This is a genomic window from Mesorhizobium sp. M6A.T.Cr.TU.017.01.1.1 (genome assembly GCF_004023115.1).
Lineage (GTDB): Bacteria > Pseudomonadota > Alphaproteobacteria > Rhizobiales > Rhizobiaceae > Mesorhizobium > Mesorhizobium mediterraneum.
Genome location: NZ_RZTA01000029.1, coordinates 1 through 54,636, shown reverse-complemented (window position 1 = coordinate 54,636; position 54,636 = coordinate 1). Strand labels below are relative to the sequence as shown.

The following is a 54,636-nucleotide window of genomic DNA, read 5'->3' as shown; positions in this document are numbered from 1 at the left end:
CCGACTATTCCGGCGTCATCGTGCGCAAGGGCGATCCGGAACTGGTCGCCGCCATCAATCAGGCGTTGGCCGACATCAAGGCCGACGGGACCTACCAGAAAATCGCCGACACCTATTTCGGCCAGGACGTTTCGAAGTAAGCGCATTTCATGGAGCGGGCCGGGTTTGCCGGCCCGCATGGCAAGCAAGTCTCGCGGCGAGCCGTCTTTGACGGCCGCCGCTTTTCGCGTGATATGACGACCGTATGGTCGCGCCTTGATGCTGCCGGGCCGGTTTTTGGGCGGCAATCTCGCAAGGAGGGTTTTCGTGCCGCATTGGCTGCAATTGATGCTGGACTCGTTGCCGACGCTGTTGTGGGCGGCGCTTATCTTTACCGTGCCGCTGACGCTGCTGTCGTTCGCCTTCGGGCTGTTCGTTGGGCTGGTCGCGGCGCTGGTCCGGCTGTTCGGCCCGAAGCCGCTGGTCGCCGTGGTTCGCTTCTACGTCTGGATCTTCCGTGGCACGCCACTTCTGGTGCAACTCTTCCTGATCTTCTACGGCCTGCCTTCGGTCGGCATCCTGCTCGACGCTTTTTCAGCCGCGTTGATCGGCTTCACGCTCAACATCGGCGCCTATACGTCGGAAATCATCCGCGCCGTCATAGGCTCGGTGCCGAAGGGGCAGTGGGAGGCGGCCTATTCGATCGGCATGACCTGGAGCCAGGCGATGCGGCGCACCATACTGCCGCAGGCCGGCCGCGTCGCGGTGCCGCCGCTATCCAACACCTTCATCTCGCTGGTCAAGGATACATCGCTGGCCGCCGCCATCACCGTGCCGGAGATGTTCCAGGCGGCGCAGCGCATCGTCGCCACCACCTATGAGCCGCTGATCCTCTATATCGAGGCGGCGGCTCTCTATCTGGCGCTGAGCTCCGTGCTGTCGGCATTGCAGACGCGCTTGGAAAAGCGGCTCAACCGCTATGGCGGCTTCCTGGAGGCGCGCTCATGATCGGCCTCACCGACATCGAGAAGCGCTTTGGCGACAACCTCGTGCTGAAGGGCGTGACCGTCACCATCGAGGAAGGCAGCGTCACCGCCCTTGTCGGTCCCTCGGGCGGCGGGAAAAGCACGCTGCTGCGCTGCATCAACCTGCTCGAGATCCCGACTTCGGGCACGGTGCGCATCGGCGACGACGCGCTCGAATTCCAACCGGGCGGCAAAGTTCCCGGCAGGGCCATCCAGCGCCTGCGGTTGCAGACGGGCATGGTGTTCCAGAATTTCCAGCTGTTTCCGCACCGCACGGCGATCGAAAATGTCATGGAGGGGCTGGTGACGGTGCTGAAATGGCCGACGGCGAGGGCGCGCGAGCGGGCGCTCGCCCTGCTCGAAAAGGTCGGCATGGCGCACAAGGCCGATGCCTGGCCGGCGACCCTGTCAGGCGGCCAGCAGCAACGCGTGGCGATTGCCCGGGCGCTGGCGCCGTCGCCGAAGGTGCTGCTGTGCGACGAGCCGACCTCAGCGCTCGACCCGGAATTGGCGCAGGAAGTGGTCGACGTGCTCAGCCAGCTCGCCCGCGAGGGCACCACCATGGTGATGGCGACGCATGATCTGCGCCTCGCCTCCAAGATCGCGCAGGAGGTGGTGTTCCTCGACGCCGGCGCCATCGTCGAGAAAGGCCCCGCCGCTGTTCTGTTCAGCAATCCGGAGCGCCAGCGAACCAAGCGGTTCATCGCGACGCTGAGGCAGGAGGCGGAGAAGGAAGGCGGCGGCGAAGATTAATGCATGCTGCCCCAAAAGGGCGTAGCGGTTTTGGCATAACGACATGCAAAAAACAAAAAACCCGGCGCGAGGCCGGGTTTTTCTGAATTCTAAGGCGAAAGCGCTCAGGCAGCTTCTTCCTGCTCGGCTTCTTCGTTGTCGGCCTTGGCGCCGCGCTTCGGACCCTTGTTGAGGTTCACCTCGATGAGGCGCACCGCTTCGGTTTCCGACATGCGGTTGACGGCCGCGATCTCTCGCGCCATGCGGTCGAGTGCCGCCTCATAAAGCTGGCGCTCGGAATAGGACTGCTCCGGCTGGTTGTCGGCGCGGTAGAGGTCGCGCACCACTTCCGAGATCGAGATCAGGTCGCCGGAATTGATCTTGGCGTCATATTCCTGGGCGCGGCGCGACCACATGGTGCGCTTGACGCGGGCGCGGCCCTGCACAACTTTCAGCGCGCGATCGACATAATCTTCTTCCGACAGCTTGCGCATGCCGATGGAGGTCGCCTTCGCAACCGGCACCTTCAGGCGCATCTTGTCCTTCTGGAAGTCGATGACGAACAGTTCCAGCTTGTGGCCCGCAACTTCCTGCTCGTCGATCGAGACGATCTGGCCGACGCCATGCGCCGGATAGACGATGTACTCGCCGGTCTTAAAACCGTGACGCGCTGCGCTGGACTTCTTCTGCGGGGTGATAGTTGCCATTACGCCATGAACTCCTTGGTGTGGTACCGGCATTCTGCCGGCCGAACTCGCGCGATCGGGTAACCGATCGTTAGCCGCGCAACGATGAACCCACCGGAAAAGCCGAGGCCGGCAAACCGCATAATTGCGATCGCCTGCCCCAGATCACTCTGGTCCGGATTGAGAAATTCACCTTTCAGTGATTTGGGGCGTTTGCGCCATAAATCGACGTTGTGTCACCGGCATGTTTGGTTGATGTAGCACAAAAAGTCGGAAGAATCAAGGTTTTGCTGCACGCGCGAAGGCCATGCGCCATCGCCGCCTGTCAAGGCGGTTAATGTGCCGTGCCTATTACGCGGCGTTATGCTGGCTGACTCAGCGGTCTTGTCAGTCGCCTTCGCCGGGCTCGGCGGAGAAATATTTCTCGAACTTGCCGGCCTCGCCATCGAAGGATTTGGCGTCGGCCGGCGGCTCCTTCTTGGCGGTGATGTTGGGCCATTTATCAGCATATTCGGTGTTGATCTGCAGCCATTTGTCGAGACCCGGCTCGGTATCCGGCTTGATCGCGTCGGCCGGGCATTCGGGTTCGCAGACGCCACAGTCGATGCACTCGTCGGGATGGATGACGAGCATGTTCTCGCCTTCGTAGAAACAGTCGACCGGACAGACCTCGATGCAGTCCATGTATTTGCATTTTATGCAATTGTCGGTCACGACATAGGTCATCAGTCGGCTCCGGGACGTCCCGTTTTTGTTGGGCTTTTTTGGTCAGGTAACGCCTTTACCCGCTGCTTGCAAGGGCAGCCATTGCCGCGCGACACCGATGTTCCGGAATGGAATTCCAGAGGGGCGATGCGGCTAAGCCCGGTTATGCGTCAGTCGTCGTCGAACAACCGGTCGGTATCCCGGCGTTCCTTCTTGGTCGGGCGGCCGCTGCCGGCATCGCGCAGCGCGGGAATCGCATCCGGAACGGCCTCGCCTTTTGGCACCGGCGGTGGCGACATATCCTCGTAAAGCAGGCGCGCTTCCTCGGCCGGGCCGCGCCGGCTCCCCGTGCCGAGCACCTTCCAGATGAAGATGCGTCGCTCAAGAGTGATGGTCAGGACGTCGCCGACCCGAACCATATCGGAGGCCTGCGCTGCTTTGTCGCGATTGATGCGGACGCGTCCGGCCACCACCAGCTTCGCGGCAAGCGATCGCGATTTCACCGCACGCGAAAAGAACAGCCATTTGTCGATGCGCTGGCGGGCATCAGTGACCATCGGAGCGAGCGGGGCTTACTTCTTCAGCTGGTCGCGCAACGCGGCGAGCTTGGCGAATGGAGAATCCGGGTCGAAGCGCACAGGACGCTCCTCGCGAGGCTTAGGCTGGAACGCGGGCTTTCCACCTGGCGCGCCACCCTTGCCGTCCTGCCTGCCGCCCTTCCAGTCAGGCCGGCTTTCGCGACGATCGGAACGCTCGCCCTGCGGCTTGCCGTCGCGCCGCTCTCCCGCCTCGCCCTGGGGCTTGGGCTTGAATTTGCTGCGGTCGAAGCGCGGCTTGCCGGCGCCGTCGCGGCGTCCTTCATGGGTGGGCCGGCTGCCTGGAGCGCCGGCCGGTTGTCCGCCGGTGGCATCTGCGGGCGCGTCGCCACGGCCGTCGCGCGCGGCTTGCCCGTTGCGCGGGCGATTGTCCCGTGAATTGTCACGGGGCCGGTTGTCATGGTGGCGGTGGCGCGGGCGCTGGTCGAAGCGGCCCTGCCGCCACAACAGAATGGGTTTTGGTTCCTCGGCCTCTGGAACAGCCTCGCCAGTGGCGGCTTCCGCCGCCGCGGCAGGCTCGGCCGAAACTGCTTCCGTTGCAGGCGAGGTTTCGGAAGCCGGCTCTGCCGGTGCGACCTCAACCTCGGCGGCTTCGGGTTCTGCCTCTGGCTGAGCCGCTGATACCGCAGGCACTTCAGCTGCGGTTTCCGCTGCAGGCAGCTCCTCTTCCGTGACCTCAGCCGGAGTTTCCAGCTGAGGTTCCGCGACAGGCTCCGCTTCGGTTGCGGGTTCCGCGGGAACTTCGGCTGTGGCCTCTGCCGCGGTAGCCGCTTCCGATTCCGAACTCTCGGCCGGCGCCTCGGCGGCTGTGTCCGCAATCGCGGCTTCCACTGCCTTGGCCTGCTCGGCTTGTTCTTGCGCCGCCTGCTTAGCCGCGGCGGCTTCACGCGCGGCATTGTCCTGTGCCTCGAGCCGCGCCTTCACCTCGGCCACCGGCTTCGGCTCGGCGCGATAGCCGAGACCTTTCAAAATCTCTTCCATGTCGTCGGCAGTGGCGCCGAGGATCGACATCATCGGCGGCGTCACCATGAAGGACTGACCGTCATAGGCGCCCTCGGGCCGCTGACCGAGGCCCGGCTTCCAGTTGGTTGCCGGCCGAATCAGATCGGCCAGCCGTTCAAGGATGTCGACGCGCACCGCGCGACGGCCGAGATTGCGGTAGCCGGCCAGCTTGTAGAAGGTCTTGTCGAAGGTGGGATCGATGACCACCGAGGTGCGGCCGGAGGCCAGCGCGTGAACCACGTCGCCAAAGCCGGGCTTGTCCTTGCCGTCGTTCCTCAGGGCCCATAACAGCGTCACCAGTCCGGCCGGGGCCGGCTTGATCAGCGCAGGCACGAAGACGTGGTAGGCGCCGAAGCGCACGCCGAGCCGGCGAAGGGCGGCGCGGCCTTCCTGGTCGAGCGACTTCATCTCCTCGGCGATGTCGCGGCGGTTGATGAGGCCGAAATGCTCGACGAGCTGGAAGGCGATGCCGCGGCCGATGCCGGTGATCTGCTCGGCGTTCTTGAGGTCGACCAGCGGCTTCAGCAAGGACTCGATCTGAAAATTGACGAAGCGCTCGGCGCGCGCCGCGACCTTGTCGCGGGCTGGACCGGTGAGCTGCTCGTCGGCCAGCAGCACAAGGCGCGGCTTCAGCGGCTCGTCGCCTGCGACCAGCGCGCCGATCCAGCGCAGCGTGCCGTCGGAGCCGAGCGCGATGTCGCCGTTGGCCGAGGCGCCGAAGCGCTCGGCCCGCGCCTCGAATTCGGCTGCAAGCGCCTTTTGGGCTGCCGTGCGCACCGCCTTGGCGTCCTCGCCGCCGGCGCTCTGGTCGGCGGTGAAGCGGAACCCCTGCAGCTCGCCGACATGGTGGCCTTCGACGAGGACGGTTCCGGTTGGGCTAATTTCGGCTTCAGGCATGGTATTTTCTCTAAGGCGCCGCATGAGGACGGAAGTCCTGCGGTCTACGAAGCGTTTCGTCAACCGCTCATGCAGCGCATCCGACAATCTGTCTTCGATTTCGCGCGTCTTTTCCTGCCAGTGTGCCTGATCGGCCAGCCAGCCGGGCCGGTTGGAGACGAAAGTCCAGGTGCGGATCTGGGCAATCCGGTGCGACAGCGTGTCGATGTCGCCCTCGGTGGTGTCGGCACGGCGGACCTGCTCTGCCATGTAATTCTCGTCGACATGGCCATGCCTGGCAAGGTCCGTGTAGATCGAGGCGATCAGGTCGGCATGCTGGGCCGGCGCGATCTTCCTGTAGTCGGGGAGGGCACAGGCCTCCCACAGCAGCGCCACGCGCCTGGCGTCGGTGGCAAGCGCCCGGATGTCCTCGTCGCGGGACAAATGCTCGAGCGCCTGTGCATCCACTGCCGGCAGCGCACGGGTCAGGCCTTCGACCGGTGCGTTGGTCTCGATGGAGCGCTTCAGCGCATCGAGGCTGGCGAAATCGAAATGCGCGGTGCGCCATTGCAGCACCTTCACCGGGTCGAACTCATGCCCTTCGATCTTCTTGACCAGATCTTCGTCGAGCGGATCGACCTGGCCGGTGACGCCGAAGGTGCCGTCGCGCAAGTGCCGGCCAGCGCGGCCGGCGATCTGGCCGAGCTCGGCCGCCGTCAGGTTGCGATACTGGTAGCCATCGAATTTACGGTTCTGGGCGAAGGCGACATGATCGAGATCGAGGTTTAGGCCCATGCCGATCGCATCGGTGGCGATCAGGTAATCGACATCACCTGACTGGAACAGCGCCACCTGCGCGTTGCGAGTGCGCGGCGATAGCGCGCCGAGCACGACGGCCGCACCGCCCTGCTGGCGGCGGATCAGTTCGGCGATGGCGTAGACCTCGTCGGCGGAAAAGGCGACGATCGCCGTGCGCCGCGGCAGGCGGGTCAGCTTCTTCGAGCCGGCATAGGCGAGATGCGACAGCCGTGGCCGAGTCACCACCGACACGCCCTTCAGCAGACGCTGGAGGATGCCGTGCATGGTGGCCGCGCCCAGCAGCAGCGTCTCCTGACGGCCGCGCAGATGCAGGATGCGGTCGGTGAAGATGTGGCCGCGCTCGAGATCGCCGGCCAGCTGGACCTCGTCGATGGCGACGAAGGCGGCGTCGGTCTGGCGCGGCATAGCTTCCACCGTGCAGACCGAATATCTGGCGCCGTCGGGCTGGATCTTCTCCTCGCCGGTGATGAGCGCCACCTTGTGAGCGCCGACCTTCTCGCAGACGCGTGTATAAACCTCGCGAGCGAGCAGCCTGAGCGGCAGGCCGATAATGCCGCTTTCATGCGCCACCATGCGCTCGATGGCGAGATGGGTCTTACCGGTATTGGTCGGCCCGAGCACGGCAGTCACGTCGCGGCCCGACAGGATCAGCGGCTCAGTGTGTTTCGACTGGATGTTCATCGACCTGGAAATAAGGCTCTCTGCCTCGCGTTGTCGGGAGCGCGCCCCATGGTGGCGCGTGTGACAAGCGACACATAGGGATTTCGGGCGCGAAGCGAAAGCGGAATGTTCCAACGGCAGCTCGAAGGCTCCCGTCTGGTGTTGTCAACCGGTCCTGATTTAACAGTTGGAACGAGTCTGGAACGAATCAGCTACGAATCGCTGACTCTTGCTGATTCAGGTTTTGTTCACGGCTATATCTGGGTTTTTTGCCGGCGAGTCTCACCACATGCTGAATCGCTGAACTGGCCCGATTCATGCAGGGCGGACGTCGTCGTTAACATTTGCCGGTGAACGATCGGCGCAGGCCGGCAGGCGTCACCCAACATTATGAAATTATTGATCTTTCCTAACGCGCCTTAACGGTTCGAGGGGTGTTTTCAGCCTTTGTCGTTAACCTTCCGGTCAAAGCCGGAACGAAACGGCGACGAATCAGCGCTGGCGGAAGTTTCCCCGTTTGTTCACCCCAACATGTTGTGTTGTGAACAGGTTTTCCACCGAGAATCCACAGGCGGGAACAGGGTTTTGCACAGGCTGCGCGACCGCCGTTAACCTTTGCGTGCCGCTTCGGCACAAATCGGCCTCCCGCAATCGGTCGGCAGCAGTCGTTGCAGGACCAGACTCGGCCACCCGCTGAACGGCAGGTTCAAGATACGTCCTCTCCCACGACATAGCGCTGCAAAGTAGGGCCGATGTTCTGGATGATCTCGTCGTGGGACAGGGCGACGACGGGCGGAAGCCGCAGCAGGTATCGGCACATCGCCAAACCCAGCAACTGGCTCGAAACGAGCCCCGCCCGTCGGCCGGCGTCGGCGGGGTCGGCGACCGCCGCGACCACCGGCCTCACCTGGTTGCCAAATACGTCGCGCAACTTTTCGGCAGCGAATTCGTTCGACGTCGCCGAACGCAGCAGAATGGCCATGCCAGGACCGCTGGCCGGGCTCTCCCAGATTTCGAGAAAACGCCTGATCAACGTTTCGCCGACGGCGTTTCGGTCGAGCACCCGCAGTGCCGGCAATTGCAAGTCGATTACCGCCGCCCTGGCGAACAGCTCGTCCTTGCTGCGGAAATAGCGGATCACCATGGCCGGATCGATCGAGGCATGCGCGGCGACGTCGCGGATGGAGGCGCCGTCGTAGCCGTGCTCGGCGAACAGAAGCCTCGCGGCCTTAAGGATTTGGGCGCGCGTGCGGTCCGACTTGCTGGGTTTCTTCGGCTGATTCTCGGTCATGAAAATTCATATGCCAACGACCGTTGACAAATGCAATAGGTCCAACTAGAAAGTCAACGATCGTTGACAAATGGAGAGAGAAATGTTGCCCGATACAACAGAAGTCCTGATCATTGGCGCCGGCCCGACCGGCATGGCGCTGTCCATCGTGCTGCACCAGGCCGGTGTCGATCATGTTCTGATCGACAGACTGGCGCAGGGGCTTCAGACCTCGCGGGCTGGCGTCATCCACGCCCAGACGCTGGAATCGCTGGAGCCTCTCGGCGTCACGCAGCGGCTGAGCGAACTTGCGCTGAAGCTGCAGAATTTCGCTATTCGCGACCGCAATCGGGCGCTGCTCAAGCTCGATTTCGGCAAGCTTCCGTCGAGGCATCCCTATTTGATGATGCTGCCTCAGAACCTGACCGAGCAGGTGTTCGCCGAACGGATTGCCGCCCTTGGCGGCGTGGTTCACCGCATGGTCGAGGCCAAGGCGGTCGTTCAGGGCGTTGACGGCGCGCGCGTGACGGTGGTCGAGAACGGCCTCGAGAAACTGATATCGGCGCGCTATGTCGTTGGTGCCGACGGCATGCACAGCCTGGTGCGTAAGTCGACCGGCATCGAGTTCGACGGCGCGGCCTATGACGCTTCGTTCGTACTCGCCGATGTTCGTCTCGACTGGCCGGTTGGGCCGACCGAAGTGTCGCTGTTCTTTGCACCAGCCGGGCTGGTGGTGGTGGCACCGCTTCCGGACGGATCATACCGGGTCGTCGCAACCATGGATGATGCGCCGGAAAAGCCCGAGGTCGCCGACATCCAGGCGCTGCTCGACAGCCGTGGACCGACCAAAAACAGAACCCGGGTGCTCGAGCTGTCGTGGAGTTCGCGTTTTCGCGTGCATCACCGCCTGGTCCGCTCGTACCGCAAGGACCGGTTGTTCCTCATGGGTGATGCCGCGCACGTGCACAGCCCGACGGGAGGGCAAGGCATGAACACCGGCATCATCGACGCGGTCGTGCTTGGTCAGTTGCTTGGCGACGTGGTCAACGGCGTGCGCCCGGAAGCGGAGCTCGACCTCTACGAAGCGCTGCGGCGTCCTGCGGCCCAAGAGGTGCTTGAATTGGCGGGCACGATGACCGAGATGGCGCTTACCCGCAGTCCGGTGAAGCGGTTCGTCCGCAATCTCGTGCTTTCCGTGCTGAACCTCAACCCATTCCTGAAGCGTCGCATCGCCTTGAAACTGTCAGGCCTCAGCCGGGCGCCGCTTGCCCGCCTGCCCGCACACCTTCGCGCGAGCCAGGTCCGATCGCCCAGACCAAGCCTGCAGCCGAACCAGGGCTGAAGTTTGTCGCCTGACAGCCGCGATTATCCGGGCCAGCGTCGATCTTGCCCGTACCGGCCGCTGGAGTGGCAGATCAATTATCGGCGAGGAGCCGACGCCTCAGGCGATATACTGACCGCCATTGGCTGATATGGTCGAGCCGGTGATGAAGCCGGCATCGTCGGAAGCGAGGAAGACGACGCAGCGTGCGATCTCTTCCGGTTCGCCGAGGCGGCCGACCGGGATCTGCGGAATGACACGCTCGTTGAGCACCTTTTCATCCATCGCCCTGACCATCTCGGTGGCGATGTAGCCGGGGCAGATGACATTGACGGTGATGCCGGCCCGCGCCCCTTCCTGTGCGAGCGCCTTGGTGAAGCCGATGTCGCCGGCCTTCGACGCCGAATAGTTGACCTGGCCGGCCTGTCCCTTCTGGCCGTTGATCGAGGAGATGGTGATGACGCGGCCGAACTTGCGGTCGCGCATGCCGCCCCACAGCGGGTGCGTCATGTTGAAGACGCCCGACAGGTTGGTATCGATGACCTCTTTCCACTGCTCGCGCGTCATCTTGTGGAACATGGCGTCGCGGGTGATGCCGGCATTGTTGACCAGAACGGAAACCGGGCCGAGATCGGCCTCGATCTGCTTGATGCCGGCGGCGCAGGCATCGTAGTCGGCGACCGACCATTTGTAGACCGGGATGCCGGTCATCGCGTTGAATTTTTGCGCCGCTTCGTCATTGCCGGCGTAATTCGCGGCAACCCTGTAGCCGGCGTTTTTCAGTCCGATTGAAATCGCGGCGCCAATACCGCGCGACCCGCCGGTGACGAGTGCTACCTTTGTCATGCTGTCCTCCCCTTTCTTAATTCGTGCGTGGCAGGCGGGGAACGCTCTAACGGCGATTGAGCCCCGTTCGCCACCGACTATTTCACGGCTTGCCTGGTGCATGAACCCCGAAAATCGAAATCGATTTTTCGGAAAGGATTATGCGCAAGCTCAAAGTGCTACAGCGTGCGCGTCCCAAGGGACGCGCGGCGCTGTAGCCTGTCTTCACAGCGCTTCCACGCACATAGCAACGCCCATGCCGCCGCCGATGCACAGCGTGGCGAGGCCTTTCCTGGCATTTCTGCGGCGCATCTCGTAGACCAGCGTGTTGAAGATGCGGGCCCCCGAGGCGCCGACCGGATGGCCGATGGCGATGGCGCCGCCATTGACGTTGACGATGGACGGGTCCCAGCCCATGTCCTTGTTGACGGCGCAGGCCTGCGCGGCGAAGGCCTCGTTGGCCTCGACCAGGTCGAGGTCGCCGACCGACCAGCCGGCCTTGGCCAGCGCCTTGCGCGAGGCGGGGATAGGCCCGGTGCCCATGATCTGCGGGTCGACGCCCGCGGTCGCCCAGGAAACGATGCGCACAAGCGGCGTGATGCCGCGTTTTGCGGCTTCGGCTTCGGTCATCAGCACCACGGCAGCGGCGCCATCGTTGATGCCGGAAGCATTGGCTGCGGTCACGGTGCCTTCCTTGTCGAAGGCGGGCTTGAGCTTGATCATCGCCTCGATCGTGGCGCCGTGGCGGATGTATTCGTCCTGGTCGACAATGGTGTCGCCCTTCTTGCCCTTGACGGTGAAGGCAACGATCTCGTCCTTGAATTTTCCGGCCTTCTGGGCGGCCTCGGCCTTGTTCTGCGAGCCGACGGCGAATGTGTCCTGGTCGTCGCGGGTAATCTGGAACTGCCGGGCAACGTTCTCCGCCGTATTGCCCATGTGGTAGCCGTAGAAGGCATCGGTCAGGCCGTCCTTGATCATGGTGTCGATCAGCTTGAAGTCGCCCATCTTGACGCCGCTGCGCAGGTGCTGCGCATGCGGCGCCATCGACATCGATTCCTGACCGCCGGCGACGATGATTTTTGCATCTCCTATAGCGATCTGCTGCATGCCAAGCGCGATGGCGCGCAGGCCCGAGCCGCAGAGCTGATTGAGGCCCCAGGCGGTCGCTTCCTGCGGCACGCCGGCCGCCATCGCCGCCTGCCGTGCCGGGTTTTGGCCTTGAGCCGCGGTCAGGATCTGGCCGAGGATCACCTCATCGACCTCCTTGCCGTCGACGCCGGCACGGGCGAGCGCTTCCTTGACGGCGACGGCGCCCAGTTCATGGGCCGGTGTGTTGGCAAAGGCGCCGTTGAAGGAACCGACGGGCGTGCGCGCCGCACTGGCGACGACAATGGCATTGGAAGCGGGCATGTTCTTCTCCAGACTTCAGGGGTCGAATTTGAGGCGCGGTTAGGGACTTTTCTTGCCCTTTCCGTGACCCAAGTCAAACCGGAAATGGGCATGCCGCCCATGCGCGGCAAGCAGGTTGCGCGTCGCCATGGAAACAGCCCGCCCGTTGCCGCGCAGCATATTTAGGCTGCCGTGCAGCATTAATCGATCCCGCACTGCACAAACCACTTGGAATTGTGACGCTTTTGCGCATATCCTTGAAAAGCGCAATCGTTACCGGCCGCTTACTCAAGTGCGCCGGTGTCCCGGGAGGATACTGATGGCCGCGAAAGACGAACCGATTATCATCAAGAAATATGCCAATCGCCGCCTCTACAACACCGGCACCAGCACTTATGTGACGCTCGAGGATCTTGCCGACATGGTCAAGAAGGGCGAGGAGTTCACCGTCCAGGACGCCAAAACCGGCGACGACATTACCCATCCTGTGCTGACCCAGATCATCTTCGAGCTGGAGAACAAGGATGGGCAGAACATGCTGCCGATCCCGTTCCTGCGCCAGTTGATCGCCTTTTACGGCGACCAGATGCAGATGATCGTGCCGAGCTTCCTCGAGCAGTCGATGATCGCCTTCTCAAAGGAGCAAGAACGCTTCCGCGAGCAGATGAAGGGTGCCTTGGGCAAGTCGCCGCTGGACATGATGAAGATCGCCACGCCGATCAAGGCGCTGGAAGAGCAGACGCGCCGCAACATGGAGATGTTCCAGAATGCCATGCGCCTGTTCACGCCCTTCCCACCCGCAGGCTCGAATGGTTCGTCTGCGCCGCCGGCAGAGCCGGCCAGGAAAGAAGGGTCGGAAAAACCCGATGACCTTCAGGAGTTGAAGGAACAGATCGCCGCCATGCAGCGCAAGCTCGACACCATGTCGTGATCACTGGCCGGACAAGGTCCGGCGGAAACCATCCTCTGCAGCCTTGTCAGAACATCTCCGCCTCGAATGAGGCAGAGATGCCATCCGGCCCACGCTATTTCGTCGTCACGGTCACCAGGGCGGTAACGGGTTTGCCGTCCACAAGGACGGGCTTGTGATGATCATCGGCAAGCAGGATGCCGATCACGTGCTTGCCGGCGGCATCCGGGCAATGGCCGAAACGAGCCTTGATAAGATCGCCGCCAAGGTCGCTATTCATGCTGTTGTATGGCCTGCCGGGGATGTTGCAACTGTCTCCGTCGGGATCGATCTTCATATGCACGTGGCCGCATTGGCTGTTGTCGCCGCATTTGCCTGCAGGAAGCAGCGTGAGGTTGCTCCTGACGATGACGCCTATCGCCTTTTCCGCATCATTGCCGAGCTCGATGACCGAACCGGCGGCCGGCCAAACAATTTCCAGGGTAGGCCGATCTTCGGCCTGGGCAGACCCGAGCAATAAGGAGAAAGCGAGGGCAGTCGTTGCGATGATGCGATGCATGGTAACCTCCGTTGTTGTGTAATCACCGATTACATATGAATCGCTCCGGAGCAAGAAAATAATCAGTGATTACATTTTGGCCTTGTGCTATTGGAAAGGCATGACCAGCACCACGGATTCCGGCGAAGCCGCCAACCCCAAGCGCTATCATCATGGCAATCTGGTCGAGGCTTTGATCGCTGCAACCGTGGAGATCATCGAAGAGCGCGGCGCGGAGCATGTGTCTGTGCGCGAGGCCGCAAAGCGTGCCGGCGTTTCGCCCGGCGCTCCATTCCGGCATTTTCGGTCGAAAACAGCACTGCTGACCGCAGTCGCCGAACAGGCCATGAGCCGGCTGACCGAGGCCGTTGCCGATGCGCAGTCAAAAGCCGACAGTGCAGATCCCATTGCGGCCTTCGAAGCAATCGGACAAGGCTATCTGGAATGGGCGATCAGCAATCCCACGCATTTCCAGATCATCAGTTCTCGAACGCTGATTGATTTCGACGCGTCGGACAATCTTCGTGATCAGAATGAAGCCATTCGCCGGAAGATGATCGACCTGCTGACCCAGGCGCAAAAAAAGGGTCGGCTTTCCCCGGACACCGACTTCGATCATCTGGTGCTTGCCGCACGTGCCTTTGTCTATGGGTTGGCGCGCATGGCGATTGATGGCCATTTTCCGGAGTGGCATCCGTCGGAGCAGCCGTCCCTCGCCGTGCGGAGGGCCCTGCGTCTTTTCATGAGCCAGATGACCATTTCCAAAACGCGGTCTTAGGAACACCCCAAAGAGGCTCCCCGGGATCCTGACGAAACTGTTTTCACAGGGCCTGTCAGGCGCACAACTTCGACTGAGGCCGGCCTCTTCATGACAAAAATTTCATGTCGTCGCCGATCCGTGCCGCTGTTCTTGCGCGGCACGAGACATATATGCTGCACTGCAATATGCTTCCGTTAGCACCTACCGAAGGATTCCGCCTTGCCCAGCAGAAAAACCGCCATCGTCACCGGGTCTACCTCGGGCATCGGTCTGGCCATCGCCCATGCGCTCGCGGCGGAAGGCTACAACGTCGTCGTCAATTCCTTTTCCGACACGGCCGACGACCGGGCCATCACCGATGCGATCGCCAAACATCACAAGGTGAAGGCCGCCTATATCAAGGCAGACATGTCGAAACCGGCCGAATGCCGGGCGCTGGTTGCGAAGGCAGCCGAAACCTTCGGTTCGGTCGACATACTGGTCAACAATGCCGGCATCCAGCATGTCGCGCCGGTGGAAGAATTTCCGATCGAGAAGTGGGATGCCATCATCGCCATCAATTTGTCGTCGGCCTTCCACACCATCGCCGCCGCCATCCCGCTGATGAGAGAAGCCGGCGGCGGCAGGATCGTCAACATCGCCTCGGCCCACGGGCTGGTCGCCTCGCCGTTCAAGTCGGCCTATGTCGCGGCCAAGCACGGCATCATGGGGCTGACCAAGACCGTCGCTTTGGAGCTGGCGCGCGACAAGATCACCTGCAACGCCATCTGCCCCGGCTATGTGCTGACGCCGCTGGTCGAGGCGCAGATCCCCGACCAGATGAAGGCGAACAAGATGGACCGCGACACGGTGGTCCGCGAGGTCATGCTCGAAAAGCAGCCGACCAAGGAATTCGTCACGGTCGAGCAGGTTGCCGCTGCCGCGGTGTTCCTGTGCTCGGATGCGGCAGCGCAGATCAACGGCACGCATATTTCGGTCGACGGCGGCTGGACCGCCCAGTGAATTTGGGCGCGCAAAACACATCTGGCCGACAAATCAAGGGCAACGCCATGACGACAAACGGCAAGGCGGAGGAGCCTAAGAAGATCAACGTCGCGCTGCAGGGCGGCGGCTCGCACGGCGCCTTTTCCTGGGGCGTGCTCGACCGGCTGCTTGAGGACGGACGGCTCGACATCGCGGCGGTTTCGGGCACCAGCGCCGGCGCCATGAACGCGGTGGCGCTGGCCGACGGCTTCGTCCGCGGCGGCGTCGAGGGCGCGCGGCGGAAACTCGACGATTTCTGGCGCGCAGTGGCGCTGAAGGGGCGGTTCAGCCCGGTGCAACGCATGCCGTGGGACGTGGCCTGGGGCAACTGGTCGATCGAGAATACGCCCGGCTATCTCTTTTTCGACACCATGTCGCGGGTGTTCTCGCCCTATGTCGCCAACCCGCTCGGCCTCAACCCGCTGCGCGACGTGATCGAGCAGGAGATCGATTTCGGCAATGTGCGCGCCTGCAAGTCGATGGAGTTGTTCATCTCCGCGACCAATGTCGAGACAGGGCAGTTGCGCGTCTTTTCCGATGGCGAGATCGACCTCGACACGGTGATGGCGTCGGCCTGCCTGCCGCAGCTGTTCCGCGCCGTCGAGATCAAGGGCGTGCCCTACTGGGACGGCGGCTATGGCGGCAATCCGGCGCTGTTCCCGTTCTTCAAGACGGCTGCCACCGAGGATGTGCTGTTGGTGCAGATCAATCCGGTGGTCCGCGAGGGGACGCCGAGGAGCGCCAACGAAATTCAGAACCGCATCGACGAGATTACCTTCAATGCCGGGCTGCTGCGTGAATTCCGTTCGATCGCCTTCGTCAAGGAACTGATCGCCGCCGGCCGGCTGCCGCATGGCGAATACCGCGACATCCGCATGCACCGGATCGATGCCGACGAGGCGTTCAAGGACCTGTCGGCGTCGTCCAAGGTCAATGCCGAATGGGCGTTCCTGACCTATCTGCGCGACCTTGGCCGCACCGCCGCCAGCGACTGGCTGGAGGAGAATTACGACGCCGTCGGCAAGCGGCCGACGCTTGATCTCTCAGGCGAGCTCGACGACGGCTTCAAGCCGGTGCGTGGTCCGGCACCGGGCCGGCGGGTCAAGGAGTTCCTCGCGGCACGCAAGAAGCCGGAGGCGGCGCGCCGCCAAGCCTGAGGCATTTGGAGACGTCAGCCTTTTTTCAAGGCTAGATCGATCACCCTGATCAGTGCGGCCGCCGCTTGCCGCTGTTCGTCAGGATCGCTGATGCGCGTCTTCATGCCTTCCAGCCCGTCGAGCAGCATGTCGGCCAGCAATTTTGCCGACAGGCCCTTGGCGGTGAGATCGACGCCATTTCCGACGGCCTCGTCCTCGATTGCCGTGGCGACATGCTCGACAAGACCGCCGCGCCAGCATCCGACCAGATCCGCCACACTCGACTTCATGTCGAGGAGTTCGGCGCCGTGCGGCGAGGCGTGGACGGTGCGCATCATCGAGATCAGCGCTTCGTCGATGGCTCGCGTCATGCGCTCGGCGAAGGCGCCGTCGCCGGCAAGCGCCGTTTTCGCCTTCTCGATCGAACGGCCGAGCAGCATCATGGCGATGGCGCGGTAGATGTCGGTCTTGTTCTTGAACTGGAGATAGAGCGCCGGCCGCGACATATCGGCGGCACGCGCAATGTCGTCCATGGTGGTGCGGGCGAAACCATAGGCCAAAAACACCTTCATCGCGCCGTCGAGGATACGGGCGCGTTTGGGGTCTATGTCGGCGATGTCTTCGATCTCGATCATGGTGCAACTTTATCCTGCAAAAGCTCTGTTGACAAAATAACAAAATTTGTCAAGATGTTTGAGGGGCGAAGCGAGCGCTTCTCCCTTGGGCTGTGGACGACAACGAAGGGTATCCCCATGCGCCTCACCGTCGACGGGCAGGCATTCGATATCAATGCCGATCCCGAAATGCCGCTGCTGTGGGCGCTGCGGGATCTCATGGGCAAGACCGGGCCGAAGTTCGGCTGCGGCATTGCCGCCTGCGGCGCCTGCACGGTGCATGTCGACGGCCAGCCCGTGCGCTCCTGTTCATTGCCGGTCGGTGAGGTCACCGGCGCGGTCATCACGATCGAAGGCATCGGCACCGAAGGCAGACTGCATCCGGTACAGCAGGCATGGCTGGAAGAGCAGGTCGCTCAGTGCGGCTACTGCCAGGCCGGCCAGATCATGAGCGCGGTGGCGCTGCTCGACGAGGTTGCCGACCCGACCGATGCCGACATCGACAATGCTATGGGCGGCAATCTCTGCCGCTGCGGCACCTACCCGAAGATCCGCGCGGCGATCAGACGAGCGGTCGTCCTCAAGACGGCGGGGATCTGACCATGGCCAGTGTCGGAAAGATCGCCCGCCGCACGTTTCTCATCGGCGCGGCTGCCATCGCAGGCGGCGTCGCCGTCGGTTATTATTACTACCGCAAACCTTATCCGAACCCGCTGGAAGGCGATCTCGTCGCTGATGAAGCGACCTTCAATCCCTATGTGAAGATCGGCGCCGACAACACCATCATCATCGTCGCGCCGCGCGCCGAGATGGGCCAAGGCATCTCGACGACGCTCGCCGCCATGGTTGCCGAAGAGCTCGATGTCGGGCTCGACCAGGTCAAGGTCGAGCACGGCCCGGCCTCCTACGCTTATTACAACTCAGCGATCCTGGAAGAGGGCGGTCCGTTCGCCTTCTTCGACGAAAGCATGACCGCGGAAGTAGTGCGCGCCGGCATGGGCGTGGTCGGAAAATTCCTCGCCCTCCAAGGCACCGGCGGCTCGGCCTCGACGCGCGACGGTTTCCTGAAGATGCGGCAGGCAGGTGCCGCCGCGCGGCAGATGCTGATTGCAGCGGCCGCGCAAAAGCTCGGCATAGCCGCCGCCGATCTGGAAACGGCCAATGGCAGGGTCCTGCACAAGGCATCGGGCAAGTCGCTGACCTATGGCGCTGTCGCCGCGACCGCTGCGACGATGGCGCCGCCCGCGGAAGTGCGGCTCAAGGACAAAGCCGATTGGAAGCTGCTCGGCAAACCGCAGAAGCGCATCGACATGCTGGCTAAGGTCACCGGGGCGCCGATCTTCGGCATCGACGTGACGTTGCCGGACATGCTGTACGGGACGATCAAGATGAGCCCGCGCTTCTGGGCCAAGCCGGTCAAGGCGGACCTCTCCAAGGCCGGCAAAATGCCGGGCGTGATCAAGATCGTGCCGATCGAAACGAATTACGGCCACGGCTTCGGCATTATCGCCGAAAACACCTGGGCGGCATTCAAGGCGGCGGAGGCGATCGACGCTGAATGGGCGGATCCCGAATATCCGTTGGACAGCGCCGCGATTTCCGACGTGCTGAAGCAGGCGCTTGGGACCAAAGGCTCGGTGATGCGCGACGATGGCGATGTCGATACCGCCTTCGCCGACGCGCCGCGCGAAAGAATAGTCGAGGCCGACTACGCGGTGCCCTATCTGGCACATGCGACGATGGAGCCGATGAACGCCACGGCGCGGTTGAAGGACGGCGTCCTCGACATCTGGTGCGGCAACCAGGCGCCGACCTTGGTGCGCCAGCTTTGCGCCAGTGTTGTCGGCATCGAGCAGGACAAGGTCAACGTCCACACCACATTCATGGGCGGCGGTTTCGGTCGACGTGTCGAGGTGGATTATGCGCTCTGTGCCGCGCTGATGGCGAAGGAGACCGCAGGCCGGCCGATCAAGGTGATCTGGACGCGCGAGGAGGACATGCGCCACGACGCGTACCGGCCAGCCGCGATCGGCAAATTCCAGGCGCGGCTTGGCGGCGACGGCATGCCGGTCGCCGTCGACATGACAATCGCCTCGCCATCGCTGATAGCCAGCACCTTGCGCCGGCTGTTTCCCTCGATATCGCCGCTCGGCCCCGACAAGTCGATCGTCGACGGAGCCCATAACCAGCCCTATACGATCCCGAACTACCGGGTGACTGGCGTCGCCGCACCCGTCTCGATCCCTGTCGGCTCCTGGCGATCGGTCGGCAGTTCAATCAACGGCTTCTTCCATGAAGGATTTCTGGACGAGATCGCCGTCGCCGGGAAAACCGATCCGGTCGAACTGCGCAAGAAGCTGATGGCTGCCTATCCGGCAGCGGTGAAGGTGGTCGAGAAGGTCGCCGAAATGGCAAAATGGGGCGAGGCGCTGCCCGCCGGCAAGGCCAAGGGCATGGCGTTCACGCTGTCCTTCGGCAGTTGGGTGGGCGAGATCGTCCAGGTCGCCGACACGCCGGCCGGAATCCGCATTGAGAAGGTGTGGATCGCCGCCGATGTCGGCACCGCACTCGATCCCGGCATCATCGAGGCGCAGCTCATCTCCGCCGCCATCTATGGCCTGTCGGCGGCGATGGCTCAGGAAATCAGCTTTGCCGACGGCATGGTCGAACAGTCGAATTTTCACGACTACGATGCCATGCGCATCTCCCAGTGTCCGGCGTTCGAAGTCGCAATACTGGAGAATTTTCACAAGATGGGCGGCGTCGGCGAGGTCGGCACGCCGCCGGCGGCACCGGCACTCGCCAACGCCATCTTCGCACTGACCGGCAAGCGCATCCGGACACTGCCCATGTCGAGGGAGGTGACCTTCGCATGAAACTGGTTTCCATCATGCTGACAGCTGCTGCCACGCTGTTTCGATGGCGCCTTTCCCAACGGCACCGGAAAGCCGAACACAGAACCGATGATGGTCGACGCAACCAAGGGTTTGCCCGAGGAATGCGGTCTACACGGTACTCTTGCATCCGCGTTGCGCCGAGTGCGATGTCGCAGACGAGCGGCCGCGCTGGTCCGGCGCGCCTCATGGCGGCGAGCGCGTCCTGCCCAGCGAAGTAATAACCCATCAACTTTTCTGACTATATTGCGGTGCAACTTTGATGTAGAAGCTCGTTCGTCGATCACGGCAAGTTGAACACGGCCTTGCGCGCACCCATATCGGCGACGCGCCGAGTTAGAAGACGCGGCCTGGCCGATTCCCGCGCACTGGAAAAACGATGATGCCGAAATACAGGTTTCACAAGCTTGCAGCCATTGTTGTGCTTGTCGGGTTCGCTGCCTGGATGGTGACGGGCGAGTTCTCGTCCGTCGGGAGCGCGTCTGCCGACAACAAGCCCAAGGCAGGCGAAGTCGAGCAGCCAAACACGGCTGACGCGGGTAAGCCCAAGCCCACTGAGGCAGAACAGCCAAAGGCAGCGTTACGCACCGTCGCGGTCATAACCCCGCCGCGGCGCACCTATGCGCGCGCCATCCGGATTTCCGGACTGACCGAAGCCGATAAGCGCGCGGTCCTGGCGACGCGTGTCGCCGGCGTCATCGACAAGCTGCCGGTCAAGCAGGGACAGCGCGTCAAGACCGGCGACCTCGTGCTGATGTTGGCAGCCGAGGAAAAGCTTTCGGCGGTCAGCAACGCCAAGCAGCTTTTGGTTCAGCGTCAGGCCGAACTCGATGCAGCGTTGCGGCTGATGAAAACCGGCAATCTGCCCAAGCTGCAGCTCGACACGGCCCGCTCCAACCTGACGCTGGCCCAGTCGCACCTGGAAGCCGCGCAGGCCGAGCTCGACCGCAACGAGGTGAAGGCGCCGTTCGACGGCGTCATCGACCGGGTGCCGGTGGAGCTTGGCAGTTCGGTGATGCAGGGCGGCGAGGTGGCGACCATTCTGAAGCTCGATCCGGTGATTGCCCGCGGCGAGGTCAGCGAACGTGATCTCGGCTATCTGAAGATCGGCGACAAGGCGAATGTACGGTTGGTCAGCGGCCAGACCGTCGAGGGCACCGTGCGCTATATCAGCCGCGACGCCTCCTCCGCCACCCGCACCTTCCGCGTCGAGATCGCGATCCCCAATCCCGAGGGCACCATTCCGGCCGGGATGACGGCCGAGATCGCGCTGAGCGCGCAGCCGACCGACGCCGTCATGCTGCCGCGCTCGGTGGTGACACTCGGCGACAAGGGCGACCTCGGCATTCGCGCCGTCGACAAGGACGACAAGGTCGTGTTCTTCCCGATCGACCTCGTCGACGACACGCCAACCGGCCTGGTGCTCGGCGGCATCCCTGCCGATGCGCGCATCATCGTCGCCGGCCAGGAACTGGTGAAAGAAGGCGAAGTGATCAAGCCGGTCGAGGCCGACCAGGCGACCATCCAGAAGCTGTTGGGCGAAGCGACGGCCGGGACGCAATAATCATGGATATCGTCAAGCTCGCAATCAACAATGCCCGGCTGACCATTTCGGTCCTGATCTTCCTCATCCTTGCGGGTGCGGTCGCCTATCAGTCGACGCCGAAGGAAGCGGAACCCGACGTTCCGATTCCGATGATGTATGTCAGCCTGATCTATCAGGGCATCTCGCCTGAGGATTCGGAACGCCTTCTGCTGCGGCCGATGGAAGCCAAGCTGAAGAGCCTCAAGGGCCTCAAGGAGATGCGCTCGGCCGCCTTCCAGGGCGGCGGCTATGTGCTGGTCGAATTCCAGCCGCAGACGGATCTGGCGACGGCGCTGCAGGACACACGCAGCAAGGTCCAGGACGGCAAGGCCGACCTGCCGCAGGCAGCCGAGGAGCCTGTGGTTACCGAAGTCAACATCTCCGAGTTCCCCGTCATGGTCGTGACGCTGTCGGGCGAGGTGCCCGAGCGCGTGCTCACGGCGGCGGCGCGCGAGTTGCGCGACCGCATCGAGGAGGTGCCCGGCGTGCTGGAAGGCACGCTGCAAGGTGCCCGCGACGACCTCGTCGAAGTCGTCATCGATCCGATGAAACTATCTTCCTACGGGCTTCAGCTCGAGCTGCTGATCGGTGCGGTCGGCGATTCGAACAGTCTTGTCGCTGCCGGCAACATCGAAGGGTCCGAAGGCAAATACGCGATCAAGGTGCCTTCGCTGATCGAGACGCCGGAGGACGTGGCGGCGCTTCCGATCGTCGCCGGCCCCAATGCCGTGGTGCAGGCCAAGGATATCGCCACCGTCCGCTCCACCTTCAAGGACGCCGAGACGGTGACCCGTCTCGACGGCAAGCCGGCAATCGCCATCGAGGTGAAGAAGCGCATCGGCTCCAACCTGATCGACACGATTGCCAAGGTCAGGGAGGTGTCCGACGCCTTCATAAAGACCATGCCGGAAGGCATGCACGTTACCTACACGCAGGACAAGTCGGTCTTCGTCAACCAGTTGCTCGGCGATCTGCAGAACCACGTCATGATCGCCGTGATCCTGGTGTTCATCGTCATTCTCTATGCACTGTCGGGCCGTGCCTCGGTGCTGATTGGCCTCGCCATTCCATCGTCTTTCCTGATCGGCATCCTGCTGTTGGCCATGATGGGCTACACGATCAACATGATCGTGCTGTTCAGCCTCATCCTGGCTGTCGGCATGCTGGTCGACGATGCCATTATCGTCACCGAATTCGCCGAGCGGCGCATGAGCGAGGGGATGCCGAAGGCAGAGGCCTTCGAGCTTGCCGCCAAGCGCATGGCCGGTCCGGTCATCGCCGCGACGATGACGCGCATCGCCGCCTTTTCGCCTCTGCTGTTCTGGCCAGGCATCATCGGCGACTTCATGAAATACATGCCGATCACGCTGATCGTCACACTTTCGGCCTCGATGCTCTATGCGCTGGTCTTTGCGCCGACGCTGGGCGCCTTGTTCGCCAAGGCGCCGCCCCATGACGAGGACGACAACCGTGATGGCTGGTACATGGCCGTGGTCAAGCAGGCGGTGCGCTTTCCCGTCACCGTGCTTCTGCTCACCGTCGCGCTTTTGTTCGGTGTCGGCTTTGCCTATTCGAAATACGGCGCCGGCGTCGAGTTCTTCCCGAATGTCGAGCCTGACTACGGCCTGCTCTATGTGCACGCCCGCGGCAACCTTTCGCTCGCCGAAATGGATGCCGCCACAAAGATCGCCGAGGACCGGCTTCTCGGCTGGCCAGGCGTGAAGTCGGTCTATACCCGTGTCGGCAAGACGCAAGGCGGTGGCCAGGACATACCTGAAGACGTGGTCGGGGTGATCCAATACGAATTCGTCGACTGGCGCGAGCGCAAATCGGCGAATGCGATCCTGGACGAACTGCGCGGCGTCATGGCCGGCATTCCCGGCGTCGACGTCGAGGTTCGCGTGCCCGAGGCCGGCCCGCCCACCGGCAAGCCGATCCAGATCAGGCTTTCGGCCGTCGATCCGAAAGGTCTCGACGACAAGGCGCGCGCGGTCGCCGCCCGCATTGCCAAGGTGTCCGGTGTGATTGACATTTCCGACGGCCTGCCGCCGCCCGGCGTCGACTGGGCGCTTGAGGTCGATCGCGCCAAGGCGGCACAATACGGCATCAGCCCGACCTCGGTCGGAACGGTGGTGCAATTGGTGACGAATGGGCTGAAGCTCAGTGAATATCGGCCAGCCGGTGCTGACGACGCCGTCGACATCAGGCTGCGTCTGCCCGAGGACCGGCGCACACTGTCGGCGCTCGACGATCTCAGGGTGCAGACCTCGCAAGGCTCGGTGCCGATCTCGAATTTCGTCGTGCGCAAGCCGGAGCCGACCGTCGGCATCCTCAACCGCATCGACGGCGCGCGCACGGTGGTCATCCAGGCCAATGTCGCCGCCGGCGAACAGGTCGCTGCTGTCCAGCAGCAGGTCACCCAGGCCGTCGCCGACATGGACCTCGGCAGCGGCATACGCTGGAAGCTCGCAGGCTCGAACGAGGACAGCGCGGAGGCCAGCGCCTTCCTCAGCAAAGCCTTCGGTGCTGCGATCTTCTTGATCTTCATCGTGCTTCTGGCGCAGTTCAACAAGTTCACCAGCGTCTGGCTGGTGCTGTCCTGCGTGGTCATGGCGACGGTCGGCGTGTTCCTGGGACTTCTGATAACAGGGGAGACCTTCGGCATCGTCATGTCGGGCATCGGCGTCATCGCGCTGGCCGGCGTGGTGGTGAACAACAACATCGTGCTGATCGACACCTATGACCGGCTGCGGGAAGAGGGCTGGGATAAGGTCGAAGCGGTTCTGCAGACGTGCCGCGAACGCGCGCGCCCCGTCGTGCTGACGGCGGTGTCGGCGATTCTCGGCGTGTTGCCGATCGCCTTCGGCCTCGGCCTCGAAATCTTCCATCACGAGACGACGATCAACGCGCCGTCGACGCAATGGTGGATTTCACTGTCCTCGGCGATCGTCTTCGGCCTGTCGTTCGCCACCGTGCTGACGCTGGTGGTAACGCCGTCGATGCTGATGGTGTTCACTCGGGCCAAGGTCAAGCCCGGCGCACGGCGCGGCTGGCTCAGCCGCTTGTTCGGGCGCGGCAAGGGTGCGATCTCGCCGGAGGAGTCGACACCAGAGCTGGACGCCGAACCGGCGATCGCCTTCCCGAAGGCCGCCGAATAGGCCGATTTTGCTTGGAGTGCCGCGCGTCCATTGGACGCTCAAAGAAGAGGCCGCTCGGGAACAACCGGGCGGCCTTTAGCATTGTAGCGGTATAGTAGCACCTCATGGCGAGGAATCTCTCATGACGCTCAGCACCATTCTCATCATTATTTTGATCCTCATCCTGATCGGCGCAGTGCCGACGTGGCCGCATTCGCGATCCTGGGGCTATGGCCCTTCCGGTATCGTCGGCGTCATTCTGATCGTGCTGCTGGTGCTGCTGTTGATGGGCAGGATCTGAAGCCTTGTGCGTACGGCAAGCCGCGGAGGCCTATCGGCCGCCGCTGCTTCTCCTGATCAGGCATCTTCTGTCAGGCGGCGATCCGGTTGCCTCCTGCACCGGCGGTTGGAATGCCGATGTCGTTCAGGGCATCCGCGATGGCTTTATCCAGCTCCGTATGCGGGATCGTGCCAATGATGCCTTCCAGCCTTGCCGAGGTTAGCTGGTGTGGCTCGAAGCGGAGATAGGACATCGAGACGAGCTCGCGCCACATCGCCACGAACGGGCTGCCGGCGCGCAGCACCCACCACGGCATCGACGTTAGTTTCAGCGTGCGCCCCAGGGCCTGTTCCGCGGCCGCTTTGATCTCCAGATCGGTGACGGCGTGGCCCGGAAAGTTCAGCGCCTCGTAGGAGCCGAGCTTGTTGAGGTTTTCGGTCAATCCGACGAAAGCCTTGGCCAGGTCTGGCAGATAGGCCCATTCATGCACGAGATCGGCCGGTCCGGGGGCCGTATAGACACCCTTGTCCATCTTGGCGGCCACAATCAAATCGAACCACGAGCCGGTGCCGGTGCCACCAAAAAAGTCGCCGGCGCGCAGCAGAATGGTCCGCACGCGGCCCGCTTCAGCCTCGCGGCGAAAGAGGCCTTCCATGGCGACGCGGATGCGGCCCTTTTCGGTCGTCGGGAGAAATGGCGTGTCTTCGGTGATCACCGCCGGCATCGGCGAGCCGTAATTGTAAACGTTGCCTGGAGCGAGGTGCAATGCGTCGTTCGCCCGGCACGCGGCCATGACGTTCTCCGCCATCGGCAGGCACTTGCCCCAGTCGGTGTAGATCGGGTTGAGGCCGTTGAAGATGATGTCGACGCCTTCGGTGGCGCGGATAAGCGCTTCGCGATCAAGGCCATCGCCGGCGACGGCCGTGGCGCCGGTGAGCTCTGCCGGTATCCTGCCGCTGCGGGTGATGGCGCGGACATCGTAGCCAGCGTCGATAAAGGCCTTGGCCACCACGCGGCCGAGCCGGCCATTGGCACCCAGAATTGCGATCTTGGTCATTTTTCGTCTCCGTGTTTGCGTTACGTTCACAATATGATCTGCTCGCAAACGAATGGAAATTGACTGAATTTGGAGATCTGATATTCAGTTCTGAATGGAAATCGACTGGAACCTAATCAAGAGTTTCGTCACCGTGGCGGAAACCGGCAGCCTGTCTGCTGCCGCGCGCAAGCTGGCTGCAAGCCAGCCGACGCTCGGCCGCCATATCGCCGAGCTGGAGCAGGCGCTCGGCGTCACCCTGTTCCGGCGCGGGCGGCGCGGCTATGCGCTGACCGAAGCCGGTAGCACGCTCTATGAACGCGGCCGAGCGGTAAGCGAGCAGGCGAGCGCCTTTTCGCTTTTGGCACTGGGATCGGTCGAGGCGATCGAGGGCACGGTGCGGATTGCCGCCAGCGAGGTGGTGGCGGCCTATGTCCTGCCCGAGATGACGGCGCGGCTGGGTGCCGAGGAGCCCTGCATCGAGGTCGAGATTGTCGCGTCGAACCAGGTTGAGAACCTTTTGCGCCGCGATGCCGATATCGCCATCCGCATGGTCAAGCCGGCGCAGAACGAGCTGGTGGCGCGCAAGGTGACCGACATTCCGCTCCGCGCCTGCGCGGCAAAATCCTATCTCGACCGACGCGGTCGTCCGCTCAAGCCCGGCGATCTCGTCGGCCACGAGCTGATCGGCTTCGACCGCAGCGACGAGATCATTCGCGGCTTTGCGCAGTTTGGCGTCCCGCTCACCCGCAATGCCTTCCGCTTCAGGACCGACAACCAGATTGTGCTGTGGGAGGCGGTGCGGGCGGGAAACGGTATCGGTTTTGGCCAAGAACCGCTGGCCGACCGCGATCCGTTGGTGGAGACATTGCTGCCGGGCCTCGCGCTGCCGACGCTGCCGGTATGGCTAGCCATGCACCGCGACGTGCGCACCAGCGTGCGCATCCGCCGTGTCGCGGATTTTCTTTATGAGGAGTTGAAGCGCTATTCGGCTGGTGCTGCGTCGGGAGCGAATTCGGCGCGGTGAGCGAGCCCGGCCATCAAAAATACGACGACCAGCAGCCCCGACAAAGCGACGAAGATCGGACCGAAGCTTGAGTGCTCGGCGATGAAGCCGATTGCCGACGGCGCCACCAGAATGCCGGAATAGCCCATTGTGGTGACGACGCTCATGCCGGTGCCGGACGACATGCCTTCCTGGTTGCCGCCGGCCGAAAACAGGATCGGCACCATATTGGCGATGCCGAAGCCGCAGAAGGCAAAAGCCGCGATGGCGAGCCAGGGCGAGGGCGCCAGCCCGGCCACCAGCATGCCGGCAGCGGCGACAAGGGCCGAAACGCGCAGTGTCGTCACCGCACCGAAGCGGTTGCGGACGCCGTCGCCAAAGAAACGCATCACGGCCATGATGCCGGAAAAGGCCGCGTAGGCAAGGCCAGCGATGGCAAGATCGGCGCCGAGTTCCTGCTGCAGATACAGCGCCGCCCAGTCGAGCACCGCGCCCTCGGAGATCATCGTCATCAGCGCCATCAGCCCGACCAGATAGACCAGCGGATTTCCGGGCAGGGCAAATTTGCGCTGCCCGGTGCCCCTTGATGGTCCTCGGAGCGGCTTGTCCTCGGCGATCAGATAGCGGACTGCCACTGCAATCAGGGCGAAAGCGAACGCCGTCACTACGATCGCATGGGCGAGATGACCATAGTTCTGGATGGCGAACCCGCCGAGAGCGCCGCCGGCGAAACCGCCAAGGCTCCAGAAGCCGTGGGAGGACGACATGATGGCGCGGGACAACCGCCGTTCCACCACCACCGCATTGGCATTCATGGCGACATCCATGCCGCCGATCGAACCGCCGAAGATGAACATGGCGATGGCCGCAAGCGGCACATTGGGCGCGAGCGCCACAACCAGCAGGCCGAAGCTTCCGATGAGACCGAACCAGCGCAGCACGGTGCGCGACCCATGCCTGGAGATCAGGTGGCCGCACCAGGTCATCGCCGTGACCGCGCCGGCGCCGAACAGCAGGATCAACAGGCCGAGCGTGAACTTCGAGATGTCGAGCCGGGTCAGGAACACCGGGATCTGCGGCGCCCAGGCGCCGGTCAGAAAGCCGTTGGCCAGGAACATGGCCGCCACGGCCCATCGTCCACGAATGGCGGTCTGCATGATTTTTTGCGCGTGCATCGCGTAGAATCCGGTCTGAAAATGGCCTCGCGAGGCAAATTAGATCGATTCAATTTCCAGTCAAGCGCTCAGGGCTGAAAGTGCTTGGGCCAAGCCAAAAGCTTCCTTCATGGACCTCTCGTTCCCTCGCGTCGGCGAACCATCTCGGCGATCCACATCGGTGCGTAAGGTGGCGTGCAGCCGGGTGATGCAGGATAGTCGATGAAGACAGCGAGCCGTTCGCCAATCCCGATTGCTCGCGTTCGAAGTTTCGGGTGGTGAATGCCGATCTCGGCGAGGCAGTGGTTCATTGCCCATTGTTTCTGAGCAGGCGCCTTCCTCAGCTCCTTCTCAATCTGGTCGAGCAGGGCATCGAGATCGAGGCCCTCGGCGTTCCTGACGACCCTTTCGGTCGTCAGGCTCCAGCCTGCTCGACCGACAAGGTCGTCGCCGTCCTTCCAGCCCAGACGAAGTTCTTCGGCGTGGCGACCGGGCTTCACCACGTTCACGATGAACCAATCGAGCAGCTTGGGAGAGCGGATGTCGCTTATCATCGTGTCGAGCTCGGCCGCAGAGAAGGCCTTCGGCCTGCACACCAGGGTCGCGACAAGGCGCGCGGCGGTATCGCCTGTAGCCCAGAGCTGAAGTGCGAGGTCATGCTGGGTCTTCAATCGCTTGGCGAGAGCGCGAAGATGGGTGAGGTTCACACCGTGATCGTCGCCACGGCGTTCATTGGCCTCGCGCATCTTCGGATCTTCGAGCGCGGCGAGCTCGCGCAAGACGTCCTTGACTGTTGACATGATGCTCTCCTCCCTTCGCAGCGTTCCTCTCGCTTTGCGCTGACCGGCTCGGGCCGAACTCGGTCGTTCAGCGATCCTAATGATCTCTGGGGCGTCTTGCCTCGAACTCCGCCTTCTTGGCATCGGAGGCGTCAAGCTGGTTGAGCGTCTGCCATTCGGCATAGGGCATGCCGTAGATGATCTCGCGCGACTGGTCCTTGCTGAGATCGACGCCCTCGGCCTCGGCGGCGTCGCGATACCAGTTGGAGAGGCAGTTGCGGCAGAAGCCAGCGAGGTTCATCAGGTCGATGTTCTGCACGTCCGTGCGTTCGCGCAGATGCGCAACCAGCCGGCGGAAGGCGGCGGCTTCGAAATCGCGTTTTTGCTCGTCGCTGAGTTCGGTCATGTGTTCTTGGCCTCCTCGGGCTCTCCTTACAGCGGCCCGGTGCGCGAGCCGAATCGTTTGACCTGATGTATATCGGGACGGCTGTTTATCGCGTCAACGATCGGCGCCAGCCGTTCGGCCCAGGCGCCTGCATTCTTCCGATCGGCGATCAGATCCTGGCGGATTTCGATCAGCGCATGAGCAAAGCCGTTGACGATGGCATGCCTGAACATGGTGTCGCCACGTAGCGCGCCGTCATAAGGCTCGTTATCGCCGACGACGAGGTCTTTGTCGGCGGCCAGCATATCGATCAGCGGTCGCGCCACTCGGTCGTCGCGATCCCACAAGATACCGACATGCCAGGGGCGCACGAAGCCCTGCATGAACTGGGTGAAGGAATGTACCGAAAAGATGAAGGGCGCACTCGCGGAAGCCTGGGCCACCGAGGCGATCATTGCGCCGACCGCATCGTGATAGGGCCGGTAGAAGCGATCGATCCGCCTTTCACGTTCTTCCGGGGCGAGCGGATAATTTCCCGAAATGACGGTGCCGTCATAGAGTTGGCGGATCAGCGTAGGATCGTCCTCGCCGCGATTGGGGTCGATCAGAAGCCGCGAAAAGTTGGCGAGCACCGCCGGCACGCCGAGCAAAACGGCCAGCTCGCGCGTCACTGTCTCGACACCGATGTCGTAGGCGATATGGCGGTCGAATTCCGCCGCCGGCAGGCCGAGGCTGCCATAGTCCTCCGGCAGGTCGCGACGAGCGTGATCGGCCAGGAGCACGATGCCTCTCTTACGGTCGCCTTCGACGATGTCGAAAGGCGCGAAAACTGTGGATCGGGTCATTGGCGGGAAATGGTCTGTTCGCTGGCTTCCGGGGAGGGTGGTATCGTCATTCCACGAAGAGGACGCGTGCGCAATGCCGTCGTTTGGCCACGGTTTCTACGGAAATCTGGCGGAAGGTGACAGACCATGCGCCGGAGCCTTTCTAAATCGATTGGAATTGAGCAAAAGGGCGCGTTGACATGCGCCCGGACTTTTCCGAAAAGGGGCGTTGAGAGATGCAAATGTGGTTCTTGAAGGGTTTCAGGATGGGTTCCGCCGGCAAGTCGCGCGTGCGCTACGGCTTCGCCATGCCGCTCCTGACCCTTGCCGTGGGCCTCGCCGCGATGGTTGCTGCCTCGCCCGCGCGCGCCGATTTCCGTGTCTGCAACGCCACGCAGAATCTGGTCGGCGTCGGCATCGGCTATCGCGCCAAGGCCGGCTGGATCACCGAGGGCTGGTGGCATATCGAGGGATCGAGCTGCAAGACGTTGATCGAAGGGCCGCTGTCATCAAGGTTTTACTATCTTTATGCAGAAGACGCCGAGCGTGGCGGGCGCTGGGATGGCCCGATCAACATGTGCGTGGCTGAAAAAGAGTTCAAGATCGCCGGCGTTGCCGATTGCGTCGCTCGGGGCTTCCAGCGCGCCGGATTCCAGGAATATGACACGGGCGAGCAGGCAAGCTGGATGGTCCAGCTGACCGATGACCCCGCAACGGGGGGCGCTCCAGCCGCCCCGGGAACAAACAGTCAATGAGACGCAGCCGCAAGGTCAAGATACTCGCCACCATCGGTCCGGCCTCCTCCTCCGAGGACATGCTGAAGAAGCTCTTCGAAGCCGGCGCCGACGTGTTTCGCATCAATATGAGCCACACCGATCATGAATTGATGCGCACACTTGTCGGTCGCATCCGCAACGTCGAGAAAGCGGTCGGCCGGCCGATCGGCATTCTCGCCGACCTGCAGGGGCCCAAGCTGCGGGTCGGCAAATTCGCCAACGGCAAGGAGGCGCTGACACTCGGCCAGACGTTCACGCTCGACGACAATCCCGAGCCCGGCAATTCGACCAGGGTCTATCTGCCCCACCCCGAAATCCTGAGATCGGTCGAGGCCGGTCACCGCCTTTTGATCGATGACGGCAAGCTCGAGCTGAAGGCGGTGAGAAGCGACGGCAAGGCGATCGTCTGCACCGTCGTCGCCGGCACCACCATCTCCGACAAGAAGGGCGTCAGCCTGCCCGACACCGACCTACCGGTCGGCGCGCTGACCGAAAAGGACCGCAGGGACCTGGATGCGGTGCTGGCCACCGGCGTCGACTGGGTGGCGCTGTCGTTCGTGCAGCGTCCGGAGGATCTGGCGGAAGCGCGCAAGATCGCGCGCGGCCGGGCACTCATCATGGCCAAGATCGAAAAGCCGCAAGCCGTCGCCCGGCTGGCCGAGATCATCGAACTTTCGGACGCACTGATGGTTGCTCGCGGCGATCTCGGCGTTGAAATGCCGCTCGAAGCCGTGCCCGGCATCCAGAAGCAGATCACCCGCGCCGCGCGCCGCGCCGGCAAGCCGGTGGTGATCGCCACGCAGATGCTGGAATCGATGATCACCGCGCCAGTGCCGACCCGCGCCGAAGTGTCGGACGTCTCGATCGCCGTGTTCGAAGGCGCCGACGCCATCATGCTTTCGGCCGAATCCGCGGCCGGCTCCTACCCGGTCGAGGCGGTGGCGATGATGAACCGCATCGCCAGCAAGGTCGAAACCGACCCGACCTATGCCGGCATCATCAATGCACAGCGCTCGGAGCCTGAAGCGACCGGCGCCGACGCCATCTCGCTCGCCGCCCGCGAAATCGCCGAGACGCTGAAACTGTCGGCGATCATCAGCTATACGGCGTCGGGCACGACCGGCCTGCGCGCCGCGCGCGAGCGGCCGCAGGTGCCGATCGTCGCGCTGTCGCCGATTGTCAACACGGCGCGGCGGCTGTCGCTTTTGTGGGGCACGCATTGTGTCGTCTCGCCCGATGCCATCGACCTCGACGACATGGTCGACCGCGCTTGCCGCATCGCTTTGGACGAAGGGTTCGGCAAGCCGGGCGACCGGGTCATCATCACGGCCGGCGTGCCGCTGAGGACGCCGGGCTCCACCAACATGCTGCGCATCGCCTATGTCGGTTCAGACGCCCAGATCAGGCGCTAGAGCAAATCACCCAAAGATGCGCAGCGATTTGGGTAAAAACAAAGACTTAAAGCGCGTCGCAAGAATCCATTCAAACGCGACGGCTTTAGGCCGCTCACGCCGAATTCACCAAGCTGAAGCCTCGCCTCGATGGGACTGGGAGCGTAGCGACTTATTGCCGATCAAGAAGGTGAGGCGACGGCGAGCACGATCGCGATTATCAGCAAGAGCGGTCCCATCCATTTGAAATGGCTGGGAAGGCGTGCCAGCCAAGTCTGTTGTCCGGTTTGGGGTTGGTTCGGCAGCTGAAAGAACCCGTAGCCGACGCCCGACATCCATAGACCGGCGCAAAACATTATGAATTCGTCGATGTAAGCTGCGATCATGATTGCCGAACCGCTCCAACCCTAGACAGGAAACCACACCTCGCGCTCACCGACAAGCAGCACTGCAAGAACGGCAGCAATGTTGAAATTGCCGTGGAGCGTCGCAGCCAGGCGCACTGGTCCACCGGCATCAAATCCCTTCGCCGGCAAGTTCTTCCGAAAGCGTGGCGACCTGATCCTGGGCGCTGCGCAGCATCGGATAGATGCTGAGCACGCGCTGCCAGGCTTCCAGCGCCGATTCCTTGTGGCCGGTTACGGCCATGATCTGTGCCAGGCCGGACAGCGCGCCGAAATGGCGCGGCTCGAGCTGCAGCGTGCGGTCGATGTCCGCCATCGATTTCCCAAAATTATTCATCATGAAATGTACGGTGGCGCGCCGGTTCCAGCCTTCCGCATAGGCCGGTTGCAAGGTCACCACCTGGTCGAGGAAGTCGAGCGCCACGTCGAACTTTTTCTCTTCGACCGCCTTTTGCGACCATTGCATCATCAGGTCGATCGAGGCGCTGCCGGATTGCACCCACTCGTTCGAGATGCGCGCGGCGATGCGCTCTGCGGCTTTTTCGTTGCGCTCGCGCTTCAGGTCGACAAACAGCTGGTCGAGCCTTGCCTCCCTGGTCGTGGCAATCGGAGGGGCGACCGTGTCCTCCGCTTGAGCCGGAGGTACGGCGGAGCCGAAAAGAAAAAGCGCCGCGAAGAATGCAAAACGAATCCGCATGGCCGAGAATCTAACCCCGGACGGCAGATCGTCAAACTGAATTTAGCGTGAGAGGGCCGGGAGGCCAGCAATTACATCATGCAAGCGTGGAGGCAGGCCTCCACGCGAAAAGACTCAGCCCTGGCGCGCCTTGTAGCGCGGAGCGGTCTTGTTGATGATGTACACGCGGCCCTTGCGGCGAACCAGCTGGTTGTCGCGGTGACGCGCCTTGAGCGCCTTGAGCGAATTCTTGATCTTCATGGTCTTGCCCGTCGGTCTGGGCCCGCTTGGGCCGAATTATTAAGGCGCGCTCGGAAAGCGCGCCTCTCAACTTGTGCGTGGCTCATAAACGAGGAGCCTTGCCCGTGTCAACCGCAGCATGCTTCATGGTGCGGCGGATTTTGAGTTTCTGCTCTATCGACGGCGTTAGAGCGGCGCCGTCCAATAGCCTCAGCGGCGACGGCTCATTCGCGTAAAATGGCCCATTTTGCGGCCGGGACGCGCCTCGGCCTTGCCATAGAGATGCAGCATCAGGTCAGGCTCGGCGAGCAGCGCTGGGACGCGCAGGATGTCGTCGCCGATCAGGTTTTCCATGACGCAGTCAAAATGGCGGCCGGGATTTCCCAAGGGCAGGCCGGCGACAGCACGAATATGCTGCTCAAACTGCGAGACGATGCAGGCGGCTTCCGTCCAGTGGCCGGAATTGTGAACACGCGGCGCGATCTCATTGGCCAGCAGCGCGCCGTCGGCAAGGACAAAGAACTCGATGCCGATGACGCCGACATAGTCGAGTGCGGCAAGTATCTCTGCTGCTGCTGCCTGCGCCGCAGCGGCGGTTTCGGAGCCTATCCTGGCTGGCAAGGTCGAGCTGTGCAGGATGCCGTCGCGGTGGACGTTTTCTGCCGGGTCGTAGGCTGCGAGCGAACCGTCTATGCCGCGCGCCGCGATCACCGAAATCTCGCGTTCGAAGGCGACGAAGGATTCGAGGATCAACGGCACGTTGCCCATCGCCTCGCAGGTGCCGGCAAAGCCGCCCGTTTCCATGTTGCGGAAGACACGCTGGCCCTTGCCGTCATAGCCCATGCGCCGCGTCTTCAATATGCCGCTGCCGTCGAACTTTTTCAGGGCCGCCGTCAATTCGTCGTCATTGTCGACGGGACAGAAATCCGCGGTGGGAATGCCGATGCCGTTGAGGAATTTCTTCTCTGCCACCCGGTCCTGCGCCACTTCCAGTGCGCGCGCCGGCGGATAGACCGGGACCGTGACGGCAAGCGCGCTGGCGGCCATGACCGGAACGTTCTCGAACTCGTAGGTGACGACGGCGCTGACTGCAGCCAGTTCGGCGAGCGCTGCCGTATCGTCGTAGGCAGCGGTGATCTGCCGGTTTGCGACCTGTGCCGCCGGGCAATCCGGCTGCGGTTCCAGCACGACCGTGCGGTAGCCGAGGCGGGCCGATGCCATGGCCAGCATGCGGCCGAGCTGGCCGCCGCCGATGATGCCGATGGTCGATCCCGCGGGCAGGCTCATGGCGTGTCCGTCGGCTCGGCGGCGACCTTGGCGGTCTGGGCGGCGCGCCAGGCGTCGAGCCGGGCAGCGAGCTTTTCGTCGGTCAGCGCCAGCACGGCAGCGGCCAGAAGGGCGGCATTGGTGGCGCCCGCCTTGCCGATGGCCAGCGTGCCGACCGGAATGCCGGCCGGCATCTGCACGATGGAGAGCAGCGAGTCCTGTCCGGAAAGCGCCTTCGATTCCACCGGTACGCCAAAAACGGGGAGCGGCGTCATTGCCGCCGTCATGCCGGGCAGGTGCGCCGCACCGCCGGCGCCGGCGATGATCACCCGAAGACCGGCCGCCTTGGCGCCCTTGGCGAAGTCATAGAGCCGGTCGGGGGTGCGATGGGCCGAGACGATCAGCCGCTTGTGCGGGATGCCCAGCGCCTCCAGCGTTTCGGCGGCGTGGCGCATCGTCGCCCAGTCGGACTGGCTGCCCATGATGATGGCGACGTCGGCGCGTTGATCGTCCAAGCTTCTGCTCCCGGCGGCAAAGGCGCGCATTAGCGGAATTCGGGATCGACGGCAAGGATGCGATGCCTCTACGCCCATTCGGGCGCATGGCGCCATCGTCACCTAATCCGGCCAGCGCAACGCGCCGGCGGTGTCCTTGCGAGCCGGCTTCATCGCATCCGCCGGGCGGTCGGTTGCGTTCAGCACAGCCTGCAGGCGTTCGGCGACGATCTCCGCCTCGCCGGGATGGAGATTGCACGGGTCGAGGAAGAAGTGACCGCGCTCGACCTCGTGGTTGCGCACGATAATAGGAGGCGAGCCTGCCGCCAGCGCCGAGGCAAGGCCGGCGGCGCTGAACCTGCTCTCAGGCGTAACAAACACCTGCAGGCGGTCGAGCGGATTGTCGGTCGGATCGGGAATAATATGCGCGGCGATGCCGGGCAGGCCCTGCAATGCCTCCTCCCACAGATGCAAGGCCGCATCCTCCCGCTTGCGGATGCCGGCGTGATCGCGACGCTCCCAGGCCTCCAGCGCGGCCATGGTGCCGGCGATGCTTTCCTTGCCGACCTTCATCGCCCGCGCAACGCCGCGATTCTGGAGATAGGCAGCACGCACCAGATCCTTGCGCCCCGTCACGATGCCGCTAGTCGGTCCCGAGAGGAATTTGTGCCCGCTATAGACGACGATGTCGGCGCCGCGTGCGAAAAAGCCGCGCAGGTCGTATTCCGAGGCGGCGTCGACGATCACCGGGACGCCCTTGGCGTGGCAGATCTCGCAGAATTCCTCGAGCGAGAGCATGCCGTATTGCACTGTGTGATGCGCAACGACATAGAGGCCGGCCGCGGTGCGGTCGCGGATCGCCTCGCGCACATGATAATCCTGCGTCACGCTGACCGTGCCGGCCGGTACGGCCTTGGCCCCGGCAAGCCGGATCGACTGGTCGATCGGCGCGCCGTAATTGACGATGTGGCCGAGCTGGACGATGACCTCCGACTTGAGGCCCTCGGTATCGTCCGGCAGCCGCTCGATCGCCAGAAGGTTGGTGCCGGTCATCGTGCCGGCAATCGCCATGGTGATGCCGCTGGCGCAGCAAGCCGTGACGAAGCCGGCCTCGCCCCCTGTGAGGCGCGCGACGATCGTGCTTGCGGCGCGTTGCAGATCGTCCATCTCCACCCACTGCGACGCGATTTCCGACATCGCGGCGATCGCTTCCGGGACGATGATCGAGGCACCGAGCGCCGTCATCGTGCCGGAAACGTTGATGATCGGGCGAAGGCCGAGTCGTTGACGAATTGTCGTGTTGGAGCCGTTTTCGGAATAGGTTTTCATCTCTAGAGGTCCCGTTGGTAGACGTCAGGCGGCGGTCTCGACGACCGCCTCGATTTCGACCGTGATGTTTCCCGGCAAAGAGCCAACACCGATCGCCGAGCGGGCGTGCCCGCCGATACTATCGAAGACTTCGGCGAAAAGATCGGAGCAGCCGTTGACCACCTTCGGATGGTCGCTGAAGGTCGGGATCGCGTTGACGAAACCCAGCAGCTTGACGACGCGCACGATGCGGCCGAGGTCGCCCGCTGCGGCATGCATGACAGCGAGCAGGTTCAGGCCGGTGAGACGGGCATGTCCATAAGCCTCCTCCACCGTGACGTCCTCGCCCACCTTGCCGGTGCAAAGCGTGCCATCGGCGCGCAATGGCCCCTGGCCGGAGAGGAAGATCAGCCGTCCGCTCTCGGCGTGGGTGACGAAATTGGCGATCGGCTTCGGCGGCTCGGGCAGCGTCAGGCCCAGTTCGGCGAGCCGGATGTAAGGCGACATGAAAAGGCTCCTTGCGACAGCTTTCGCCGTCCGATGTCAGAAATGCGAGGCGCGGAACCGCGCCAGAAAGCTGCGAAGACGTTCGTTGTCGATGTCCGCGCCCAGAATCTCGGCTGGCGGGCCTGCGGCGCTGACACCGCCATCCGCCATGAAGACGATGCGGCTCGAGGCGTCGCGCGCAAAGGCCATCTCGTGTGTGACCATCACCATGGTCATGCCGTCCTCCGCCAAGCTGCGTACCACCTCGAGCACCTCGCCGACGAGTTCCGGATCGAGCGCCGAGGTTATCTCGTCGAGAAGTAGGATTTTTGGCTCCATCGCCACCGCGCGGGCAATGCCGACACGCTGCTGCTGGCCGCCGGAAAGCTCGGCGGGCAGGCTGTCTGCCTTGTGGGCGAGGCCGACCCGGCCGAGCCAGTGCTCCGCAATCTGGCGGGCTTCGGCGCTGCTTTTGCCGCGCACCTTGCGCAGGCCAAGCATGATGTTGCCGGCCGCCGTCAGATGCGGGAACAGATTGAAACTCTGGAACACCATTCCGGTCTCGGCCCGCATCTTCGCCAGGTCGCGCTCACTGCGGCGCTGGCGTGTTCCCGTCTCGCGGAAGCCAACCTCCTTTCCGTCGATGCGGATGGAGCCGCTATCGTAGCTCTCGAGAAAGTTGACGCAGCGCAGCAGCGTGGTCTTACCACTGCCGGAAGGCCCGATGACAGTCACCACCTCGCCGCGTGTCACCTTTAGGCTGACGGAGCGCAGGACCTCGACGGATCCAAAGGATTTGGAAACGTCGCGGATATCGAGAAGCGCCGGATTGGCGGGCGGGGCGATGGACATCTTGCTATTCCCGGATGAAGGAGAAACGCCGCTCCAGCCGTCGGCTGGCCAGGGAGAGGGCGTAATTGACGGCGAAGTAGATGACTGCGCCGAGGATGTAGAGCGGCATCGCCTCGTAGGTGCGGCCGATGACCTGGTTGATGGCGTGCATCAGGTCGGTGATGCCCAGCAGCGAGACCAGCGCGCTGCCCTTTACCGCATCGGTGACGCCATTGATCCATGGCGGCAGGAAGCGCCTGAACGCTTGCGGAAAGATGACGTAGGCCAGTCGCTGGCGAAAGGTCAGCCCGATCGCCATCGCCGCCTCGGACTGCCCCTTCGGTATGGAACCGACCGCGCCGCGCAGATATTCGATGACCTGGGCCGTCTTGAACAGGGTGAGCGCCAGCACGGCGGCCCAGAAGGACTCCAGATGGATGCCGATGGCAGGCAGGCCGTAATAGACGAAGAAGATGAGCACCAGGATCGGAATGCCGCGTATGGTGTCGCTGAAAATGCGCACCACCCAGCGCAGCGGCGTAGGGCCGTAGACAAGGCCGACGCCCATCATCACGCCGGCGACGAGCGACAACACCACGACAAGCAGCGACACCCACAGTGTCACGGCAAAACCCTGGGCTAGGAAGGGCAAGGCATAGGCGATCTGGCCAAGCATGTTAGTGCGCCGCCCTGAACCGGCGCTCGACAAGCCGAAGCGCATAGAGAAGCGCGTAGCCGGTCAAGAGGTACATCGCCGTCACCACAAGGTAGACCTCGACGATCCGGAAGGTGTTGAAGTTGATCCATTGGGCGCCGTAGGTGAGCTCGGGCACCGAAATGACCGAGGCGACGGACGTGTCCTTGAAGAGCGATATGAACGTGTTGGAAAGCGCGGGCAGCGTTATCCGCAGCATCGTCGGTAGGCGCACATGGAGCAGCCGCTGCCAGGGCGTCAGGCCGATCGCCTTGCCAGCGTCGATCTGTCCGCGCGGCACGGCTTCGAGCCCCGAGCGAAACACCTCGACCAGATACGCGCCGCTATAGAGCGACAGTGTCGCGACAAACGAGGTCTGGGCGCTGTAGGCGAGATCGACCACGGTCGGCAGGCCGTAGAAAACGAGATAGACAAGCAGGATCAGCGGCACGTTGCGGATGAATTCGACATAGGCGGCGATTATGGACCGGACGACGCGCCCGGCCGAGACGTACCAGACCGCCAGAACGAGCCCGATGACGATGCCGATGGCTATGGAGATCACGGCGAGCTCGAGACTGAGCAGCAGGCCGCCCCACAGCTTGTCGAAATGCCGCCAGATCAGGTTGAAATTGAGGGCGTAGCCCATGCGTCTGCCTCAGTGCCGAGGGCCGTCGAGGAGAAGGAGGCGGAAGGGCGCCGATTGCTGCCCTTCCGCCAGCTGCATCAGATGACCGGAAAACCGGGATGCCGGGCCGGCGGCTCCAGCCCGAAATAGTCCTTGAACGCCGCGTCGTAGAGCGCCGTTTCATGACCGAACATTGCCGTCGCGAAGGATGCGTTGACGAAGGTCAGCCAGTCGAGATCGCCTTGCCTCAGCGCCGCGCCGTAAAGCATGCTGAACCAGCTTTTGCCGGCATCGAAGTAGCGGTCCGGGTTGCGTGAGGCGAGCCAGCGCACCGTGGAAAGATCGACGGCGGCCGCGTCGACGCGCTTCGACTCGAGTGCCTGCAGCACGTTGGCCTGGGTGTCTATCTGCATCACCTGCGACTCCGGCAGGACAATGTGCACATTTGCCTCGGCATCGACATTCTGCAGGATGGAAATACGCGTTGCCGAACCGCCGGCAAGCAGCTTGTCGAAGGTCTTGTTCTCGGCGGTCGGAAGGGTCAGCAGAGCGATGCCTTCGACGTAATAGGGCCGCGAGAAGTTGATCAGCTGCGAGCGCTGGGCGGTCATGGTCATGAACTGGATCGAGATGTCGACCTTGTTGGTGGTCACATTCGGAATGCGCTGGGCCGGATCCTGCATGACGAAATCGACCATGGTCGGATCGTCGAAAAGCCCCTTGGCAAGAATGCGCCCCATGGTGATGTCCATGCCGACGAGTTCGCCGGCATCGTTCTCGAAGTGCCAGGGTGCGTTGGTGCTGCCGGTGCCGACGATCAGCTTGCCGCGATCGAGAACAGTACGCAGCAGGCTGTCCGGCGCCGCTTGCGCCGCCGCCTTCTGAACATCGACCGTTGCTGCTGCGCCCATCACTCCGGCCGTTGCAAGCCCGGCCATTTTCAGAAATTCACGTCTTTTGGATGTGTCGTTCACGGCGACCTCCTTCGTGTTGTGTTCCCCTTTGGATGAGCAACATGCGTCGTTGCAATGAACGTGATTGTCCCTTACAAGAGACGCATGTACTCTATACAAGACAGATACTAACATCAGGAGCCGGTAATGCAAGATGGCAATGCCTTGGCAGTTCGACCGGACGCCGGCCTGGACGAAGACAGGGCATCGGGCTCTCGCGAGAAGGGTCTCAACCGGGTGCTCCAGATCCTGGAGTTTCTCCACACGACCCAGCGTGCGATCGGGATTGGCGATCTCGCCAAGGCAGTGAATGCGCCTCGCTCGACGACCTACACGCTTGTGCGCTCGCTGGTCGATGCGGGCCTGCTGGAAATGGCCGGCGACGGCAATCGCGTCTATTTCGGAAAAAAGCTTTACCTCTACGGAATGGACTATGTGCGCGGCAACGACCTGCTCAGGAGAGGGCGGCAGGAGGTCGACAATCTGTCGCGCGAGACAGGCGAGACCTCTGAATTGTGCATGCTGCAAAGCGGCCGCTACACAATCGTCCATTCAAGTCCGGGCACCAGGCCGTTCCGGATCAGCTCGGCCACAGGTCTGCAGATCCCGCTTCCCTGGACCGCTTCGGGGCGGTTGCTTCTCGCCGGTTTCGAAAGGGCCGTGATCGAAGACATGGTGTCCGAAGACGATCTCGTCCTGCCAGACGGCCGCAGATTGCTGCTCGACGACTTCATAGAAGATATCGCCGTGGCTGGCGGTGTCGGCTACTGCGTGACCTCGGGTCTTGTCGACGCCTACACAAAATGCCTTGCCGCGCCGGTCTTTTCAGCGCCCGGCAAGGTCGAGGCGACGATATGCCTTGTGGTTCCCATCGACACTTCCGGAGAAAAGACCGACGATCTCATCGCCATGCTGCGCGAACGCGCTGCGAGGCTTTCGATCACAGGATGAGCAGGTTTGCCGAGTCGCCAAGTGGGAATTCGCTCACGCGATGATGTCGGGGATGATCCGGTCTTCCAGCGCCATCAGCCGGTCTTTCAGGAATAGTTTTTTCTTCTTCATGCGCTGGATCTGCAGCGGGTCGCAGCCCATGGCGATCATCGCGTTGATGGCCGCGTCGAAATCGGCGTGCTCTTGCTTCAGCCGAGAATATTCGAGGCGGATATCGGCCTGTTCCTGTTCGGACATTATCTACCGTCTGCACGTCTGCGGCGCCCAAAAATGGGCCTGATTGGGCGGGGCCGGGGGCTCTCTTGCACCGGCGCGCAGCCAATATCACATTTCACATTGTCGTGGAATGCTACCACGCAGCATTCGACATCGCTGCCCGATGGTGGCACACTGTCATTATGCCGTCACAGAAGCGAGCCTGCGGTGGACACGCCTTGACGGCTGCAATCGAGGAAACCATGAAAGGGAGAACCAATCATGTCTCTTGCATCCCATCTTGATGAGTTGCAGCGGAAACACGGCGACATCGAACGCGAAATCGATGACGCGATGAATCATCCATCAGTGGATGACCTCGAAATCGTGAATCTCAAGCGGCGCAAGCTGGCACTCAAGGACGAGATTGAAAAACTGAAAGCGAAACCGACCACGCATTGACGCTTTTCCTCGAATAGCTGCGCCGGTTTCGGCGCACGAGCATCTTTCCGGTGGCGGCCATGCCGCCGGAGCGCTGCTTCACACGACTCGGAGATGGTTCCGGCCGCCAGCGGCACGGATACGATGGGCTGTTTGTCTCCTCTCCCGTTATCGATTTGGTAGGTCTGCCTGCCTGTCGCCATTGACAAGCCATCTTTGCTCCTCCACCTCATGCCCGGACCTTCTACAGCGCCGCGCGCCCTTTCGGGCGCGCAAAGGACACTGTATTTTGATTTTTGCGCGTGATCCTTTCCGGAAACCGATTCCGGGATTCGGGGTGATGCGCTAACAAAGGGCAGCCGGCCATGACCGGATATTTTTCCTCTCCCTTCCCGCGCCGCACGTCGGTCGGTGTCGATGTCGGCGGCGTGATGGTCGGCGGGGGTGCCCCTGTCGTCGTTCAGTCGATGACCAACACCGACACCGCCGATGTCGACCAGACAGTCGCTCAAGTTGCGGCGCTGCATCGTGCCGGCTCCGAGATCGTGCGCATCACCGTCGACCGCGACGAGAGCGCTGCCGCCGTGCCCGCCATCCGCGAGCGGCTCGAACGGCTCGGCATCAACGTGCCGCTGGTCGGCGATTTCCACTATATCGGCCACAAGCTGCTCGCCGACCATCCGGCTTGCGCCGAGGCGTTAGCCAAGTACCGCATCAATCCCGGCAATGTCGGCTTCAAGGACAAGAAGGACCGGCAGTTCACTGATATCGTCGAGATGGCGATCCGGCACGACAAGCCGGTGCGCATCGGCGTCAATTGGGGGTCGCTCGACCAGGAGCTTCTGACCCGGCTGATGGACGACAACCAGCGCCAAGGCTTTCCGCTGACCGCGCAGGAAGTGACGCGCGAGGCGATCGTGCAGTCGGCGATCCTTTCGGCCGAAATGGCCGAGGAGATCGGTCTTGGCCGCGAGAAAATCATTCTGTCGGCCAAGGTTAGCGGTGTGCAGGACCTGATCGCCGTTTATACCGAGCTTGCCACCCGCTCCAACCACGCGCTGCATCTTGGCCTCACCGAGGCCGGCATGGGTTCAAAAGGCATCGTCGCCTCGTCCGCAGCGATGGGCATCCTTCTCCAGCAAGGCATTGGCGACACGATCCGCATCTCGCTGACACCGGAGCCGAATGGCGACCGCACCCGGGAGGTGCAGGTATCGCAAGAACTCCTGCAGACCATGGGGTTCCGGCAGTTCGTGCCGATCGTCGCCGCCTGCCCCGGCTGCGGCCGCACGACCTCTACCGTGTTCCAGGAACTCGCCCAGAACATCCAGGCGGATCTGCGCAAGAACATGCCGGTGTGGCGTGAAAAATATCCCGGCGTCGAGAACCTCAAGGTCGCGGTGATGGGCTGCATCGTCAACGGTCCAGGTGAATCCAAGCATGCCGATATCGGCATTTCTCTGCCCGGTACCGGCGAGACGCCGACGGCGCCGGTATTCGTCGACGGCAGGAAGGCGGCGACGCTGCGCGGCCCGTCGATTGCTGCGGACTTCGAGAAAATGGTCGCCGACTATATCGAGCAGCGGTTTGGGCAACTTGGCAAGGCCGCGGCGGAGTAGATCTATGCGGCTCCCTTGGGCGACGCCGGTCTTGCTTGGTGGGTTTGTCTTGCTTTGTGGGCTGGGCTGGGTGACAGCCGTCCAGGCCGATCCGCCGCGCCCCGCCAAACAACGACTGCTCGACCGGGTTTGCAACCTGATCGAGGCTCATGCGGACCAAAACGGTCTGCCCAAGGACTTCTTTGCCCGGTTGATCTGGAAGGAAAGCCGCTTCGATCCCAGTGCGGTCAGCCCGGTCGGCGCCGAAGGCATTGCCCAGTTCATGCCGGGTACAGCCAAGATACGCGGCCTCGCCAATTCCTTCGATATCGAGCAGGCCATCCCGGCCTCGGCAAAATATCTCGCCGAAATGAAAACCGGCTTCGGCAATCTCGGCTTGGCCGCCGCCGCCTACAATGCCGGTGAAAGCCGGGTGTCGCGCTGGCTGAGTTCTGGCGGTTTCCTGCCGATGGAGACCGAAAGCTACGTTCTGGACATCATGGGCGAGCCAGCCGACAGGTTCACCGACACCGCCTATGCCGGCACCATCCGGCCGCTCGACAAGAAAGCGAGCTTCGCGGTCGCCTGCCGCAAGCTGCCGGTCATCAAGTCCCAAACCGTGGCCATGGCGTCGATCAACATCAAGCCGTGGGGCGTGCAGGTGGCCGGCAATTTCCGCCGCGCCGCGGCGCTCAGTCAATGGAATGGTGTGAAGCGCCGGTTTCCGGCCTTGCTTAAGGGCCAAAATCCGGTGGTCAGCCGGGTGCGCTCGCCGATCGGCAGGCGCGGCATCTATGCGGTCCGGATCGGCGCCGACTCCAAAGCCAAGGCCGACAACATTTGCCAGAAACTGCAAAGCGTCGGCGGTGCATGCATTGTGGTGCGGAACCGGTGATGGGTACCGACCGATTTGCCCGACAAACCATCGAAGCTGCGCTTTGACTCCACGAATTCTGCTGCTCCACGGCTCCAACTCCAGGCCTTCCATGACCGACCGTCTCTACAGCGATCCCGACCTCGCCCAGTTCTACGATATCGAGAACGAAGGCGGCGTCGACTTCGACTATTGCGTCGGCTTTGCCAAGGGTGCCGGATCGGTTCTCGACCTCGGCTGCGGCACCGGGCAATTGGCCGCCGCGCTCGCCGATCGGCGTAATGTGACCGGTGTCGATCCGGCGCCGGCGATGCTCGACATCGCGCGCCGCCGAGCCGGCGGGCAGAGGGTCGACTGGGTCGAGGCCGATGCGCGAACCGTCCGGCTCGGACGACGCTTCGATCTGGTTCTTTTGACCGGGCACGCCTTCCAGGTGTTTCTGACGCCGAAAGATCGAGAGGCGGTGCTTGCCACGATCGCTGCTCATCTGGCTCCCGATGGGCGCTTCATCTTCGACACGCGAAATCCAGCCACCGAGGAATGGCTCGAGTGGACGCCGGAAAGGTCCGAACGGGACCTGAGTCATCCCGGATTGAGCACCGTAAGAGCGTGGAACGATTTCCGGCGCGATCCCGCTACCGGTGTCGTCACCTACTCGACCCATTATGAAATCCCCGACAGCGGGCGGGTGCTCAGCGCCGAATCGAAAATAGCCTTCCCGACAAAGGAAAGCCTTGCGGGGATGATGGACCAGAGCGGGCTGGTCGTCGAAGAATGGCTCGGCAACTGGCAGGGCGAGCCGTATGGCCCGGCCTCGCCGGAAATCATCCCGATTGGCCGGTTGCGCTAGCCCGGACGTTGCTTCGCTCTGGGCGTTTTCCCATCTTTTGCGGTGACCGGTTGAGCACGCCGATAATCCGGAGACACCACCGCCCGATTGCGGCGCTGCGCTGACGACGTGCCCACCGATGCAGCTCGTGACCATCGCGCAGGTTTGGCTGTTCTGAACGCATCGCACTCTCCTCACCAGCATTTCGGATGCTGAGGAGGGAATCATATTATGTATCGCAAATACTGATAATTGGTGATAATTTCCGTTCATCTGTGACGAATTGGAATAGATATCATGGACCGACAGGAAACGATGGGTGTGTTCCTGTCAGTTGTCGAGGAAGGCGACTTCTCGGCAGCGGCACGCCGGCTGCGGATGACCCCATCGGCCGTCAGCAAAATCATCGGTCGCCTTGAGTCCCGCCTTGGCGTGCGCTTGTTGCAACGCTCGACGCGGCGCATCAGCTTGACAGCGGAAGGCAGCAGCTATGCCGATAGCGCTCGCCGGATCCTGAACGACATCAAAGAGGCTGAAATCGCGATTAAACCCGGCGCAGAACCGCGCGGCCGGCTGCGCGTCAGTCTTCCGAGCGCCTTCGGCCATCGTCTAATCGTGCCGATGCTACCGGCTTTCATCGATCGCTATCCGGCCATTGAGCTCGAGCTGATGTTCACAGATGCGATTGTCGACCTGTTGGCTGAGGAAACGGACGTCGCCGTGCGCGTTGCCGCCCAGAGCGATTCCAGGCTGGTGATGCGGCGGCTGGCGCCCAATCACCGTGTCATTTGCGCGTCAGCTCAGTATCTCGAAAAACACGGCATACCGATGACGCCAGGCGACCTTCAACATCATACTTGCCTCGGCATCACATCACGCGGCGGCCTTAACATCTGGGAATTCGATGGCCCGGACGGTCCGCAAAGCATGCGTATCCGCAGCCCGATAGAGGCCAACAGCACGGAAGCCCTGCGCCGGCTGGCGCTCGCCGGTGTCGGCATCATCCGCATGTCGGAGATATTGGTCGGACCGGATATCAGGATAGGCAGGCTGACCGCACTGCTCACCGGATACAATCATCATGACGGACCGCCAATCTGCGCTGTTTATCCGCCTGGCCGGATCTTGTCGCCGCGTGTCCGCGTGTTCGTGGATTTCCTGGCCGAACAGTTCACCAACCCTCCTTGGCTACGCAGCGCGCCACAAGACGTCGGGCATACAGTTTAGAGCAGCATCAGCTGTTGCGGGTCGCCACGAATGTCGCCGCTTGCTTCAGAAGCACGGCGGCTTCGCCATAGGGATCGAGCAGCGCGTGGGCCTGGTCGACGAGGCCTTGAAGCTGGTCCTGCGCCCAGTTCGCGCCGTGCAGCGCCACCAGCGTCGCCTTGCCGGCTGCTGCATCCTTGCCGGTCGCCTTGCCCATCTGGTGCGCGTCCGCCGTCAGGTCGAGCAAATCGTCGGCAAGTTGAAAGGCAAGCCCGATCGCCGAGCCGAACTCGGCCAGCCTTTCGCGGTCGACCGGTGGCGCGCCGGCAATGATTGCGCCCGCCTCGCAGGCGAAGCGGATCAGCGCGCCGGTCTTCATCGCCTGAAGCCGGATGATGCCGGCTTCGTCCGGCCCGATGCGCTCGGCCTCAAGGTCGAGCATCTGGCCGCCGACCATGCCGCCGGCTCCGGCGGCGCGGGCCAGCGCCAGCACCAGCGCCACCCTTCGCTCGGCCGGTAGCATCATCGCTTCGTCGGCAATGATGTCGAAGGCGAGCGCCAGCAAGGCGTCGCCGGCGAGGATGGCGGTCGCCTCATCGAAGGCCTTGTGCACGGTCGGCTGGCCACGGCGCAAATCGTCATCGTCCATGGCCGGCAGATCGTCATGGATCAGTGAATAGCAATGCACGCATTCGAGCGCCGCCGCCACGCGCAGCGCCGCCTCGCTGTCGGCGGAAAACAGCGCGGCGCTTTCCATCACCAGGAAGGGGCGCAGGCGCTTGCCGCCGTTCAGCACGCCATGGCGCATCGCCGCCATCAGACGTTGCGGCCGCGCGATCTCGCCCGAAAGCGGGCGGTCGTCGAGGAGCCGCCTGAGCAGCGCCTCGATCGGACCTGCGCGCGCGAGAAGCGCTGCCTCGAACGGAATTTGGTCGTCTTTCGTCATCGCCGGGACCGGTAGCCGACACTCAGACGTTGCGCAAGAAGCCAAGCGCCATTATGCCGGGGCAGGGAGCAGCATGGATTGGGCGGCTTGGCGGAACCGATCGTCGATCACGAAACCGAAGGGTTGGACATGGTGAGGCCGAAACGCGGCAACCGCATCGGTCTCAAACGCTGGCCCCGGCTCTGGGTCCGGCGCGGCATCACCGTCGCCGTCGTGCTGGCGTTGATGCCGGTGGTGTTGACGTTTCTGTATCTGCCGCCGTTCGTGCATCCGGTGTCGACATTGATGCTGAAGGATCTGGCGACGTTTTCCGGCTATGACCGGCGCTGGGTCTCGATCGACGATGTGGCGCCGGCGCTGGCGAATTCGGTCATCATGTCGGAGGACGGGCAGTTCTGTTTCCATCGCGGCATCGACCTTGGCGAGTTGAGGGGCGTCGTCGACGACGCGCTGGCCGGCGAGATGACGCGCGGCGCATCGACCATCACCATGCAGACCGTGAAGAATCTCTATCTGTGGTCGCGGCCGCTGGGCTCGGTCCGGAAAGTCGTCGAGCTGCCGCTGTCTGTCTATTTTGACATGGTGATGTCGAAACGGCGCATCATGGAAATCTATCTCAATATCGCCGAATGGGGGCCGGGCATCTATGGCATCGAGGCCGCCGCCCAGCACCATTTCGGGGTTTCGGCAAAACGATTGTCGCGTCGCCAGGCGGCACTGCTTGCCGTCACCTTGCCGAACCCGATCGCGCGCAACCCGGCGAAGCCCGGACCGGGGCTGAGGCGGCTGGCTGCGCTGATCGAGCGGCGCGCAGGCCGGTCCGGCGCCTATGTCGGCTGCCTGCGATAGCTTAAAAAAATTCGCGACGGCGCTGGCCAAAACGGCGCAGGGCGTGTATAGGCACCCGACTTTCTCAGATTCCGGCCCTGACGCGGCCCTTTCACGAGGGCAGCCGGGGCGTTTTGACCATGTAGTGGAGCATATCCATGGCCGTACCGAAACGAAAAACCTCTCCGTCGAAGCGCGGCATGCGCCGTTCGGCCGACGCATTGAAGGCCCCGACCTATGTCGAGGACAAGAATTCCGGCGAGATGCGCCGCCCGCACCATATCGACCTGAAGACCGGCATGTATCGCGGTCGCCAGGTTCTGGAGCCGAAGGAAAGCTGAGACAGCTTTCGACGGTTTGTGACTACCGAAGGACCGGCCATCGCGCCGGTCTTTTGCATTTTGGCGCTGAGGATCGCTCACCGAACCAATTTCAGCCATCCAGCAACCGTTTAGGATGTCAGCCGGGCCGGCTGACATTGTTATTTCGCACCGTCTTTGTCCGTGTTCGCGGTCGCATACGAAAATTCTTGACGGCGAACGCCGGGCGCATACTACAGAGGGCAGTCCAACCGGAGCCGCCTGATGTTCGGTGCCATCCCGCTGCTGATCGTGCCCTTCGTCCTCTATAATCTCGGGCTTCTGGGAATATTCGGCGGTGGCGACGACCCCTGGGCAAGCGAACTGGTCTCGATCCGCATGATGTCGGGCGGGGTGTTCTCGCTGACGCTCGGCGATCTGATCGTGCTGATCGGGCTAATCCTCTTCTTCGTCGAAATCGTGAAATCGACGCGCACGACGAGCGCCTCGATCATGGACCACCTGCTGTCGACCTTCGTCTTCGTGGCGTTCCTGGTCGAGTTCCTGCTGGTGAAGGGCGCGGCGCACTCGGTTTTCTTCACGCTGATGGTCATCGCGCTGGTCGACGTTCTCGCCGGCTTCTCCGTGTCGATGCGAGCGGCCACCCGTGACATAAACATGAACTAGACTTGAGGCCGGCCTTAGCCGGAGGCGGCGGTGAAGCCAGCCGCCTCGATACCGGCGATGGCCGCCGCTTCATCATTGTCGGAAATGCCGACAGCGCCGACGACGGCGCCGGTCGCGAACCAACTCTATTTTTTCTTGGCGCGCGCCGGCTTCTTCACCGGAGCAGCCGGCGCATTGGCGAGGTCTTCGGCTTCCTTGGCGAGGCGCAGCGCCCGCAGTTTGTTGGTCTTAATCTGGCGGGCGTCGCTCTCGGCGACATATTCCGCCATCGCCTTCTGACGAACCGTGGCTGCCTCTTCCTGCTTTTTGAAACGCAAATCGGCCCGCGCGCGGGCAGTATCCTTAGAGTTCTCAACCAAGGGCTTTTCCAATCCCGTAAATTATAGTTTTCAATGCCTTTAATAGCAGAGCCGGCCTGCGATGGGGAAAAATAAGTTGGTCAGGCGCGGGGATCGCACCCGGTGCCCGGCGCCTTTCGGGCGACAACCGCCTCGTATCCAGCCTGCAAGGTCGCACGCACGGTGGCGTCCGGCGGCGTGTCGGAAGGTGTGCCCAGATGTTCGTGGCGCAGCTCGTCCATGAACTTCTCCCACATAGGCGGGCCGCCCTTTTCCAGGAGCTCGGCGCGGATCGAGAGTTCCTCGCTGACCGGCAGCCAGACGCGACCCCAGGCGCCGAGATGCGCCAAGATCGGCACCAGCGTTATCGCCATTTCGGTCAGGCTGTAGATCGCCTTCTGCTTGTGAGTGGGGTCGTCGGCCCTGGTCAGCATGCCGAGCTCCATCAGCCGCTTCAGCCGATCGGCGAGGATGTTGGAAGCGATGCGTTCCAGCGATCCGTTGAGCAGTTCGCGAAAGTGGCGTTTGCCGCCGAATATCATGTCGCGAAGGATGATCAGGCTCCACCGGTCGCCAAACACTTCAAGCGACAGGTTGATCGGGCACCCAGACCGGTGATCGATGCTCATGCGATTCTCCAAGAAACCGGTTGCATAATTATATCGGTTTTATTATCGTGCAACTGATTGCAAAATGCAATCGGTTTCGCAGAAAGGAGACTACGATCATGATGAAGGTTGCGGAACCCGAAATCGCATCCCAGACGTTTGGCGATCCCGCGCATCCACCGATACTGCTGATCATGGGCGCCATGGCTTCGATGCTCTGGTGGCCGGAGGCGTTTTGCCGGAAACTGGCCGGCAAGGGTCTGTTCGTGATCCGCTATGACAATCGCGATACCGGCCGTTCGACCAAATATGCGCCGGGCGAACCGCCTTACACATTCGACGACATGGCGGACGACGCTATCCGCGTGCTCGACGGTTACTGCATCGCGAAAGCGCATGTGGTCGGCATGTCGATGGGCGGCATGATCGCGCAGCTTGTGGCGCTGAAGCATCCATCGCGGGTCATCTCGCTTACGGCGATCAGCACTTCTCCCGTGGGAACCGACACGTCGCATCTGCCTGGGATGACCGAGGTCTATAGGAAACATTCGGCCGAAGGCGCTGATGTCGATTGGTCGGACCGTGACCAGGTGGTCGACTTCATCGTCAAGGACGCGCACGCGATCGCCGGCACCGCGCATCCCTTCGACGAGAAGCGGATGAGGGCGTTTGTCGAACAGGATTACGACCGATCCGGCGGCTTCTTGAGCGCGACCAATCATTTCATGCTCAAGAGCAGCGAGGATCGGGGCGGCGAGGACGGGAAGGGCCGCCTGCACGAATTGAAGGTTCCGCTCCTCGTGATCCACGGCACCGATGATCCGATCTTTCCGATCGAGCATGGCGCCGCTCTTGCCGAAGCAGTTGCCGGCGCGAAGCTTGTCCGTATCGAAGGCGGTGGCCACGAACTGCATCCCGACGATTGGGCCGTGATCGTCGATGCCATCGTCACCCATACCCATGCCAGGTAGGTAGCAGGCCGAACCTCGATACCGCCCGTCCGCGAGGCGAACCACCAAAGGAACGAACAAAACAATGTCCCTGACGATGCATCTTCATCCGCTGGCGTCCTTCTGCTGGAAGCCGCTGATCGCGCTCTATGAGAACGGCACGCTGTTCACGTCGGTCGTCGTCGATCTCGGCAATGAACAGTCGCGCGCGGCGTTCCTGAAATTGTCGCCGGCCGGCAAGATGCCGGTGCTGCGCGATGAAGCGCTGGACCAGACTGTGCCGGAATCGACGATCGTCATCGAATATCTCAACGCGCATTATCCCGGACCGGTCGAGCTGATCCCTGCCGATATCGATCTCGCCCGCCAGACCCGCCTCGCCGACCGATTTTATGACTTCTACGTGCAGCACCCGATGCAGAAGATCGTCGGCGACCGCCTGCGGCCGGAAGGCATGACCGATCCGTTCGGCGTCGAGGAGGCGCGCGCCCAGCTGCGCAGCGCCTACGCCATCATCGAGCAGGACATGCAGTCGCGGACATGGGGCATGGGCGAAGCCTTCACCCTGGCCGACTGCGCCGCCGCCCCGGCATTGTTCTATGCCAACAAGGTCGAGCCGTTCGGCGACAGATATCCCGCGGTGAGGCGCTACCACGACCGGCTGCTGCGGCGGCCGTCTGTCGCCCGCGTGATCGAGGAAGCGCAGCCCTATTTTAAGCTCTTCCCCTATAACAACGGTTAGGCCCGATGCTGCACGATCCCGCCCAACGACGCCCCTGGCGCTTCGCTGGCCAAGACGTGACGGCGCATCTCCGGGTCAACCCAGCTGCTCTGCGTCCCAGAACTGGTCGAGCCAGATGTTGAGCTTCAGGAAGCCGGCACTGCTGACCGTGTAGACACGCCTTGTCCCTTCCGGCTTGGCATTGACCAGCCCGGCGTCGAGCAGCACCTTCAGATGCTGCGAAACAGCCGGGCGCGAGACCGGCAACCCGGCGGCAAGTTCGTTGACGGTCTTCGGGCCGCGCCGGAGCTCTTCCAAGAGATAGCGCCGGTTGGGATCGGCAATCGCCATAAAGGCGTCGGAAAACATCATGCCTTATTTGTGAGGCAAAGTTTTCCAAATCTCAACCGTTGGTTTCAGGCTTTCTGCGCGGATCGAGCCGCAGTGCCTCCGGCGTGATCGAGCGCTCGGCCGGTTGTGTCTTGAAGGCGTCGCGGTCTTCGATCGGCACCGGCGCGCGCCGGCTGATGCGCAGCAGCGTATAGCCCGCCAGGCAAAGATGCGCGAAGGCAGTCGCAAGGAACAGGGCTTCCGGCCGCATCCAGCCCATCAGGCCGGCGGCCAGCAGCGGCCCGATCATTGTGCCGAAACCATAGAGCAGCAGCAGCCCGCCCGACACTTTGACGAAATCCTCGGCCCGGGCGTGATCGTTGGCATGGGCCACGGCGATCGAATACAGCGTGTAGGCAAAGGCGCCGTAGGCGGCAGTGCAGACGATGACGAAGACGCCGGAGCGCGGCTCGAACAGGAAGACCGCGACGGCGAACAGTGCCGCGCCGAAGGCCAAGCCCGCAAGCACAAAGCGGCGGTCGGTCTTGTCGGAAAGACGCCCGGCCGGAAGTTGCATGGCTGCGCCGGCGACGACCACCAGGCTCATCATCAGCGCAATCTCGGCCGTGGAAATGCCGATGCGGGCGCCATAGACGGCGCCGAGCGTGCCCCAGGCGCCGTTGGCGATGCCGATCAAGACGCAGGCGATCGCCGACACCGGCGAATTGGCATAGAGCCCCTTGACGTCGAGCGAGACGTCCTGCAGCGGCTTGGGGTGTGACGCCGTCGACACCGCGGTCGGGATGAGCGACAGGCAGAACAGAATGCCGGTGATCATGAACAGCGAGGCCGACTTCACGTCGCCGCCAGCAACGATCATCTGGCCGCCCATGATCGAGGCATAGGTGACCATCATGTAGAGGCCAAAGACGGCGCCGCGGTTCTCGTTGGTAGACTTCTCGTTCAGCCAGCTTTCGATGACCATGAAGGCGCCGGCCATGGTGAAACCGGTGAAGGCGCGCAGCAGGATCCAAAAATATTCGTCGATGATCAGGCCGGTGAGCAGTGCGACGATGGCTCCCGATGCCGCAAAGGCGCCGAAAGCGCGTACGTGACCGGCGCGACGCACGATGCGCGGCGCAAAGAAGCAGCCGGTGACGAAGCCGCCGGCCCAGGCCGTGCCCATCAGGCCGAGCGATGCGGTCGAGAAACCCTCCAACTGGCCGCGCAGCGGCAATAGCAGCCCGTGCAATCCGGTCGCCGCCAGCAGGAAAGCGGTGCCGCGAAGCAGCGAGAGGATCGGTCGGTAGCTTGCAAACATTTAGCTGATCCGGCTGGAATTAGGGAGGATCTGAAGACAGTCGCATTCGGGCTTTTCGGCGGCGGGCGCTTCGGCTCTGGAGACTATCCGCGGCGGAACAGCGCCTCGGCCGCTGATTTGGTGGTGCCCTTGGACTTGAGCTCGGCTTCCAACCGGGCGATCTCGTCGCGCAGGATGCCGATCCGCTCGGACAGTTCGTCGACCGAAAGCAGCGACAGATCCTGACCGATCTCGTGCGGGCGCGCTTTCTTTTTGGGTTCGTCGTCGAAGATCGCCATCGTCGCTCCTCCCTGATGCGCAAAAATTAGACTGCTACAGCATCCATAGCGCGTCCAATCGGACGCCCGGCGCTGCAGTGGCCATTTGCCTGATTTGGCAATCAGCATACATAGGGCAGGGGCATGGATGCAAATAGTCGGCAAGAAACTGGCCGCTGGCAAGAAACTGGCGAAGCGAGACGGGAAAATTCATGGCGAATGGACAGAACAGAATTCCAGCGACGATGATCGCCATTGCGATCTCGGAACCCGGCGGACCACGGGTGCTGAAACCCGAAACGCGCGACGTGCCGGTGCCGGGTCCCGGCGAAATCCTGATCCGGGTGCGCGCCGCCGGCATCAACCGGCCGGATGTGCAGCAACGCAAGGGCGTCTACCCACCGCCGCCCGGTGCGTCGGACCTGCCGGGTCTCGAAGCGTCGGGCGAAGTTGCAGCCCTTGGCGATGAGATATCGCGCTGGCGCGTCGGCGATCGGGTCTGCGCGCTGACGCCCGGCGGCGCCTATGCCGAATATGTCAAGGTCCATGCCGGCAGCGTGCTGCCGCTGCCCGCAGGCTTCACCCACACCGAAGCGGCGGCAGTGCCGGAAAACTACTTCACTGTCTGGCATAATGTCTTCGAGCGCGGCGGCCTTAAGAGCGGAGAGACACTGCTCGTGCATGGCGGCTCGTCGGGGATCGGCACCACGGCGATCCAGCTCGCCTCGGCCTTCGGCGCCTATGTCATCACCACTGCCGGCAACCAGGAAAAGTGCGACGCCTGTCTGAAGCTCGGCGCCGACCGGGCGATCAACTACCGCGAGGAGGATTTCGTCGCAGCGGTTAAGGACGCGACCGACGGCCGCGGCGCCAACGTCATCCTCGACATGGTCGGCGGCGACTATGTGGCGCGAAACTACGAGGCCGCGGCGGTGGAAGGACGCATCGTCCAGATCGCCACGCAGACCGGGGCGACAGCCAGCGCCGATTTCTCGAAGATGATGGTCAAGCGGCTCACCCACACCGGCTCGACGCTGCGGCCGCGCACCGTCGAGTTCAAGGCGGCAATCGCCGCGGCGCTGGAGGCGCAGGTGTGGCCGCTGCTCGGCACCCGCAAGGTGGCACCGGTGATGGATATGATCTTCCCGCTCAAGGAAGCGTGGC

General features: G+C 62.9%; 60 protein-coding genes and 1 pseudogene (1 of these 61 only partly in view). 28 read left to right on the top strand and 33 right to left on the bottom strand.

Going from position 1 to position 54,636, the window contains the following annotated elements; translation table 11 throughout:
- The 3 genes from EOB36_RS12180 to EOB36_RS12170 all read left to right on the top strand — a co-directional run.
- On the top strand, positions 1-140 hold the 3' end of the coding sequence (locus EOB36_RS12180) for an amino acid ABC transporter substrate-binding protein (protein ID WP_095487677.1). It extends 634 nt beyond the left edge of the window; only the last 140 of its 774 coding nucleotides appear in the window; its start codon lies beyond the left edge, outside the window; its stop codon occupies positions 138-140.
- A 166-nt stretch (positions 141-306) separates the two neighbouring features.
- Positions 307-987 (top strand): amino acid ABC transporter permease, encoded by a 681-nt coding sequence (locus EOB36_RS12175; RefSeq protein ID WP_029348816.1) that lies wholly within the window; start codon positions 307-309, stop codon positions 985-987.
- Positions 984-1,757 (top strand): amino acid ABC transporter ATP-binding protein, encoded by a 774-nt coding sequence (locus tag EOB36_RS12170; protein ID WP_095487364.1) that lies wholly within the window; start codon positions 984-986, stop codon positions 1,755-1,757. The genes EOB36_RS12175 and EOB36_RS12170 overlap by 4 nt, the downstream gene beginning before the upstream one ends.
- 104 nt (positions 1,758-1,861) lie before the next feature.
- Here EOB36_RS12170 and EOB36_RS12165 read toward each other — a convergent pair whose 3' ends face one another.
- The 5 genes from EOB36_RS12165 to EOB36_RS12145 form a co-directional block, all read right to left on the bottom strand.
- Positions 1,862-2,443 (bottom strand): CarD family transcriptional regulator, encoded by a 582-nt coding sequence (locus EOB36_RS12165; protein ID WP_027152934.1) that lies wholly within the window; start codon positions 2,441-2,443, stop codon positions 1,862-1,864.
- Positions 2,444-2,809: 366 nt separating this feature from the next.
- Positions 2,810-3,148, bottom strand: coding sequence for a ferredoxin FdxA (fdxA, locus tag EOB36_RS12160; protein ID WP_095487362.1), 339 nt, complete (start codon positions 3,146-3,148; stop codon positions 2,810-2,812).
- 149 nt (positions 3,149-3,297) lie between these two features.
- Positions 3,298-3,684 (bottom strand): RNA-binding S4 domain-containing protein, encoded by a 387-nt coding sequence (locus EOB36_RS12155; RefSeq protein WP_095487360.1) that lies wholly within the window; start codon positions 3,682-3,684, stop codon positions 3,298-3,300.
- A 15-nt stretch (positions 3,685-3,699) separates the two neighbouring features.
- Complete coding sequence (locus EOB36_RS12150; RefSeq protein WP_128284927.1) at positions 3,700-7,101, bottom strand: helicase-related protein; 3,402 nt, start codon at positions 7,099-7,101, stop codon at positions 3,700-3,702.
- Positions 7,102-7,786: 685 nt separating this feature from the next.
- The gene (locus EOB36_RS12145) at positions 7,787-8,371 is read right to left on the bottom strand and encodes a TetR family transcriptional regulator (protein ID WP_127288399.1); all 585 of its coding nucleotides are present in this window, start codon (positions 8,369-8,371) and stop codon (positions 7,787-7,789) included.
- Positions 8,372-8,453: 82 nt separating this feature from the next.
- Here EOB36_RS12145 and EOB36_RS12140 point away from each other — a divergent pair, with 82 nt between their 5' ends.
- Entirely contained in the window at positions 8,454-9,692 is a 1,239-nt protein-coding gene (locus EOB36_RS12140; protein WP_245467766.1) for an NAD(P)/FAD-dependent oxidoreductase, read from the top strand.
- 99 nt (positions 9,693-9,791) lie between these two features.
- On the opposite strand, the gene phbB is transcribed toward EOB36_RS12140, so the two are convergent.
- Positions 9,792-10,517 (bottom strand): acetoacetyl-CoA reductase, encoded by a 726-nt coding sequence (gene phbB, locus EOB36_RS12135; protein ID WP_095487354.1) that lies wholly within the window; start codon positions 10,515-10,517, stop codon positions 9,792-9,794.
- A 204-nt stretch (positions 10,518-10,721) separates the two neighbouring features.
- A complete protein-coding gene (locus EOB36_RS12130) occupies positions 10,722-11,906 on the bottom strand; it encodes an acetyl-CoA C-acetyltransferase (RefSeq protein WP_095487352.1) in 1,185 nt (394 codons plus the stop codon).
- Positions 11,907-12,204: 298 nt separating this feature from the next.
- On the opposite strand from EOB36_RS12130, the gene phaR reads away from it, so the two are divergent.
- Positions 12,205-12,816, top strand: a complete 612-nt coding sequence (gene phaR / locus EOB36_RS12125; RefSeq protein ID WP_095487350.1) for a polyhydroxyalkanoate synthesis repressor PhaR — start codon at positions 12,205-12,207, stop codon at positions 12,814-12,816.
- Between the two features lie 94 nt (positions 12,817-12,910).
- On the opposite strand, the gene EOB36_RS12120 is transcribed toward phaR, so the two are convergent.
- Positions 12,911-13,354: a hypothetical protein gene (locus EOB36_RS12120; RefSeq protein ID WP_127205831.1), complete on the bottom strand. Its 444-nt coding sequence runs from the start codon at positions 13,352-13,354 to the stop codon at positions 12,911-12,913.
- Positions 13,355-13,454: 100 nt separating this feature from the next.
- Here EOB36_RS12120 and EOB36_RS12115 point away from each other — a divergent pair, with 100 nt between their 5' ends.
- The 3 genes from EOB36_RS12115 (at position 13,455) to EOB36_RS12105 (ending at position 16,273) form a co-directional block, all read left to right on the top strand.
- Positions 13,455-14,111, top strand: a complete 657-nt coding sequence (locus EOB36_RS12115; RefSeq protein ID WP_095487346.1) for a TetR/AcrR family transcriptional regulator — start codon at positions 13,455-13,457, stop codon at positions 14,109-14,111.
- A 201-nt stretch (positions 14,112-14,312) separates the two neighbouring features.
- A complete protein-coding gene (locus EOB36_RS12110; RefSeq protein WP_095487344.1) occupies positions 14,313-15,095 on the top strand; it encodes a 3-hydroxybutyrate dehydrogenase in 783 nt (260 codons plus the stop codon).
- Between the two features lie 47 nt (positions 15,096-15,142).
- Positions 15,143-16,273, top strand: a complete 1,131-nt coding sequence (locus EOB36_RS12105; RefSeq protein WP_095487675.1) for a patatin-like phospholipase family protein — start codon at positions 15,143-15,145, stop codon at positions 16,271-16,273.
- A gap of 14 nt (positions 16,274-16,287) precedes the next feature.
- Here EOB36_RS12105 and EOB36_RS12100 read toward each other — a convergent pair whose 3' ends face one another.
- Positions 16,288-16,887, bottom strand: a complete 600-nt coding sequence (locus tag EOB36_RS12100) for a TetR/AcrR family transcriptional regulator (RefSeq protein ID WP_128284926.1) — start codon at positions 16,885-16,887, stop codon at positions 16,288-16,290.
- Positions 16,888-17,004: 117 nt separating this feature from the next.
- Here EOB36_RS12100 and EOB36_RS12095 point away from each other — a divergent pair, with 117 nt between their 5' ends.
- From EOB36_RS12095 to EOB36_RS12075, 5 genes are all read left to right on the top strand, one after another.
- Complete coding sequence (locus tag EOB36_RS12095) at positions 17,005-17,466, top strand: (2Fe-2S)-binding protein (protein WP_095487340.1); 462 nt, start codon at positions 17,005-17,007, stop codon at positions 17,464-17,466.
- 2 nt (positions 17,467-17,468) lie between these two features.
- Positions 17,469-19,742 (top strand): xanthine dehydrogenase family protein molybdopterin-binding subunit, encoded by a 2,274-nt coding sequence (locus EOB36_RS12090; protein WP_128284925.1) that lies wholly within the window; start codon positions 17,469-17,471, stop codon positions 19,740-19,742.
- A gap of 400 nt (positions 19,743-20,142) precedes the next feature.
- On the top strand, positions 20,143-21,324 hold the full coding sequence (locus tag EOB36_RS12085) for an efflux RND transporter periplasmic adaptor subunit (protein ID WP_128284924.1): 1,182 nt from the start codon (positions 20,143-20,145) through the stop codon (positions 21,322-21,324).
- 2 nt (positions 21,325-21,326) lie between these two features.
- Positions 21,327-24,503 carry an efflux RND transporter permease subunit gene (locus EOB36_RS12080; RefSeq protein WP_128284923.1) on the top strand — a complete coding sequence of 1,059 codons (3,177 nt, stop codon included), beginning with the start codon at positions 21,327-21,329 and terminating at the stop codon, positions 24,501-24,503.
- Between the two features lie 121 nt (positions 24,504-24,624).
- Complete coding sequence (locus EOB36_RS12075) at positions 24,625-24,783, top strand: DUF3309 family protein (RefSeq protein WP_077375416.1); 159 nt, start codon at positions 24,625-24,627, stop codon at positions 24,781-24,783.
- Between the two features lie 70 nt (positions 24,784-24,853).
- Here EOB36_RS12075 and EOB36_RS12070 read toward each other — a convergent pair whose 3' ends face one another.
- Positions 24,854-25,819, bottom strand: coding sequence for an NAD-dependent epimerase/dehydratase family protein (locus tag EOB36_RS12070; RefSeq protein WP_095487334.1), 966 nt, complete (start codon positions 25,817-25,819; stop codon positions 24,854-24,856).
- Between the two features lie 94 nt (positions 25,820-25,913).
- On the opposite strand from EOB36_RS12070, the gene EOB36_RS12065 reads away from it, so the two are divergent.
- Positions 25,914-26,825, top strand: a complete 912-nt coding sequence (locus EOB36_RS12065) for a LysR family transcriptional regulator (RefSeq protein ID WP_128241727.1) — start codon at positions 25,914-25,916, stop codon at positions 26,823-26,825.
- Here EOB36_RS12065 and EOB36_RS12060 read toward each other — a convergent pair.
- The 4 genes from EOB36_RS12060 to EOB36_RS12045 form a co-directional block, all read right to left on the bottom strand.
- Positions 26,783-27,979: an MFS transporter gene (locus tag EOB36_RS12060; protein WP_095487330.1), complete on the bottom strand. Its 1,197-nt coding sequence runs from the start codon at positions 27,977-27,979 to the stop codon at positions 26,783-26,785. The two genes, EOB36_RS12065 and EOB36_RS12060, sit on opposite strands and share 43 nt — an antisense overlap.
- Before the next feature lie 107 nt (positions 27,980-28,086).
- Entirely contained in the window at positions 28,087-28,758 is a 672-nt protein-coding gene (locus EOB36_RS12055; RefSeq protein WP_127206704.1) for a DNA alkylation repair protein, read from the bottom strand.
- Between the two features lie 76 nt (positions 28,759-28,834).
- A complete protein-coding gene (locus EOB36_RS12050) occupies positions 28,835-29,143 on the bottom strand; it encodes a DUF1244 domain-containing protein (protein ID WP_095487328.1) in 309 nt (102 codons plus the stop codon).
- Between the two features lie 26 nt (positions 29,144-29,169).
- The gene (locus EOB36_RS12045; protein ID WP_095487326.1) at positions 29,170-29,967 is read right to left on the bottom strand and encodes an N-formylglutamate amidohydrolase; all 798 of its coding nucleotides are present in this window, start codon (positions 29,965-29,967) and stop codon (positions 29,170-29,172) included.
- 287 nt (positions 29,968-30,254) lie between these two features.
- Here EOB36_RS12045 and EOB36_RS12040 point away from each other — a divergent pair, with 287 nt between their 5' ends.
- Together EOB36_RS12040 and pyk are read left to right on the top strand one after the other, a co-directional pair.
- Positions 30,255-30,701, top strand: coding sequence for a DUF1036 domain-containing protein (locus EOB36_RS12040; protein ID WP_245329986.1), 447 nt, complete (start codon positions 30,255-30,257; stop codon positions 30,699-30,701).
- Positions 30,698-32,134 (top strand): pyruvate kinase, encoded by a 1,437-nt coding sequence (gene pyk / locus EOB36_RS12035; RefSeq protein ID WP_095487324.1) that lies wholly within the window; start codon positions 30,698-30,700, stop codon positions 32,132-32,134. The genes EOB36_RS12040 and pyk overlap by 4 nt, the downstream gene beginning before the upstream one ends.
- Before the next feature lie 161 nt (positions 32,135-32,295).
- Here pyk and EOB36_RS35110 read toward each other — a convergent pair whose 3' ends face one another.
- From EOB36_RS35110 to EOB36_RS11980, 11 genes are all read right to left on the bottom strand, one after another.
- Positions 32,296-32,499: a hypothetical protein gene (locus tag EOB36_RS35110; RefSeq protein WP_095487322.1), complete on the bottom strand. Its 204-nt coding sequence runs from the start codon at positions 32,497-32,499 to the stop codon at positions 32,296-32,298.
- Between the two features lie 130 nt (positions 32,500-32,629).
- On the bottom strand, positions 32,630-33,214 hold the full coding sequence (locus tag EOB36_RS12025) for a hypothetical protein (RefSeq protein ID WP_128284922.1): 585 nt from the start codon (positions 33,212-33,214) through the stop codon (positions 32,630-32,632).
- 114 nt (positions 33,215-33,328) lie between these two features.
- Positions 33,329-33,454: a type B 50S ribosomal protein L36 gene (gene ykgO / locus EOB36_RS12020; protein WP_006327841.1), complete on the bottom strand. Its 126-nt coding sequence runs from the start codon at positions 33,452-33,454 to the stop codon at positions 33,329-33,331.
- Positions 33,455-33,643: 189 nt separating this feature from the next.
- Positions 33,644-34,720: a 5-(carboxyamino)imidazole ribonucleotide synthase gene (locus tag EOB36_RS12015; RefSeq protein WP_095487318.1), complete on the bottom strand. Its 1,077-nt coding sequence runs from the start codon at positions 34,718-34,720 to the stop codon at positions 33,644-33,646.
- Positions 34,717-35,214, bottom strand: coding sequence for a 5-(carboxyamino)imidazole ribonucleotide mutase (purE, locus tag EOB36_RS12010; RefSeq protein WP_095487669.1), 498 nt, complete (start codon positions 35,212-35,214; stop codon positions 34,717-34,719). The genes EOB36_RS12015 and purE overlap by 4 nt, the downstream gene beginning before the upstream one ends.
- A 102-nt stretch (positions 35,215-35,316) precedes the next feature.
- A complete protein-coding gene (locus EOB36_RS12005; protein WP_095487316.1) occupies positions 35,317-36,522 on the bottom strand; it encodes an aminotransferase class V-fold PLP-dependent enzyme in 1,206 nt (401 codons plus the stop codon).
- Between the two features lie 24 nt (positions 36,523-36,546).
- The gene (locus EOB36_RS12000) at positions 36,547-37,008 is read right to left on the bottom strand and encodes a RidA family protein (RefSeq protein ID WP_095487314.1); all 462 of its coding nucleotides are present in this window, start codon (positions 37,006-37,008) and stop codon (positions 36,547-36,549) included.
- A 36-nt stretch (positions 37,009-37,044) separates the two neighbouring features.
- Positions 37,045-37,839, bottom strand: a complete 795-nt coding sequence (locus EOB36_RS11995; RefSeq protein WP_095487312.1) for an amino acid ABC transporter ATP-binding protein — start codon at positions 37,837-37,839, stop codon at positions 37,045-37,047.
- 4 nt (positions 37,840-37,843) lie between these two features.
- A complete protein-coding gene (locus tag EOB36_RS11990) occupies positions 37,844-38,494 on the bottom strand; it encodes an amino acid ABC transporter permease (protein WP_095487310.1) in 651 nt (216 codons plus the stop codon).
- Position 38,495: 1 nt separating this feature from the next.
- Positions 38,496-39,161: an amino acid ABC transporter permease gene (locus EOB36_RS11985; protein WP_095487308.1), complete on the bottom strand. Its 666-nt coding sequence runs from the start codon at positions 39,159-39,161 to the stop codon at positions 38,496-38,498.
- 77 nt (positions 39,162-39,238) lie between these two features.
- Positions 39,239-40,114 carry a transporter substrate-binding domain-containing protein gene (locus EOB36_RS11980; RefSeq protein WP_126104582.1) on the bottom strand — a complete coding sequence of 292 codons (876 nt, stop codon included), beginning with the start codon at positions 40,112-40,114 and terminating at the stop codon, positions 39,239-39,241.
- 126 nt (positions 40,115-40,240) lie between these two features.
- Between EOB36_RS11980 and EOB36_RS11975 the strand changes: the two genes are divergently transcribed.
- The gene (locus tag EOB36_RS11975) at positions 40,241-41,044 is read left to right on the top strand and encodes an IclR family transcriptional regulator (protein ID WP_095487304.1); all 804 of its coding nucleotides are present in this window, start codon (positions 40,241-40,243) and stop codon (positions 41,042-41,044) included.
- A gap of 33 nt (positions 41,045-41,077) precedes the next feature.
- Here the strand turns inward: EOB36_RS11975 and EOB36_RS11970 are convergent, their stop codons facing one another.
- Positions 41,078-41,281 carry a YdcH family protein gene (locus EOB36_RS11970; RefSeq protein WP_023797035.1) on the bottom strand — a complete coding sequence of 68 codons (204 nt, stop codon included), beginning with the start codon at positions 41,279-41,281 and terminating at the stop codon, positions 41,078-41,080.
- Positions 41,282-41,521: 240 nt separating this feature from the next.
- On the opposite strand from EOB36_RS11970, the gene EOB36_RS11965 reads away from it, so the two are divergent.
- From EOB36_RS11965 to EOB36_RS11945, 5 genes are all read left to right on the top strand, one after another.
- Positions 41,522-41,701 carry a YdcH family protein gene (locus tag EOB36_RS11965; RefSeq protein ID WP_095487303.1) on the top strand — a complete coding sequence of 60 codons (180 nt, stop codon included), beginning with the start codon at positions 41,522-41,524 and terminating at the stop codon, positions 41,699-41,701.
- A 344-nt stretch (positions 41,702-42,045) separates the two neighbouring features.
- On the top strand, positions 42,046-43,299 hold the full coding sequence (gene ispG / locus EOB36_RS11960) for a flavodoxin-dependent (E)-4-hydroxy-3-methylbut-2-enyl-diphosphate synthase (protein WP_095487301.1): 1,254 nt from the start codon (positions 42,046-42,048) through the stop codon (positions 43,297-43,299).
- 4 nt (positions 43,300-43,303) lie between these two features.
- On the top strand, positions 43,304-44,173 hold the full coding sequence (locus EOB36_RS11955) for a lytic transglycosylase domain-containing protein (protein ID WP_095487299.1): 870 nt from the start codon (positions 43,304-43,306) through the stop codon (positions 44,171-44,173).
- Between the two features lie 91 nt (positions 44,174-44,264).
- Positions 44,265-45,002: a class I SAM-dependent methyltransferase gene (locus EOB36_RS11950; protein WP_095487297.1), complete on the top strand. Its 738-nt coding sequence runs from the start codon at positions 44,265-44,267 to the stop codon at positions 45,000-45,002.
- Between the two features lie 276 nt (positions 45,003-45,278).
- Positions 45,279-46,208, top strand: a complete 930-nt coding sequence (locus EOB36_RS11945; RefSeq protein ID WP_128284921.1) for a LysR family transcriptional regulator — start codon at positions 45,279-45,281, stop codon at positions 46,206-46,208.
- A 7-nt stretch (positions 46,209-46,215) separates the two neighbouring features.
- Here the strand turns inward: EOB36_RS11945 and EOB36_RS11940 are convergent, their stop codons facing one another.
- On the bottom strand, positions 46,216-47,133 hold the full coding sequence (locus tag EOB36_RS11940) for a polyprenyl synthetase family protein (protein WP_095487293.1): 918 nt from the start codon (positions 47,131-47,133) through the stop codon (positions 46,216-46,218).
- Between the two features lie 78 nt (positions 47,134-47,211).
- Between EOB36_RS11940 and EOB36_RS11935 the strand changes: the two genes are divergently transcribed.
- The 3 genes from EOB36_RS11935 (at position 47,212) to EOB36_RS11925 (ending at position 48,947) form a co-directional block, all read left to right on the top strand.
- Positions 47,212-47,982, top strand: coding sequence for a transglycosylase domain-containing protein (locus EOB36_RS11935; protein WP_095487291.1), 771 nt, complete (start codon positions 47,212-47,214; stop codon positions 47,980-47,982).
- A gap of 137 nt (positions 47,983-48,119) precedes the next feature.
- Complete coding sequence (rpmF, locus tag EOB36_RS11930; protein ID WP_006203806.1) at positions 48,120-48,302, top strand: 50S ribosomal protein L32; 183 nt, start codon at positions 48,120-48,122, stop codon at positions 48,300-48,302.
- Between the two features lie 243 nt (positions 48,303-48,545).
- The gene (locus EOB36_RS11925; protein ID WP_095487289.1) at positions 48,546-48,947 is read left to right on the top strand and encodes a hypothetical protein; all 402 of its coding nucleotides are present in this window, start codon (positions 48,546-48,548) and stop codon (positions 48,945-48,947) included.
- A gap of 14 nt (positions 48,948-48,961) precedes the next feature.
- Here the strand turns inward: EOB36_RS11925 and EOB36_RS35105 are convergent.
- The 3 genes and pseudogenes from EOB36_RS35105 to EOB36_RS11910 form a co-directional block, all read right to left on the bottom strand.
- Positions 48,962-49,070, bottom strand: a pseudogene (locus EOB36_RS35105) (heme-binding protein); the annotation flags it as partial.
- Positions 49,071-49,072: 2 nt separating this feature from the next.
- The gene (locus EOB36_RS11915; RefSeq protein WP_029348749.1) at positions 49,073-49,306 is read right to left on the bottom strand and encodes a hypothetical protein; all 234 of its coding nucleotides are present in this window, start codon (positions 49,304-49,306) and stop codon (positions 49,073-49,075) included.
- A gap of 80 nt (positions 49,307-49,386) precedes the next feature.
- Entirely contained in the window at positions 49,387-49,914 is a 528-nt protein-coding gene (locus EOB36_RS11910) for a helix-turn-helix domain-containing protein (protein ID WP_095487287.1), read from the bottom strand.
- A 98-nt stretch (positions 49,915-50,012) separates the two neighbouring features.
- Here EOB36_RS11910 and EOB36_RS11905 point away from each other — a divergent pair, with 98 nt between their 5' ends.
- Both EOB36_RS11905 and EOB36_RS11900 read left to right on the top strand, forming a co-directional pair.
- Positions 50,013-50,864 carry an alpha/beta hydrolase gene (locus tag EOB36_RS11905; RefSeq protein WP_126104585.1) on the top strand — a complete coding sequence of 284 codons (852 nt, stop codon included), beginning with the start codon at positions 50,013-50,015 and terminating at the stop codon, positions 50,862-50,864.
- A gap of 64 nt (positions 50,865-50,928) precedes the next feature.
- Complete coding sequence (locus EOB36_RS11900; protein WP_095487283.1) at positions 50,929-51,585, top strand: glutathione S-transferase family protein; 657 nt, start codon at positions 50,929-50,931, stop codon at positions 51,583-51,585.
- 75 nt (positions 51,586-51,660) lie between these two features.
- Here the strand turns inward: EOB36_RS11900 and EOB36_RS11895 are convergent, their stop codons facing one another.
- The 3 genes from EOB36_RS11895 to EOB36_RS11885 form a co-directional block, all read right to left on the bottom strand.
- A complete protein-coding gene (locus tag EOB36_RS11895; RefSeq protein WP_095487281.1) occupies positions 51,661-51,936 on the bottom strand; it encodes a metalloregulator ArsR/SmtB family transcription factor in 276 nt (91 codons plus the stop codon).
- A gap of 31 nt (positions 51,937-51,967) precedes the next feature.
- A complete protein-coding gene (locus EOB36_RS11890; protein WP_095487280.1) occupies positions 51,968-53,215 on the bottom strand; it encodes an MFS transporter in 1,248 nt (415 codons plus the stop codon).
- Positions 53,216-53,298: 83 nt separating this feature from the next.
- On the bottom strand, positions 53,299-53,493 hold the full coding sequence (locus EOB36_RS11885; protein WP_126104587.1) for a DUF1192 domain-containing protein: 195 nt from the start codon (positions 53,491-53,493) through the stop codon (positions 53,299-53,301).
- Positions 53,494-53,684: 191 nt separating this feature from the next.
- Between EOB36_RS11885 and EOB36_RS11880 the strand changes: the two genes are divergently transcribed.
- A partial coding sequence (locus EOB36_RS11880; RefSeq protein ID WP_164897502.1) for an NAD(P)H-quinone oxidoreductase occupies positions 53,685-54,636 on the top strand: 952 nt, incomplete at its 3' end.

Bases quoted from the DNA above. Each gene is read 5' to 3' on its own strand.
- EOB36_RS12170 (WP_095487364.1), top strand. From the start codon at position 984: ATGATCGGCCTCACCGACATCGAGAAGCGCTTTGGCGACAACCTCGTG.
- EOB36_RS12165 (WP_027152934.1), bottom strand. From the start codon at position 2,443: ATGGCAACTATCACCCCGCAGAAGAAGTCCAGCGCAGCGCGTCACGGT.
- fdxA (WP_095487362.1), bottom strand. From the start codon at position 3,148: ATGACCTATGTCGTGACCGACAATTGCATAAAATGCAAATACATGGAC.
- EOB36_RS12155 (WP_095487360.1), bottom strand. From the start codon at position 3,684: ATGGTCACTGATGCCCGCCAGCGCATCGACAAATGGCTGTTCTTTTCG.
- EOB36_RS12150 (WP_128284927.1), bottom strand. From the start codon at position 7,101: ATGAACATCCAGTCGAAACACACTGAGCCGCTGATCCTGTCGGGCCGC.
- EOB36_RS12145 (WP_127288399.1), bottom strand. From the start codon at position 8,371: ATGACCGAGAATCAGCCGAAGAAACCCAGCAAGTCGGACCGCACGCGC.
- EOB36_RS12140 (WP_245467766.1), top strand. From the start codon at position 8,454: ATGTTGCCCGATACAACAGAAGTCCTGATCATTGGCGCCGGCCCGACC.
- phbB (WP_095487354.1), bottom strand. From the start codon at position 10,517: ATGACAAAGGTAGCACTCGTCACCGGCGGGTCGCGCGGTATTGGCGCC.
- EOB36_RS12130 (WP_095487352.1), bottom strand. From the start codon at position 11,906: ATGCCCGCTTCCAATGCCATTGTCGTCGCCAGTGCGGCGCGCACGCCC.
- phaR (WP_095487350.1), top strand. From the start codon at position 12,205: ATGGCCGCGAAAGACGAACCGATTATCATCAAGAAATATGCCAATCGC.
- EOB36_RS12120 (WP_127205831.1), bottom strand. From the start codon at position 13,354: ATGCATCGCATCATCGCAACGACTGCCCTCGCTTTCTCCTTATTGCTC.
- EOB36_RS12115 (WP_095487346.1), top strand. From the start codon at position 13,455: ATGACCAGCACCACGGATTCCGGCGAAGCCGCCAACCCCAAGCGCTAT.
- EOB36_RS12105 (WP_095487675.1), top strand. From the start codon at position 15,143: ATGACGACAAACGGCAAGGCGGAGGAGCCTAAGAAGATCAACGTCGCG.
- EOB36_RS12100 (WP_128284926.1), bottom strand. From the start codon at position 16,887: ATGATCGAGATCGAAGACATCGCCGACATAGACCCCAAACGCGCCCGT.
- EOB36_RS12095 (WP_095487340.1), top strand. From the start codon at position 17,005: ATGCGCCTCACCGTCGACGGGCAGGCATTCGATATCAATGCCGATCCC.
- EOB36_RS12090 (WP_128284925.1), top strand. From the start codon at position 17,469: ATGGCCAGTGTCGGAAAGATCGCCCGCCGCACGTTTCTCATCGGCGCG.
- EOB36_RS12085 (WP_128284924.1), top strand. From the start codon at position 20,143: ATGCCGAAATACAGGTTTCACAAGCTTGCAGCCATTGTTGTGCTTGTC.
- EOB36_RS12080 (WP_128284923.1), top strand. From the start codon at position 21,327: ATGGATATCGTCAAGCTCGCAATCAACAATGCCCGGCTGACCATTTCG.
- EOB36_RS12075 (WP_077375416.1), top strand. From the start codon at position 24,625: ATGACGCTCAGCACCATTCTCATCATTATTTTGATCCTCATCCTGATC.
- EOB36_RS12070 (WP_095487334.1), bottom strand. From the start codon at position 25,819: ATGACCAAGATCGCAATTCTGGGTGCCAATGGCCGGCTCGGCCGCGTG.
- EOB36_RS12065 (WP_128241727.1), top strand. From the start codon at position 25,914: ATGGAAATCGACTGGAACCTAATCAAGAGTTTCGTCACCGTGGCGGAA.
- EOB36_RS12060 (WP_095487330.1), bottom strand. From the start codon at position 27,979: ATGCACGCGCAAAAAATCATGCAGACCGCCATTCGTGGACGATGGGCC.
- EOB36_RS12055 (WP_127206704.1), bottom strand. From the start codon at position 28,758: ATGTCAACAGTCAAGGACGTCTTGCGCGAGCTCGCCGCGCTCGAAGAT.
- EOB36_RS12050 (WP_095487328.1), bottom strand. From the start codon at position 29,143: ATGACCGAACTCAGCGACGAGCAAAAACGCGATTTCGAAGCCGCCGCC.
- EOB36_RS12045 (WP_095487326.1), bottom strand. From the start codon at position 29,967: ATGACCCGATCCACAGTTTTCGCGCCTTTCGACATCGTCGAAGGCGAC.
- EOB36_RS12040 (WP_245329986.1), top strand. From the start codon at position 30,255: ATGCCGCTCCTGACCCTTGCCGTGGGCCTCGCCGCGATGGTTGCTGCC.
- pyk (WP_095487324.1), top strand. From the start codon at position 30,698: ATGAGACGCAGCCGCAAGGTCAAGATACTCGCCACCATCGGTCCGGCC.
- EOB36_RS35110 (WP_095487322.1), bottom strand. From the start codon at position 32,499: ATGATCGCAGCTTACATCGACGAATTCATAATGTTTTGCGCCGGTCTA.
- EOB36_RS12025 (WP_128284922.1), bottom strand. From the start codon at position 33,214: ATGCGGATTCGTTTTGCATTCTTCGCGGCGCTTTTTCTTTTCGGCTCC.
- ykgO (WP_006327841.1), bottom strand. From the start codon at position 33,454: ATGAAGATCAAGAATTCGCTCAAGGCGCTCAAGGCGCGTCACCGCGAC.
- EOB36_RS12015 (WP_095487318.1), bottom strand. From the start codon at position 34,720: ATGAGCCTGCCCGCGGGATCGACCATCGGCATCATCGGCGGCGGCCAG.
- EOB36_RS12005 (WP_095487316.1), bottom strand. From the start codon at position 36,522: ATGAAAACCTATTCCGAAAACGGCTCCAACACGACAATTCGTCAACGA.
- EOB36_RS12000 (WP_095487314.1), bottom strand. From the start codon at position 37,008: ATGTCGCCTTACATCCGGCTCGCCGAACTGGGCCTGACGCTGCCCGAG.
- EOB36_RS11995 (WP_095487312.1), bottom strand. From the start codon at position 37,839: ATGTCCATCGCCCCGCCCGCCAATCCGGCGCTTCTCGATATCCGCGAC.
- EOB36_RS11990 (WP_095487310.1), bottom strand. From the start codon at position 38,494: ATGCTTGGCCAGATCGCCTATGCCTTGCCCTTCCTAGCCCAGGGTTTT.
- EOB36_RS11985 (WP_095487308.1), bottom strand. From the start codon at position 39,161: ATGGGCTACGCCCTCAATTTCAACCTGATCTGGCGGCATTTCGACAAG.
- EOB36_RS11975 (WP_095487304.1), top strand. From the start codon at position 40,241: ATGCAAGATGGCAATGCCTTGGCAGTTCGACCGGACGCCGGCCTGGAC.
- EOB36_RS11970 (WP_023797035.1), bottom strand. From the start codon at position 41,281: ATGTCCGAACAGGAACAGGCCGATATCCGCCTCGAATATTCTCGGCTG.
- EOB36_RS11965 (WP_095487303.1), top strand. From the start codon at position 41,522: ATGTCTCTTGCATCCCATCTTGATGAGTTGCAGCGGAAACACGGCGAC.
- ispG (WP_095487301.1), top strand. From the start codon at position 42,046: ATGACCGGATATTTTTCCTCTCCCTTCCCGCGCCGCACGTCGGTCGGT.
- EOB36_RS11955 (WP_095487299.1), top strand. From the start codon at position 43,304: ATGCGGCTCCCTTGGGCGACGCCGGTCTTGCTTGGTGGGTTTGTCTTG.
- EOB36_RS11950 (WP_095487297.1), top strand. From the start codon at position 44,265: ATGACCGACCGTCTCTACAGCGATCCCGACCTCGCCCAGTTCTACGAT.
- EOB36_RS11945 (WP_128284921.1), top strand. From the start codon at position 45,279: ATGGACCGACAGGAAACGATGGGTGTGTTCCTGTCAGTTGTCGAGGAA.
- EOB36_RS11940 (WP_095487293.1), bottom strand. From the start codon at position 47,133: ATGACGAAAGACGACCAAATTCCGTTCGAGGCAGCGCTTCTCGCGCGC.
- rpmF (WP_006203806.1), top strand. From the start codon at position 48,120: ATGGCCGTACCGAAACGAAAAACCTCTCCGTCGAAGCGCGGCATGCGC.
- EOB36_RS11925 (WP_095487289.1), top strand. From the start codon at position 48,546: ATGTTCGGTGCCATCCCGCTGCTGATCGTGCCCTTCGTCCTCTATAAT.
- EOB36_RS11910 (WP_095487287.1), bottom strand. From the start codon at position 49,914: ATGAGCATCGATCACCGGTCTGGGTGCCCGATCAACCTGTCGCTTGAA.
- EOB36_RS11905 (WP_126104585.1), top strand. From the start codon at position 50,013: ATGATGAAGGTTGCGGAACCCGAAATCGCATCCCAGACGTTTGGCGAT.
- EOB36_RS11900 (WP_095487283.1), top strand. From the start codon at position 50,929: ATGTCCCTGACGATGCATCTTCATCCGCTGGCGTCCTTCTGCTGGAAG.
- EOB36_RS11895 (WP_095487281.1), bottom strand. From the start codon at position 51,936: ATGATGTTTTCCGACGCCTTTATGGCGATTGCCGATCCCAACCGGCGC.
- EOB36_RS11890 (WP_095487280.1), bottom strand. From the start codon at position 53,215: ATGTTTGCAAGCTACCGACCGATCCTCTCGCTGCTTCGCGGCACCGCT.
- EOB36_RS11885 (WP_126104587.1), bottom strand. From the start codon at position 53,493: ATGGCGATCTTCGACGACGAACCCAAAAAGAAAGCGCGCCCGCACGAG.